At 71.7% G+C, this 57023-nt stretch carries 50 protein-coding genes, 1 tRNA gene and 2 pseudogenes; 34 read left to right on the top strand and 19 right to left on the bottom strand.

The genetic code is table 11. The features are described 5' to 3' along the window. Positions 1-47: 47 nt before the first annotated feature. Both MED15_RS10260 and MED15_RS10255 read right to left on the bottom strand, forming a co-directional pair. Complete coding sequence (locus tag MED15_RS10260) at positions 48-716, bottom strand: potassium channel family protein (protein ID WP_112584729.1); 669 nt, start codon at positions 714-716, stop codon at positions 48-50. Positions 717-784: 68 nt separating this feature from the next. After that, entirely contained in the window at positions 785-2119 is a 1335-nt protein-coding gene (locus MED15_RS10255; protein ID WP_112584730.1) for a TrkH family potassium uptake protein, read from the bottom strand. A 139-nt stretch (positions 2120-2258) separates the two neighbouring features. On the opposite strand from MED15_RS10255, the gene MED15_RS10250 reads away from it, so the two are divergent. The 8 genes from MED15_RS10250 (at position 2259) to MED15_RS10215 (ending at position 11899) form a co-directional block, all read left to right on the top strand. Next, the gene (locus MED15_RS10250; protein WP_112735443.1) at positions 2259-3371 is read left to right on the top strand and encodes a glycerophosphodiester phosphodiesterase; all 1113 of its coding nucleotides are present in this window, start codon (positions 2259-2261) and stop codon (positions 3369-3371) included. Positions 3372-3818: 447 nt separating this feature from the next. Then, positions 3819-5018: a substrate-binding domain-containing protein gene (locus MED15_RS10245; protein WP_112584732.1), complete on the top strand. Its 1200-nt coding sequence runs from the start codon at positions 3819-3821 to the stop codon at positions 5016-5018. 2 nt (positions 5019-5020) lie between these two features. Further along, complete coding sequence (locus tag MED15_RS10240) at positions 5021-5764, top strand: ABC transporter ATP-binding protein (protein WP_112584733.1); 744 nt, start codon at positions 5021-5023, stop codon at positions 5762-5764. Beyond that, a complete protein-coding gene (locus MED15_RS10235) occupies positions 5764-6543 on the top strand; it encodes an ABC transporter ATP-binding protein (RefSeq protein ID WP_181518617.1) in 780 nt (259 codons plus the stop codon). The genes MED15_RS10240 and MED15_RS10235 overlap by 1 nt, the downstream gene beginning before the upstream one ends. Continuing rightward, positions 6543-7433 carry a branched-chain amino acid ABC transporter permease gene (locus tag MED15_RS10230; protein WP_112735441.1) on the top strand — a complete coding sequence of 297 codons (891 nt, stop codon included), beginning with the start codon at positions 6543-6545 and terminating at the stop codon, positions 7431-7433. Before MED15_RS10235 ends, MED15_RS10230 begins: the two co-directional genes overlap by 1 nt. Then, positions 7430-8539, top strand: coding sequence for a branched-chain amino acid ABC transporter permease (locus MED15_RS10225; RefSeq protein ID WP_112604044.1), 1110 nt, complete (start codon positions 7430-7432; stop codon positions 8537-8539). Before MED15_RS10230 ends, MED15_RS10225 begins: the two co-directional genes overlap by 4 nt. A gap of 99 nt (positions 8540-8638) precedes the next feature. Then, entirely contained in the window at positions 8639-10771 is a 2133-nt protein-coding gene (locus tag MED15_RS10220) for a DEAD/DEAH box helicase (protein ID WP_112735439.1), read from the top strand. Between the two features lie 201 nt (positions 10772-10972). Continuing rightward, the gene (locus MED15_RS10215) at positions 10973-11899 is read left to right on the top strand and encodes a hypothetical protein (protein ID WP_112735437.1); all 927 of its coding nucleotides are present in this window, start codon (positions 10973-10975) and stop codon (positions 11897-11899) included. A 102-nt stretch (positions 11900-12001) separates the two neighbouring features. Here the strand turns inward: MED15_RS10215 and MED15_RS10210 are convergent, their stop codons facing one another. Beyond that, entirely contained in the window at positions 12002-12418 is a 417-nt protein-coding gene (locus MED15_RS10210; RefSeq protein WP_091402568.1) for a helix-turn-helix domain-containing protein, read from the bottom strand. A 247-nt stretch (positions 12419-12665) separates the two neighbouring features. Between MED15_RS10210 and MED15_RS10205 the strand changes: the two genes are divergently transcribed. Continuing rightward, positions 12666-13121: a hypothetical protein gene (locus tag MED15_RS10205; RefSeq protein ID WP_112584739.1), complete on the top strand. Its 456-nt coding sequence runs from the start codon at positions 12666-12668 to the stop codon at positions 13119-13121. Here the strand turns inward: MED15_RS10205 and MED15_RS10200 are convergent. Then, positions 13118-14272: a class I SAM-dependent methyltransferase gene (locus MED15_RS10200; protein ID WP_112735435.1), complete on the bottom strand. Its 1155-nt coding sequence runs from the start codon at positions 14270-14272 to the stop codon at positions 13118-13120. The genes MED15_RS10205 and MED15_RS10200 overlap by 4 nt on opposite strands. A gap of 88 nt (positions 14273-14360) precedes the next feature. Next, positions 14361-16049, bottom strand: a complete 1689-nt coding sequence (locus tag MED15_RS10195; protein WP_112584741.1) for a DEAD/DEAH box helicase — start codon at positions 16047-16049, stop codon at positions 14361-14363. Between the two features lie 344 nt (positions 16050-16393). Between MED15_RS10195 and MED15_RS10190 the strand changes: the two genes are divergently transcribed. Then, on the top strand, positions 16394-17029 hold the full coding sequence (locus tag MED15_RS10190; RefSeq protein WP_225855318.1) for a ferritin-like fold-containing protein: 636 nt from the start codon (positions 16394-16396) through the stop codon (positions 17027-17029). A gap of 75 nt (positions 17030-17104) precedes the next feature. Here MED15_RS10190 and MED15_RS10185 read toward each other — a convergent pair whose 3' ends face one another. The 3 genes from MED15_RS10185 to MED15_RS33210 form a co-directional block, all read right to left on the bottom strand. Then, positions 17105-17332 carry a DUF3107 domain-containing protein gene (locus MED15_RS10185; RefSeq protein ID WP_088950288.1) on the bottom strand — a complete coding sequence of 76 codons (228 nt, stop codon included), beginning with the start codon at positions 17330-17332 and terminating at the stop codon, positions 17105-17107. A gap of 64 nt (positions 17333-17396) precedes the next feature. Next, entirely contained in the window at positions 17397-18035 is a 639-nt protein-coding gene (locus MED15_RS10180; RefSeq protein ID WP_030489514.1) for a TetR/AcrR family transcriptional regulator, read from the bottom strand. Between the two features lie 389 nt (positions 18036-18424). Next, positions 18425-18817 carry a hypothetical protein gene (locus tag MED15_RS33210; protein WP_146766708.1) on the bottom strand — a complete coding sequence of 131 codons (393 nt, stop codon included), beginning with the start codon at positions 18815-18817 and terminating at the stop codon, positions 18425-18427. Between the two features lie 1038 nt (positions 18818-19855). On the opposite strand from MED15_RS33210, the pseudogene MED15_RS34810 reads away from it, so the two are divergent. The 6 genes and pseudogenes from MED15_RS34810 to MED15_RS10140 all read left to right on the top strand — a co-directional run. After that, positions 19856-21568 (top strand): annotated as a pseudogene (locus tag MED15_RS34810) (hypothetical protein); the annotation flags it as partial. Between the two features lie 23 nt (positions 21569-21591). Further along, positions 21592-22566 carry an alpha/beta fold hydrolase gene (locus tag MED15_RS10160; RefSeq protein ID WP_112735429.1) on the top strand — a complete coding sequence of 325 codons (975 nt, stop codon included), beginning with the start codon at positions 21592-21594 and terminating at the stop codon, positions 22564-22566. A 5-nt stretch (positions 22567-22571) separates the two neighbouring features. Next, entirely contained in the window at positions 22572-23417 is an 846-nt protein-coding gene (locus tag MED15_RS10155) for a DUF3152 domain-containing protein (RefSeq protein ID WP_112604056.1), read from the top strand. Positions 23418-23521: 104 nt separating this feature from the next. After that, the gene (locus tag MED15_RS10150; protein WP_112584747.1) at positions 23522-24343 is read left to right on the top strand and encodes a DUF3152 domain-containing protein; all 822 of its coding nucleotides are present in this window, start codon (positions 23522-23524) and stop codon (positions 24341-24343) included. A gap of 123 nt (positions 24344-24466) precedes the next feature. Continuing rightward, the gene (gene moeZ / locus MED15_RS10145; protein WP_112584748.1) at positions 24467-25648 is read left to right on the top strand and encodes an adenylyltransferase/sulfurtransferase MoeZ; all 1182 of its coding nucleotides are present in this window, start codon (positions 24467-24469) and stop codon (positions 25646-25648) included. Positions 25649-25741: 93 nt separating this feature from the next. Beyond that, positions 25742-26629, top strand: a complete 888-nt coding sequence (locus MED15_RS10140) for a prenyltransferase/squalene oxidase repeat-containing protein (protein WP_112584749.1) — start codon at positions 25742-25744, stop codon at positions 26627-26629. A gap of 12 nt (positions 26630-26641) precedes the next feature. Here MED15_RS10140 and MED15_RS10135 read toward each other — a convergent pair whose 3' ends face one another. Both MED15_RS10135 and proB read right to left on the bottom strand, forming a co-directional pair. Further along, complete coding sequence (locus tag MED15_RS10135) at positions 26642-27883, bottom strand: glutamate-5-semialdehyde dehydrogenase (protein WP_112584750.1); 1242 nt, start codon at positions 27881-27883, stop codon at positions 26642-26644. A 91-nt stretch (positions 27884-27974) separates the two neighbouring features. After that, complete coding sequence (proB, locus tag MED15_RS10130; protein ID WP_112584751.1) at positions 27975-29132, bottom strand: glutamate 5-kinase; 1158 nt, start codon at positions 29130-29132, stop codon at positions 27975-27977. 13 nt (positions 29133-29145) lie between these two features. Here proB and MED15_RS10125 point away from each other — a divergent pair, with 13 nt between their 5' ends. Continuing rightward, positions 29146-29460 (top strand): MGMT family protein, encoded by a 315-nt coding sequence (locus tag MED15_RS10125; protein ID WP_112699104.1) that lies wholly within the window; start codon positions 29146-29148, stop codon positions 29458-29460. An 87-nt stretch (positions 29461-29547) separates the two neighbouring features. Here MED15_RS10125 and MED15_RS10120 read toward each other — a convergent pair whose 3' ends face one another. Together MED15_RS10120 and MED15_RS10115 are read right to left on the bottom strand one after the other, a co-directional pair. Beyond that, positions 29548-30753: a hypothetical protein gene (locus tag MED15_RS10120; RefSeq protein WP_112735427.1), complete on the bottom strand. Its 1206-nt coding sequence runs from the start codon at positions 30751-30753 to the stop codon at positions 29548-29550. Continuing rightward, entirely contained in the window at positions 30746-31309 is a 564-nt protein-coding gene (locus MED15_RS10115; RefSeq protein ID WP_112584755.1) for a SigE family RNA polymerase sigma factor, read from the bottom strand. Before MED15_RS10115 ends, MED15_RS10120 begins: the two co-directional genes overlap by 8 nt. 168 nt (positions 31310-31477) lie before the next feature. Between MED15_RS10115 and MED15_RS10110 the strand changes: the two genes are divergently transcribed. Both MED15_RS10110 and MED15_RS10105 read left to right on the top strand, forming a co-directional pair. Continuing rightward, positions 31478-32863, top strand: coding sequence for an MFS transporter (locus MED15_RS10110; protein WP_112735425.1), 1386 nt, complete (start codon positions 31478-31480; stop codon positions 32861-32863). Positions 32864-32890: 27 nt separating this feature from the next. Continuing rightward, on the top strand, positions 32891-34384 hold the full coding sequence (locus MED15_RS10105) for a pyridoxal phosphate-dependent decarboxylase family protein (RefSeq protein ID WP_112584759.1): 1494 nt from the start codon (positions 32891-32893) through the stop codon (positions 34382-34384). Positions 34385-34444: 60 nt separating this feature from the next. Here MED15_RS10105 and MED15_RS10100 read toward each other — a convergent pair whose 3' ends face one another. Together MED15_RS10100 and MED15_RS10095 are read right to left on the bottom strand one after the other, a co-directional pair. Continuing rightward, entirely contained in the window at positions 34445-35653 is a 1209-nt protein-coding gene (locus MED15_RS10100; RefSeq protein WP_112584761.1) for a hypothetical protein, read from the bottom strand. After that, on the bottom strand, positions 35646-36206 hold the full coding sequence (locus tag MED15_RS10095; protein ID WP_112584763.1) for a SigE family RNA polymerase sigma factor: 561 nt from the start codon (positions 36204-36206) through the stop codon (positions 35646-35648). The genes MED15_RS10100 and MED15_RS10095 overlap by 8 nt, the downstream gene beginning before the upstream one ends. 195 nt (positions 36207-36401) lie before the next feature. On the opposite strand from MED15_RS10095, the gene MED15_RS10090 reads away from it, so the two are divergent. Continuing rightward, positions 36402-36983, top strand: a complete 582-nt coding sequence (locus MED15_RS10090; protein ID WP_112584765.1) for an NADH-quinone oxidoreductase subunit B — start codon at positions 36402-36404, stop codon at positions 36981-36983. A 54-nt stretch (positions 36984-37037) separates the two neighbouring features. On the opposite strand, the gene MED15_RS10085 is transcribed toward MED15_RS10090, so the two are convergent. Continuing rightward, a complete protein-coding gene (locus tag MED15_RS10085) occupies positions 37038-37964 on the bottom strand; it encodes a hypothetical protein (RefSeq protein ID WP_112731161.1) in 927 nt (308 codons plus the stop codon). Positions 37965-38144: 180 nt separating this feature from the next. On the opposite strand from MED15_RS10085, the gene MED15_RS10080 reads away from it, so the two are divergent. Beyond that, positions 38145-39461, top strand: coding sequence for a DUF2252 domain-containing protein (locus tag MED15_RS10080; RefSeq protein WP_112726546.1), 1317 nt, complete (start codon positions 38145-38147; stop codon positions 39459-39461). A 16-nt stretch (positions 39462-39477) separates the two neighbouring features. On the opposite strand, the gene MED15_RS10075 is transcribed toward MED15_RS10080, so the two are convergent. Further along, complete coding sequence (locus MED15_RS10075; RefSeq protein WP_112584771.1) at positions 39478-40524, bottom strand: glucose 1-dehydrogenase; 1047 nt, start codon at positions 40522-40524, stop codon at positions 39478-39480. Between the two features lie 105 nt (positions 40525-40629). Between MED15_RS10075 and MED15_RS34155 the strand changes: the two are divergent. Then, positions 40630-41226 (top strand): annotated as a pseudogene (locus MED15_RS34155) (NADH-quinone oxidoreductase subunit C); the annotation flags it as partial. A 401-nt stretch (positions 41227-41627) separates the two neighbouring features. After that, positions 41628-42590: a complex I subunit 1/NuoH family protein gene (locus MED15_RS10065; RefSeq protein WP_091402514.1), complete on the top strand. Its 963-nt coding sequence runs from the start codon at positions 41628-41630 to the stop codon at positions 42588-42590. A 134-nt stretch (positions 42591-42724) separates the two neighbouring features. Here the strand turns inward: MED15_RS10065 and MED15_RS10060 are convergent, their stop codons facing one another. Further along, positions 42725-43744 (bottom strand): glutathione S-transferase family protein, encoded by a 1020-nt coding sequence (locus tag MED15_RS10060; RefSeq protein WP_112584775.1) that lies wholly within the window; start codon positions 43742-43744, stop codon positions 42725-42727. An 81-nt stretch (positions 43745-43825) separates the two neighbouring features. Between MED15_RS10060 and MED15_RS10055 the strand changes: the two genes are divergently transcribed. Further along, positions 43826-44254 (top strand): ester cyclase, encoded by a 429-nt coding sequence (locus MED15_RS10055; protein WP_112700493.1) that lies wholly within the window; start codon positions 43826-43828, stop codon positions 44252-44254. On the opposite strand, the gene MED15_RS10050 is transcribed toward MED15_RS10055, so the two are convergent. Beyond that, the gene (locus tag MED15_RS10050; protein ID WP_112584778.1) at positions 44235-44807 is read right to left on the bottom strand and encodes a Uma2 family endonuclease; all 573 of its coding nucleotides are present in this window, start codon (positions 44805-44807) and stop codon (positions 44235-44237) included. The two genes, MED15_RS10055 and MED15_RS10050, sit on opposite strands and share 20 nt — an antisense overlap. Before the next feature lie 95 nt (positions 44808-44902). Between MED15_RS10050 and MED15_RS10045 the strand changes: the two genes are divergently transcribed. The 8 genes from MED15_RS10045 (at position 44903) to MED15_RS10010 (ending at position 53895) form a co-directional block, all read left to right on the top strand. Beyond that, the gene (locus tag MED15_RS10045; protein ID WP_112584780.1) at positions 44903-45508 is read left to right on the top strand and encodes a NuoI/complex I 23 kDa subunit family protein; all 606 of its coding nucleotides are present in this window, start codon (positions 44903-44905) and stop codon (positions 45506-45508) included. A 25-nt stretch (positions 45509-45533) separates the two neighbouring features. After that, positions 45534-46094, top strand: a complete 561-nt coding sequence (locus MED15_RS10040; protein WP_112584782.1) for an NADH-quinone oxidoreductase subunit J family protein — start codon at positions 45534-45536, stop codon at positions 46092-46094. Further along, the gene (gene nuoK / locus MED15_RS10035; RefSeq protein ID WP_112726548.1) at positions 46091-46453 is read left to right on the top strand and encodes an NADH-quinone oxidoreductase subunit NuoK; all 363 of its coding nucleotides are present in this window, start codon (positions 46091-46093) and stop codon (positions 46451-46453) included. Before MED15_RS10040 ends, nuoK begins: the two co-directional genes overlap by 4 nt. Then, positions 46450-48381, top strand: coding sequence for an NADH-quinone oxidoreductase subunit 5 family protein (locus MED15_RS10030; RefSeq protein WP_112735423.1), 1932 nt, complete (start codon positions 46450-46452; stop codon positions 48379-48381). Before nuoK ends, MED15_RS10030 begins: the two co-directional genes overlap by 4 nt. Positions 48382-48436: 55 nt before the next feature. Continuing rightward, positions 48437-49945 (top strand): complex I subunit 4 family protein, encoded by a 1509-nt coding sequence (locus tag MED15_RS10025; protein WP_112605381.1) that lies wholly within the window; start codon positions 48437-48439, stop codon positions 49943-49945. Positions 49946-50000: 55 nt separating this feature from the next. Continuing rightward, on the top strand, positions 50001-51500 hold the full coding sequence (locus MED15_RS10020) for an NADH-quinone oxidoreductase subunit N (protein ID WP_112735421.1): 1500 nt from the start codon (positions 50001-50003) through the stop codon (positions 51498-51500). Positions 51501-51613: 113 nt separating this feature from the next. Then, complete coding sequence (htpX, locus tag MED15_RS10015; protein WP_112700485.1) at positions 51614-52489, top strand: zinc metalloprotease HtpX; 876 nt, start codon at positions 51614-51616, stop codon at positions 52487-52489. A 146-nt stretch (positions 52490-52635) separates the two neighbouring features. Continuing rightward, positions 52636-53895 (top strand): MFS transporter, encoded by a 1260-nt coding sequence (locus MED15_RS10010; RefSeq protein ID WP_112735419.1) that lies wholly within the window; start codon positions 52636-52638, stop codon positions 53893-53895. 148 nt (positions 53896-54043) lie between these two features. On the opposite strand, the gene MED15_RS10005 is transcribed toward MED15_RS10010, so the two are convergent. Continuing rightward, positions 54044-54538: a YajQ family cyclic di-GMP-binding protein gene (locus tag MED15_RS10005; RefSeq protein WP_091402478.1), complete on the bottom strand. Its 495-nt coding sequence runs from the start codon at positions 54536-54538 to the stop codon at positions 54044-54046. Between the two features lie 147 nt (positions 54539-54685). On the opposite strand from MED15_RS10005, the gene MED15_RS10000 reads away from it, so the two are divergent. Further along, positions 54686-54769 (top strand) — tRNA-Tyr (locus tag MED15_RS10000). Between the two features lie 1282 nt (positions 54770-56051). Beyond that, positions 56052-56792 (top strand): TIR domain-containing protein, encoded by a 741-nt coding sequence (locus MED15_RS09995; RefSeq protein ID WP_167457633.1) that lies wholly within the window; start codon positions 56052-56054, stop codon positions 56790-56792. Positions 56793-57023 lie beyond the last annotated feature (231 nt).

Here is a 57023-nt window from a genome sequence, read left to right as displayed (position 1 = left end):
GACCAGTTGGTCCGACGGCCCCGATCGGTCTCGCCCTGGGGAGCAGGTCAGCGCATCCCCGCGAATTGCTGCACCTGGTCGATCCCACCCTCGACGATGAGCACCCCGCCCTGGGGGAGTGCCGTGTCGTCGGAGGTGTACCGGAAGCGTTCGCCCGGCAGCTTGGCGCCGACCACGCGTACCCCGAAGCGCTCCTCCGGTTTCAGGTCGAGCAGGGTGCGCCCGACCAGTGACTCCGGCACCCGGACGGTGGCGATGGCGAAGTCGTCGTCGAACTCGATGAAGTCGAGCAACCGGCTGACGATCAGGTGCGCGACCCGGTCCCCGGTCTCCGCCTCCGGAAAGATCACGTGGTGCGCGCCCACCGACGCCAGGATCTTGGCGTGCTTCTGCGAGGTGGCCCGCGCCCAGATCTGGGGCACACCCAGCTCGACCAGCGCCAACACGGTGAGCACACTCGCCTCCACCGAGGCCCCGATGGCCACCACCGCCCGCCCGAAACTGGTGATCCCCAGCTGCCGCAGCGCCCCCTCCTCGGTCGCGTCGGCCTGAACCACCCGGTCGAGCTGCGCCGACCAGCGCTGCACCTTCGCCGGGCTGCGGTCGATGGCCAACACCTCGCGGTTCATCCGGCTCAGCGACCCGGCCAGGTGGCAACCGAATCGACCCAGCCCGATCACCACAATGCCGCCGCTGTCCGCGCGTCTAGCCGACACCTCGGACCTCCCTGCTTCCACGGGTGCGTCTCCGACGTGTGGGTCGGCCGACACTTCCGAAACACGCCCTAGCCGACAATGGGTTGCTCCTGGGGATAGCGGTAGAGCCGGCGTCGGGTGTTCAGGGCGATCGCCGACCCCAGGGTGAGCGTCCCGACCCGACCGATGAACATCAGCACGGTCAGCACCAGTTGGCCGCCGGCCGGCAGTTCGGCGGCCAGACCGATGGTCAGACCGGTGGTGCTGAACGCCGAGGTGATCTCGAACAGGGCCGCGACGAAGCGGACGCCCTCGGTGAGCAGCAGCAACAGCATGGTCCCGGCCGTCACCAACGCGACGCTGAGCAGCGCCACGGTGAGGGCCTGTCGCTGGCTGGCGGTCGCCACCCGCCGGTGCCCGATCGTCACGTCGGGTTCGCCCCGCAGCTCCGCCCAGATGGTGAACGCCAGCAGGAAGAACGTGGAGACCTTGATGCCACCGGCCGTGCTGGCGCTGCCGCCGCCGATGAACATCAGCACGATCAGCAGGGGATAGCTCTCCTCCTGGAGAGCGGCGATGTTCACGACGCTGTAGCCGCCGGTGCGGCTCAGCGCGATCTGGGTGAACGACGCGAGGACCTTCCCGGGTACGTCGTACTGGCCGATCGTGCTCGCGTTGGTCCACTCGGAGGCGAGCAGGCCAGCGAAGCCGACCAGCAGCAGCACCGCGCTGCCCCAGATGGTCAACTTCGTCGCCACCGCCCAGCGGGTGGGCTGCCGCCACTCGCGGACCGCCTCGAAGAGCGCGGGAAACCCGAGACCGCCGATGATCGCGCCGATCGCCAGGGGCAGCGACACCCACGGGTCACGGCTGAAGGCCAGCAGGCCCTCGGTGTAGAGCGCGAAGCCACCGTTGTTGAACGCCTGCACGGCGTGAAAGACGCCCGACCAGAGGGCCTGCCCGAAGGGGTAGTCGTAGGTCAGCCAGAGCCGACCGGCGACGAGCACTGTCATCACCGCCTCGCAGGCGAAGACGGTCAGCGCGATCCGGCGGAGCAACCGACCCACGTCGCCGATGCCGAACTCCCCCGTCTCGGCCTGCACCAGCAACCGGTTACGCAGCCCGAGCTGACTGGAGACCACCAGGATGACCAATGCCGCGACGGTGAGGATGCCGAGGCCGCCGAGCTGGGTGAGCAGGGTGATCACCACCAGTCCAGCGCCGGACCAGTAGTTCGGCGTGTCGGTGATGGCCATGCCGGTGACCGACACGGCCGAGGTGGCGGTGAAGAGCGCCGTGACCACGGGTGGGCGTACGTGTTCGGTGGTCGCCCAGCGCGTCATGAGCAACCCGGTACCGAGCAGGATCGGCACCAGGAACGCGAACGGCACCAGCCGCACGGGATTGCGGAAAAACCGGCGCACCAGACAATCTTCCTGTCCGCCCACAGTCCTGGAGTGGGAACGGGCATTCCGGAGATTCATCTGTCGGCCAGCCATCGACCAACTCCTGGCAAATCACGGGCGGTCTGCTTACCCGGACCATCGATGACAGGAGACGGCGTTGCGACGTACCCTTTCGACCCTCGGCGTGGCCAGCGCTCTGCTCGCCGCCGCCGTGGCCCTGCCGACCGTGGCCGTGGCCGAACCAACGGCCAACGCGGATCGCTCCCGGGCCAACGACCGACCAATCGTGATCGGTCACCGTGGCGCCAGCGGCTACCGGCCGGAGCACACGCTGGAGGCGTACCGGTTGGCGATCCGGATGGGTGCCGACTACATCGAGCCGGACCTGGTCTCCACCTCCGACGGCGTGCTGGTCGCCCGGCACGAGAACGAGATCTCCGGCACCACCGACGTGTCGACCCACCCGGAGTTCGCGGCCCGCAAGGCGACGAAGACCATCGACGGTGTCGCGGTGACCGGGTGGTTCACCGAGGACTTCACCCTCGCCGAGCTGAAGACGCTGCGGGCCAAGGAGCGGCTGCCGCAGGTACGCGTGGCGAACACCGCCTTCGACGGCCGCTTCGAGGTGCCCACCCTCCAGGAAGTCATCGACCTTGCCCGGACCGAGGGGCGGGCACGGGGCCGCACCATCGGCATCTACCCGGAGACCAAGCACCCGAGCTACTTCGCCTCGATCAAACTGCCGTTGGAGGAGCCCCTGCTGCGGGTGCTGCGGCAGAACAAGTTGGACCGGAAGAACTCGCCGGTCTTCATCCAGTCGTTCGAGACGGCCAATCTGCGCCGCCTGAGCCGCCTGACCGACGTGAAGCTGGTCCAACTGCTCGACGCGACCGGCCGCCCGTACGACTTCACCGTCGCCGGCGACGCCCGCACCTACCAGGATCTGGTCACGCCGGCCGGGCTGAAGTGGATCGCCGGATACGCCGACGGCATCGGCGCGAACAAGAACCTGATCGTCCCCCGGAACGCCGCCGGCGCCCTGCTCGCCCCGACCACAGTGGTACGCGACGCGCACCGGGAGCACCTGCTCGTGCACTCCTGGACGTTCCGCGCCGAGAACCAGTTCCTCCCGGCGGACCTCCGGATCGGCGCCGACGCGAACGCGCGCGGCGACATCACCGCCGAGTACGAACTCTTCCTTGGCCTGGGCCTCGACGGTGTCTTCAGCGACCACCCGGACACTGCCGTCGCCGCCCTCGCCGGCCGCTGACCCAAATCTCGGCCCGCAGCTGATCTGCTCGGAGCCGACCACCGGGCCGACCACGCCCGGCCCACACGCTGGCCCGTCGTCCGCCACCCGGACGGCGGGTCAGCGGCACGTTCGGGCGGCCCAGGCCGCAAGATCGCACTCGATCCAGGAAGTAGTGGTGTCGCGGCGGCCAGAGGCCACTACAACCAGGATCGAGCACGATCTTGACGGGGTAGCCCTGACCGAACCGGGCGAATGGTGCGGGGCGACACACGGCTCGGGCGGTCCGTGGGGGTTCGGGCCATCGAGGGCGTGGGCTCCCGGCTGGTAGTGCGGCCCGCTGTAACCTCCGGCCACCTCATTCCTGTTACTTGTGTGTTTCCGCCACATAGCTCGTGGGTGACGTCACTTCTAGCGTGAGCCGTCACGAAGAAGTTCTCTCCCTCTGAGTCCTCATGTGGAGTCGCAATGACGGTCCGGACGACGCGGCGGGCGTTCCTCTCCGCCGCCACGATGATGGCCGCGGCGCTGGCCGCCACGGCCTGTGGCAGCCCGCAGGACACCGCCACCGGCGGCGGCGACAGTGCCGCGCCGGTCAAGGTCGGCCTGGTGTACTCCCAGTCGGGAGCCCTGGCCAGCTATGGAAAGCAGTACATCGAGGGGTTCAAGGCGGGGTTGGACTTCGCCACCAACGGCACCGGCAAGGTCGGTGACCGGAAGATCGAGCTGACCGAGGTCGACGACGCGGGCGACCCGGCCAAGGCGGTCTCCGCGGCGAAGGACCTGATCGGCAAGGGCACGAAGATCATTGCTGGCTCCACCGCCTCCGGTGTGGCGCTCCAGGTGGCGCCGATCGCGGCGCAGAACAAGGTGCTGTTCATCTCCGGCCCGGCCGCCACGGACGCGGTGACCGGCGCGAACAAGTACACCTTCCGCTCCGGTCGGCAGTCCTACCAGGATGTGGTGACCGCCAAGTCGTTCATCGGGGACCCCACCGGCAAGAAGGTAGTGGTCTTCGCCCAGGACGGCGCGTTCGGTGACGCCAACGAGGCCGCCGTCAAGGCCGTCATCGGCAGTGCGGGCGCGACAGTGAGCAGCGTCCGGGCCCCGGCCAGCGCCACCGAGTTCACCCCGTTCGCCAGCCAGATCAAGGCCGCCAAGCCGGACCTGCTCTTCGTGGCGTGGGCGGGCACTACCGCCCCGGCCATGTGGCAGACCCTCGACCAGCAGGGCGTTCTCTCGTCCACCACTGTCGTCACCGGCCTGGACATCCGCGCCTCGTGGCCGACCTTCGGTGCCGCCGGCGCGAAGATCTCCTTCCTGTCGCACTACTTCGACGGTGCCAGCGACACCGAGGCCAGCAAGGCGCTGAAGGCCAAGGTCAACACCATCGACCTGTTCCACCCGGACGGCTTCGCCGCCGCGCAGATGGTGGTCCGGGCCGCGCAGGAGGGTGGGGACGACGTCGACAAGATGGTCACCGCCCTGGAGGGCTGGAGCTTCGACGGGGTCAAGGGCAAGATGACCATCCGGGCCGCCGACCACGCACTGCTCCAGCCGATGTTCCAGGCCAAGCTGACCGGCAGCGGCACCGCGTTCACCGCTACCGCGCAGAAGAGCCTCACCGGTGACGAGACCGCGCCGCCGGCCGTGGCCATGAAGGGCTGACCATGCTCGCCACCCGCGGTCTGACCTGGCGGATCGGTGAGGTCGCCATCGTCGACAGCGTCTACCTCGATCTGGCGCCCGGGGAGTTCCTGGGCGTCATCGGGCCCAACGGCGCCGGTAAGACCTCACTGTTCAACCTGATCACCGGTCTGCGCCGGGCCACCGAGGGCCGGATCGTTCTGGACGGGCAGGACATCGGCGCACTTCCGCCGCACCGGCGGGCCCGCCTCGGTCTGGGCCGTACCTTCCAGGCGTCCTCGGTCTTCGGCTCGCTCAGCGTGCGGGAGAACGTCCGGCTCGCCGTGCAGGCGCACCGCGGGGGCTCGATGGCGCTGTGGCGGCGGGCGGCGGCCGACCGGGAGGTCGCCGCCGCCGCCGACGCGGCGCTCGACCGGGTCGGCCTCGCCCACCGGGGTACGGCCCTCGCCGGCACCCTGGCCCACGGCGAGAAGCGCAAACTGGAGATCGCCCTGCTGCTCGCCGGTGAACCGCGGGTGATGCTGCTGGACGAGCCGATGGCCGGGGTCAGCGCCGAGGACGTACCGGAGCTGGTCGCCGTCATCAAGTCGTTGACCGGCGACAGCGGCCGGGCGGTGCTGATGGTCGAGCACCACATGGACGTCATCCTGGAACTGGCCGACCGCATCGCCGTCATGCACCACGGCGCGCTGCTGGCCTGCGACACCCCGGAGACGGTGATGGCCAACCCCACAGTGCAAGAGGCCTACCTGGGGGAGTCGCTCTGATGGAACCGATCCTCAGTGTGGAGGAGCTATCGGTCCGGATCTCCGGGCTGCACATCCTCCAGGGGGTGTCCTTCACTGTCGCCCCGACCGGCGTGACAGTCCTGCTCGGTCGCAACGGCGTCGGCAAGACCACCACGCTGCGCGCGATCGTCGGCCTCACCCCGCCCGCCGGGGAGGTCCGCGGCACCATCCGGATGGGCGCGCAGAGCCTGCTGGCCCGGCCGACGCACCGGCTGGTCCGCGGTGGGCTCGGCTACGTGCCCGAGGACCGCTGCGTGTTCGCCGGGCTCACCGTCGCGGAGAACCTGCGGCTCGCCGAGCGGCGGGGCACCACCCCGGCGTACGACAAGGTCTTCGCGCTCTTTCCGGAGCTGGACCGGCGCGGACGGCAACGGGCCGGTTCGCTCTCCGGCGGGCAGCAGCAGATGCTCGCCATCGGTCGGGTGCTGCTCAACGACAACCGGCTGCTGCTCGTCGACGAGCCGACCAAGGGGTTGGCGCCGAAGGTGGTGACCGAGGTGGCCGAGGTGTTGGAACGGGTCGCGGAGTCGGTGCCGGTGCTGCTGGTCGAGCAGAACCTGGCCGTCGTACGCCGACTGGCCCGCGACGCGGTCGTGCTGGCAGCCGGCAAGGTGGCCTGGACCGGCGACGCCCACGAGTTGCTGTTGGAGACCGCGTTGACGAAGTCGCTGCTCGGTGTCGGCTCCGCGGAGGTGGCCACGCCGAGCGCGAGGAGTGAGCTTGCGAGCCCCGCAGCCGCGAGGGAGGACCAGCTCTGATGGGCACCGTGATCCTGTTGGCGTTGACCGGGCTCGGTCTGGCCGCGCTGTACTTCCTGGTCGCCTCCGGCCTGTCCCTGGTCTTCGGCCTGGCCGACGTGCTCAACTTCGCGCACGGGCTGTTCCTCGGCGTCGGCGCGTACGGCACCTGGTGGGCGGCGGGCAACCTGCCGGGCGCCGGCCCGGACGGGTTCGGCTTCGTGTTGGCTGTCGCCTTCGGGATGGCCGCCGGCACGCTGGTCGCGATCCTGGTCGAGCTGGTGCTGATCCGCCCGCTGTACTCCCGCACCATCGAGCAGGTGCTGGTCACCGTCGGGCTGTCGCTGGCCGGGGTGGCGTTGCTCCAGGCCACCTGGGGTGCGGACGCCCGGCCGTTCCCGCGTCCGGACTGGACCCGGCAGGTGACCGGGATCTTCGGCGCCCAGGTGCCGAACGGTGGCCTGCTGCTGATCATCGCGGCGGTGCTGGTGCTCGGCGCGATCCTGGCGTTCCTGCGGTGGACCCGGTACGGCCTGGTGATCCGGGCCGGGGTGGAGAACCGGGAGATGGTGACCGCGCTGGGCATCGACGTCCGCAAGGCGTTCACGCTGGTCTTCGCGATCGGTGGGGCGGCCGCCGCGCTCGCCGGCGCGCTCGGCGGGGTCTACTTCGGCACCGTCTCGCCCGGGCAGGGCGGCTCGCTGCTGATCTTCGCGTTCATCGTGGTGGTGATCGGCGGAATGGGCTCGGTGGTCGGCTCCGCGTACGCGGCGGTCGTGGTCGGGCTGGTGCAGCAGTTCGTCAACTACTACGGCACGTCCGGGCTGGGCGACATCTGCGTGGTCGGGCTGCTGGCTGTGGTGCTGCTGCTGCGCCCACAGGGCATCGCCGGAAAGGTGGCAACGGCATGACGGTGATCGACGCGCCTCGCGCACAGGTGCCCGACGAACTGAGCCCGCAGCGGGGGCGGTGGCACCGGGTCCGCCCGTTCCTGCCGCTGGTCGCACTGGTCGTGCTGGCGATCCTGCCGTACTCGACGATCTCCCTGCCGGGGATCTTCGAGGGGCCGGTCAACTCACCCGGCACCCTGCAACTGCTCGCCATCTGCCTGATCTTCGGCGGGCTGGCGGCCGGGTACGACCTGCTCTTCGGCCGAACCGGAATGCTCTCCTTCGGGCACGCGCTGTACTTCGCCGCCGGTGTCTACGGCACCGACATCCTGGTCACCCGGGCCGGTCTGCCGCTGTGGCAGGCGGCGCTGCTGACCGTCACCGGCGGCACCATCCTCGCCGCGCTGCTCGGCGCGGTGGCGCTGCGGACGGTGGGCATCGCGTTCGCCATGGTCACGCTGGCCTTCGCCCAGGTGGGCGCGATCCTGGTGGCCCGGGACTTCGGCGGGCTCACCGGTGGCGAGGAGGGCCTGCCGCTGGACGTGTCGGGGCTGCCCGCCGGGCTGGTGGGGGTGACCAACACGGTCAACCTCTACTGGTTGGCGCTGGCGTACCTGACCCTGGTGGTCTTCGTGGTGCACCGGGTGAGCGGGTCACCGACCGGTCGGGTGCTCGCCGGGCTGCGCGACGACGAGCGGCGGATCGGTGTGCTCGGGTTGGACCCGTACCGCTACAAGCTGGTGGCGTTCACCCTGGCCGGCGGCTTGGCGTCGGCGGGCGGGGTGGTCTACGTCCTGATCGTCGGCGGCGCCTCACCGCACATCACGTCCTCCGAGCTGACCCTGTCGCTGCTGGTCATGGTGGTGCTCGGCGGGCCGGGCACCCGGTGGGGTCCGGTGCTCGGTGGTGTCCTCTACATGTACCTGGATCACCGGCTCACCGCCTTCGGCACGAGTGACGCGGTGGACAACCTGCCGGCCGTCCTCAGCCGTCCGCTGAGCCAGCCGCTGTTCGTCCTGGGCACGGTCTTCATCCTGGCCGTCTACTTCTTCCCCGGAGGCCTGACCAGCCTGGCCCCCCGCCTGACCCACCTGACCCGAGCCCTCCGCCCCCCACGACGCCGCTGACCGCGTTGATCAAGAGGTTTGCGTCGGAATCCGGCCGAATGATGACGCAAACCTCTTGATCAACAGGGGGATGACGGACGGCGCTGGTAGAAATGCCGGGTGGAGACAGCAGAGCGGGCAGCGGTACGGGAACGGGCCGAGGCGGTGCTGCGCCGGCTGGCCGGTGACCACGCCCGGCTGCGCGAGGATCAGTGGCGCGCCATCGAGGCGCTGGTCGTCGACCGGCGGCGGGTGCTCTGCGTCCAGCGCACCGGTTGGGGCAAGTCGGCTGTCTACTTCGTGGCCACCGCACTGCTCCGGGACCGCGAGCAGGGCCACCAGGCCGGGCCGACCGTCATCGTCTCGCCGCTGCTGGCGTTGATGCGCAACCAGGTCGAGGCCGCCGCGCGGGCCGGCATCCGGGCCCGCACGATCAACTCGGCGAACCTCGACGAGTGGGACGAGATCACCGCCGAGATCCAGACCGGCGCGGTGGACGTGCTGCTGATCAGCCCGGAACGCCTCAACAACCCGGATTTCCGCGACGGCGTCCTGCCGAAGTTGGCCGCCACCACCGGCCTGCTGGTGGTCGACGAGGCGCACTGCGTCTCCGACTGGGGGCACGACTTCCGACCGGACTACCGGCGGCTGCGGACGTTCCTCGCCGAGCTGCCCGAGCGCACCCCTGTGCTGGCGACCACCGCCACCGCCAACGCCCGGGTCACCCAGGATGTCGCCGAGCAGCTGGGCGATGCCCTCATCCTGCGCGGCACCCTGGACCGCGAGTCGCTGCGCCTCGGGGTGCTCGACCTGCCCAGCCCGGCGCACCGGCTGGCCTGGCTCGCCGACCACCTGGACCAGCTGCCCGGCTCGGGCATCGTCTACACGCTGACCGTGGCGGCAGCGGGGGAGACGGCCGAGTTCCTGCGCTCCCGGGGCTACCCGGTCGCCTCGTACAGCGGGCAGTCCGACGACGCCGACCGGCGGGCCGCCGAACAGGACCTGCTCGACAACAAGATCAAGGCGTTGGTCGCCACCAGCGCCCTCGGCATGGGCTTCGACAAGCCCGACCTGGGCTTCGTCGTCCACCTCGGCGCGCCACCCTCGCCGATCGCGTACTACCAGCAGGTCGGCCGCGCGGGCCGCGCCGTCGAGCACGCCGAGGTGCTGCTGCTGCCCGGCGTCGAGGACGCCGCGATCTGGCGTTACTTCGCCTCGCTCGCGTTCCCACCGGAGCAGCAGGTCCGGGCCGTGCTGGCCGCCCTGCACACCGACCGCCCGCTCTCCACCCAGGCGCTCGAACCCCTCGTCGACCTGCGCCGGGCCCGGTTGGAGCTGATGCTCAAGGTGCTCGACGTGGACGGCGCGGTCCGCCGGGTGCGCGGTGGTTGGCTCGCCACCGGCGAGCCGTGGGTCTACGACGAGGCCCGGTTGCGCCGCGTCGCCGAGGCGCGCACCGTCGAGCAACAGGCCATGCGGGAGTACGCGACGACGTCCGACTGCCGGATGCGGTATCTACGGGAACGCCTGGACGACACCGAGGCGGCTGACTGCGGCCGATGCGACAGGTGCGCCGACCCACTCTTCGCCGCAGACGTGTCGACGGCCGCGCTCGCCGCCGCGCAGACCTTCCTGGGTCGACCCGGCGTGGAGATCGCGCCGAAGAAGCTCTGGCCGACCGGGCTCGACGCGGTGGGCGTACCCCTCAAGGGCCGGATCGCCCCCGCGGACCAGGCGCTGCCGGGTCGGGCCGTCGGGCGCCTCTCCGACCTGGGCTGGGGTGGCCGGCTGCGTGCTCTCGTCGGCCCGGAAGCGCCGGACGCGCCAGTGCCCGACGACGTCGCCGGCGCGGTCGTGGAGGTGCTGAAGGCGTGGGCGCACGGCGACGCCCCGTGGCCTCGTCGGCCGGTGGCGGTGGTCGCTGTCGGTTCCCGGCGGCGGCCCCGGCTGCTCGGCTCGCTGGCGGAGCGGATCGCCACAGTGGGCCGGCTGCCGCTGCTCGGCGAGGTCACCGCGGCCGGCCCCGACGGCCCGGCCGGGCCGCGCGGCAACAGCGCCCAACGGGTACGCGCGCTGCACGACGTCTTCACAGTGCCGACCGACCTGGCCGACGCCCTGGCCGGGCTGGACGGCCCGGTGCTGCTCGTCGACGACCTGATCGACTCGGGCTGGACGATGACGCTGGTGGCCCGGGCCCTACGCCGTGCCGGCGCGACCGACGTGCTCCCGCTCGCCCTCGCCGTGGCCGGCTGACCCGCTGCCGTCCGGTTGGGTGGGAAAGTTCCCGGGCGGTGTGGAATGCGACCGTCGCCACGCTGTCCGGGCGTCGGCCTGACGCGGCCGGACGCGGCGGTACCGTGGGCGGCATGACCGACCAGCAGCCCGTCCGCCGCGCGTGCGCCGGCACGGACCCGACCGCCGACGGCGAGGCCGGTCAGGCGCTGGGCGTCGGTCGTGACTGACCAGGGCCCCGCCGAGCCGGACCGGAGCACTATCAGGCTGGCGCTGGTGGTCGGCGGGCTGGTGCTGGCGGTTCTGCTCGGCTTCGGGCTCGGCCGGCTGAACGACAACGGTGCCGTCACCGGCAGCCCGTCGTTGGCCGCCGAGCACACCGACCCACCGGGCGTCGCGCCGCACAACCACGGCAGTGCCACCACCACCGATCAGGGCGCGGCCACCGAGCCGGGCGGTCTGGCGGTCAGCTCGGCCGGGTTCACAGTGGTGCCCCTGGCCACCGAGTTCGCGGCGGGTCGCCCCGGTCAGCTCCGCTTCCAGGTGCGCGACGCGCAGCGCCGGCCGGTGACCCGGTTCGCCATCGTGCACGACAAGCCGATGCACCTCATCGTCGTCCGGCGGGACCTGACCGGTTACCAGCATCTGCACCCGACCATGGCGGCGGACGGCACCTGGTCGGTGCCGTTGACCCTCGCACAGCCCGGCCTCTGGCGCGCGTACGCCGATTTCACAGTGGTCGCCGACAACGGCGCCCAGACCGCGGTCACCCTCGGCACGGACCTGGTGGCACCCGGCGACTATCGGCCCCGTCCACTGCCGGGGCCGACCACCTCGACGACCGTGGACGGCTTCACCGTCGGCTACCAGGGCGCGCCGCAGGCCGGGGCGACAGTGCCGCTGACCTTCCGGGTCGACGGTGCTGGCGGCGCAGCCCCGCTGGAGCGCTACCTCGGGGCGTACGGGCACCTGGTGGCGTTGCGCGAGGGCGACCTCGGCTACCTGCACGTGCACCCGGAAACCGAGTTGGTGGACGGTCAGATCAGGTTCTGGTTGACCACCCCCGGCCCGGGCCGCTACCGCCTCTACCTCGACTTCCAGGTGAACGCCGAAGTCCGAACCGCCGAATTCACCCTGACCGTCCCCTAGGCCCCGGCCCTCCGCCACCTTCCGTTGATCATGAAGTTATTGCCACTCGCCGCGGCGTGTCTTGGCAATAACTTCATGATCAGCGGAAGCGGGAGCGGGGGTTTAGCCGGCTCGGCGGATGGGGCGGCGGGCCAGGTAGCGGAGCAGGTCGCGGATGTGGTGCTTCTCCTCGGCGGGGACCGTGGGGTCGGCCAGCCGGTCCAGGATGGCCCGGACGTCGGCCTCGACCGGGCCGTCGTCGTGGCGGCGGCGGGGCGCGGGGCCGGCGTCGGGCAGCCCGAGCGCGCGGAACGCGGCGGCGACCGGCAGATCCAGCGCGGCGCAGAAGCCGCGCACCTTGGCCAACTCGGGATAGTCCTGCCAGTCACCGGCCAGCCAGCGGAAGACGGTGGAGCGACCCACGCCCGTGTGCGAGGCAAGATCAGTCACGGTCCAGCCACGTTCGTCGCGAGCGTCATCGATGGCGCGCCGGACGAAGCGGGCGAAGGCCATCTGCGGTGATACGTCGGCGGATCCCATCCCTGTGTGTCTTCCCCTCCCACCGGAGCACCGGGACGATGCGCCTTCCGAGGGTAGTACGCCAGGAGCCGGAAACAATTGACTGACCGCACAAACTGTCCCGTGGACGAGACTTTCTCCGGAAGCGTGTGTGCAGAACGAAAATTGCATCGAGCGATCTTCATCGTTCTTCTATTAGGCTCGGTGCCCGTCCCGACATCGCGTCTGTCGCCTGCCGCCTCCGACCGGACCACCGCCGAGGAGCACCATGGCCGAATCGAGCCGCCCCCAGCCGTACCAGCCCGGTGCGGTGAGCCTCTTCTTCGTCGCCAAGGCCGGCGTCTTCGCCGCCGCGTTCTGGATCTGGTTGCTGGTCCTGGTGCTCCGCACCGACTCCGCGACCGGTCTCCAGGTGCTGGCCGCCACCGGCACCATCACCACCACGCTCGTCGCGGTCCTGCTCGGCGCCCGGATGGCGTTGCAACAGAACGCCGCCATCCGGCACGCCGAGGTGAAGAGGCTACTGGTCGACATCTCCTGGAACGCCTTCGCGGCGGCCGGCAACGCCGAGACCGGGGGCAAGGTCGTACCATTCCCGACCGCACCGGGCGACGGTGAGTGGGCCACCCAGCGACCCGCCGCGGACCGGGTGTCGGTCCTCGACCGTGGTGCCAGCGAGCGCAACGGTGGCCGGGACCGCCGACGCCAGCCACCCAGGAGCTAGGACGCCTCTCCGGTGGCCAGCAGGGTCTCCAGCCGGGGAGTGACCTGCCACTGGTCCACCAGCTCGCGGTACTCCGCGAGCTGCGGCTCGGTTGCCTCGGCACCGGTGCGACGGGCGCGGATCAGCAGGTTACGCGGGGTGTGCTGCGAGTCCACGAACTCCACCACCTCGGTCCGGTATCCGTGCGCCCGCAGCAGCCCGGCGCGCAGCGCGTCGGTGAGCACGTCGGCGAAGCGTTCGCGCAGGATGCCCTGCCGGGTCAGCAGCTCGTACGGGGCCGGGGCGGGGTGGGCGCGGAGCTGCTTCGCCAGATCGTGGTGGCAGCACGGCGCGGCCAGCACCCAGCGGGCCTCCCAGCGCACCGCGCGGGCCAGCGCCTCGTCGGTGGCGGTGTCGCAGGCGTGCAGCGCCAGCACCAGGTCGGGGGCGGGGTCGACGACGGCGTCGGCGATCGTCCCGGCCACGAAGCTGATCTGCTCGGCCCAGCCCAGCCGTTGCGCCAGCTCGGTGTTGCGCCGCCGCTGGTCCTCCCGGACGTCCACGCCGACCAGCTGGACGTCGAGCCCCCGACTCGTCAGGTAGCGGTACGCGGCGAACGTCAGGTAGGCGTTGCCGCAGCCGAGGTCGACCACCCGCAGCGGACCGGTCAGGTCGTCGGGCAGGGTCGCGGCCAGGGCCCGCAGGAACGCGTCCACCTGGCGGCGCTTGGCCGCCGAGCCGCCGATCTCCGCGAAGATCGGGTCGCCGGGGTCGAGCAGGTATTCCTTCGCCCGGTCGTTTCCGGTGGGCGTCGCCGCCGGGCGGGACGCCGCGGCCCGGTGCACCTGCGCCTCGCCGGACTTGGTCACCCGCAGTTGGAGAGTCGCGTCAGCCGTCTCGACGTGCCAGTTGCCGAACGGCTCGGCGAGCAGTTCGTCGATCGCCGCAGCGGCCTCCGGACCGGAGGCGAGGTTGCGGGTGTAGGGGCGCGCACCGTCGGACGTGGTGATCTGCATCCGGGGCCCGGCCTTGAGCCGCACCGGCCGCAGCTCGGCCCGGTCAACGGTGGGGCGGCGACCGCGTCGACGTCCGGCGGCGACCGCCCGGGTCAGCGCGGGGTCGAGCAGCAGCGCCCGAACCTCGGTCAGGGCGGCGTCCAGTGGTTGCGGCATCGTTCCATCTTCGGCAGGTGGGGTGGGAGAAGGGAACATCCCCCGCGCCGCGCGAGGCGGTGCGGGGGATGTCAGGTGTGGCTGGTGGTCAGTCCGCGGTCGCCTCGGCCGGCGTGTCCGCACCGGAACCGCCACCACGGCGGCGGCGTCGGCGGCGCGGCTTGGACGCCTCGCCGTCGGACGCGGTGGCCGGCTCGGAGGGGCCGGCGTCGGCGGAGATCACCGCGGTCGCCTCGGCCGCGACCACCTCGCCGGCCCGGCGACGACGCCGGCGGCGGGGGGTACGGGTGCCTTCGTCGGCGGCGTCGGCCGCGGGTGCCTCGGCGACGGCCGGCGTGTCGGCGTCGGAGCGGTCGCGGCGGCCATCGCCCCGACCACGGCGCTCGCCGCGACCCTCACCACGGCTCTCGCCGCGTCGGGGGCCCCGACCACCGCTGTCGCCCCGGCGGGAGCGGGTCGTCCCACCCAGATCCTCTTCGATCTCGGCGGACAGCCCGGCCCGGGTGCGCTCGGCCGTGGGCAGCGTGCCGCTGACCTCGGTGGAGATGTGCAGGTCGGTGTAGAGGTGCGGCGACGTGTGGTACGTCTCCGGCGGCTCCGGCATCTCCAGACCGAGGGTCTTGTCGATGATCCGCCAGCGCGGCATGTCGTCCCAGTCGACGAAGGTCACCGCGACACCGGTCGCGCCGGCCCGGCCGGTACGACCGATCCGGTGGGTGTAGGTGTCCTGGTCTTCCGGGCAGTCGTAGTTGATGACGTGGGTGACGCCGGTGACGTCCAGCCCACGGGCCGCCACGTCGGTGGCGACCAGGATGTCGATCTTGCCGGCCCGGAAGGCCCGCAGGGCCCGCTCGCGGGCGCCCTGGCCGAGGTCACCGTGCACCGCGGCGACCGCGAACCCGCGGAAGTCGAGGTCCTCGGCGACCCGGTCGGCGGCCCGCTTGGTACGCGTGAAGATCATGGTCAGCCCACGCCCCTCCGCCTGGAGGATGCGCGCCACCACCTCGACCTTGTTCATCGAGTGGGTGCGGTAGACCAACTGCTGCGTCTGCGGCGACGGGCCGGTCTCGGCGGTGTGCCCGGCGTGGATCGTCATCGGCTGGCGCAGGAAGCGCCGCGACAGGGTGACGATCGGGTCCGGCATGGTGGCCGAGAAGAGCATCGTCTGCCGGTCTTCCGGAAGCATCGCCAGGATCTTCTCGACGTCGTCGAGGAAGCCCAGGTCGAGCATCCGGTCGGCCTCGTCGAGGACGAGTGCGTGCACCCGGTCGAGCCGGAGGTGCTTCTGCTTCTGCAGGTCCATCAGTCGGCCAGGCGTGCCGACCAGGATCTCGACGCCCTTGCGCAGCGCGTCGATCTGCGGCTCGTAGGCCACGCCGCCGTAGATCGGCAGCACCCGGACGCCACGCGTCCGGCCGGCGGCGGCCAGGTCCTTGGCGACCTGGATGCCCAGCTCACGGGTGGGGACGACAACCAGCGCCTGGGGAACACCGTCGCTGCCCTCGCCCGGGGCGAAGACCCGGTCGAGCAGCGGTACGCCGAAGCCGAGGGTCTTGCCGGTGCCGGTGGGCGCCTGACCGATCAGGTCGACGCCGCGCAGCGCGATCGGGATCGCGTACTCCTGGATGGCGAAGGCGCGGGTGATGCCGGCCGAGGCCAGGGCCTCGACGGTCTCGGCGCGGGCGCCGAGTGCGGCGAACGTGGGGGCCTCCGGTCGAACCGGGGCGGTGGGGGCCAGTTCCTGGCCGTCCAGCAAATCTTGAGTCAGGTCGCTCATGTGGATGTGGGGGTGCCCTCTCGTGGGTGCGCCCGTCATGTCCTCAGGGCGCGTTCGGTATGACGCGGGCCACACGGTCGGCGGCAGATTGCCGAGCCGGACCGGGCCGCACGCGCGCCGCGGGCTGAGCTTCGATCAGATCGGCGCCCACGGCAACTGCTCCATGTTACCTGAACAGGCATGTCCCCGTCGCGATTCCCGGTCGGCCACTCGCCACGCGGGGCAAGTAAATGTGACCTACACCACACTAATTACGCGCCGCCCATCCCGTCGACCTTGATCGTGAAGGTGCGCTGGGGTGCGCGGGACGCGCGCCAGGGCCGGTGCGCGATAGCCTGCCGCTCGTGTCCGGTTCCGCGTACGCCGACCTGCTGGGTCTGGTCGCCTTCGGTGAGCTGCTCGCCTTCGAGCGGATGGCGGGCGATGCCCGGCTCGCTCCTGACCTGCGCCGCCGGGCCGCACTGAACGAGATGGCCGCGGCCGAGATCGCCAACTACCGGCGCCTCGCCGACCGGCTCACCGCGCTGGGCGTACCGCCGGAGGTTGCGATGGCGCCCTATGTCGAGCCGTTGCAGGCGTACCACGATTCGACCGAGCCACGGGACTGGGCGGAAGTGGTCACCAAGGCGTACGTGGGCGACGCGATCACCGACGACTTCGTTCGCGAGATCGCCGATGCGCTGGAGGAACCGGACCGGGCGCTGGTGCTGGACGTCCTGCACGACTCCCGGTACGCGGATTTCGCCGCGGCGGAGATCAGGGTGGCCGTCGCCGACGACCCCCGGGTGGCTGGTCGACTCTCGATGTGGGCCCGCCGGCTGGTCGGCGAGGCGTTGTCCCAGGCCGGCCGCGTCGCCGCCGAGCGGGCCACCCTCACCGCGCTGATCGCGCGCGACGGCCGGGTCGACGTGCCGGGGCTGTTCGGCAGGCTCACCACCGCGCACACGGCGCGGATGGCCGCCGCCGGGCTGAACAACTGACCACCCGGGCGGGTCGGCCGGTGCCGGCCTGCGGCAGGTGGGCCGAGTGCCGACCTGCCGCGATGGCCGGACCGGTCAGCGGACGGTGAACCCGACCGCCCGGGACGACGCCTCGGCGATCTCGACGTAGGCGACCTTCTCGACCGGAACGATGACCCGCCGGCCCTTCTCGTCGGTCAGGGAGAGCGTGCCGCCGTTGCCGGCGAAGGCGTCGGTCACGATCTGCTCGATCTCGGCCGGCGACTGCGCGCTGTCCACTACCAGCTCGCGTGGCGCGTACTGCACGCCGATCTTGACCTCCACTGTGCCTCCTCAACTGGGGCGAAAGAACCGCCCTGCGAAGGCTATCCGATCACGGGGCCGGCGGTCAGGCTGACTCACCTTGCAGCGGGAAGCTCGCGATGCCCCGCCAGGACAGCGCGGCCACCAACGCCTCGGCCTCGGCCTTCGGCACCTGCCGGCCGCCGGCCAGCCAGAACTGCGCGGCCGTCTCCGCTGCGCCGACCAGCCCGGAGGCGAGCAGCTCGGCGTGCGCCCGGCTCACCCCGGTGTCGGAGATGATGGTGTCGGTGATCGCCGCGATGCAGCCCTGCTCGACCCGCTCCACCCGCTGCCGCACGGCCGGGTCGTTGCGCAGATCCGACTCGAAGACGAGCCGGAACGCCTCGCTCTCGTGGTCGACGAAGTCGAAGTACGCCCGTACCGACGCGCTGACCCGCTCCTTGTTGTCGCTGGTACCGCGCATCGCGTCCTGCACCTGAGCGACGATGGCGTCACAGTGCGTGTCGAGCAGCGCCAGGTAGAGATCCATCTTTCCGGGAAAGTGTTGGTAGAGCACCGGCTTCGAGACCCCCGCCCGCTCGGCGATGTCGTCCATCGCGGCGGCGTGGTAGCCCTGCGCGACGAACACCTCCTGCGCCGCAGCGAGAAGCTGCTTACGACGCGCGGAGCGGGGCAGGCGGGTGGGCCGGCCAGCGGTCTGTGCACCGTTCCCCGCAGCGGTCATGGGATCCTCCGAGTTCTCCGTACGAGCCGGCATTTTCCCCCCAGACCGGGCGAGGCCCGTGACCTCGGTCGTGGAAATGGCCCGCCGCTGTAACTTATCGCCACTCTCGGCACACGGTAGCCTCAGCGGGGGCGACCAAGGAGCGCGCGGTGAGTGAAACAGGGCAACCCGGAGCCGCCACCCCGGGAGAGCACGGTGACGGAGCGGGTCAGCACGACGACCCGAGCCGTTCCGTCAGTGGGTGGGCGCCTCCGGCGGGTGGGTGGCCCCGAGCCGCCGACCGCGAGGACGCCCGGGATGAGGCGCCGCGCTGGCAGCCCGACCCCGCGTCGGGCTGGCGGACCTCCTCGACACGGCACGGCGATCTGCCATCGCCGCTGGTCGGACGGTCAGGCGACCCCGAGTCGCCGGCCCGCACCAACGGCCACCACGTCAACGGCGCGCACCACCCGGACGACGTCAACGGCGTCCACCACACCGGTCTCGAACCGCCCGCTGGACGCGCCACGCCGGTGAGCGCCCCGCCCGGGCTGCCCGCCGAGGGTCGCCCCGGGGTGGCCAGCGACCGGCTCGTGGTGCCCGCCCAACGTCCCGCACCGCCGACGGAGCAGGGTGCCGTCGAGCCCGACCCGGGCCCCGCCCCACACTCCACCGTCGATCCGGCTGCCACGCACCGTGCCCGCTGGGCCGAGCCCGGGTTGCCCACCTCGGCCCCACCGGCCGTCCAGGTGCCGCCCGTCGGCACCGCGGCGTCGGGTTTCGAGGTGCCGCCCGGTTTCCACGCGCCGACCGGCGAGCGGCTGGCCGCCGACGAGAGTCCGACCGCGCCACGCGACTGGCGGGACCCGCTCGCACCCGAGGCCGCGGCGGCCTCGGGGCGCACCCCGGGCCCGGCCGCGTCCGCCGACGAGGGCGAGCCCGGTCGCGCTGGCGAAGGCTCCCGGCCGGCAGAGACGCATCGCGCCGGGGACGCGCACCGTCCCGGCGAGACTCACCGGGCCGGGGAGTCGTCGGCCATCGAGCCCGACTGGTCGGGGCCGAGCTGGAACCGCCCGAGCTGGGGTGGCGGGTGGGCCCCGCCCTGGTCCCGCCAGGACGACGAGCCGGCTGGCCCGACAGCACGGGACGAGCCGGCGCCGGACTGGGTCGGCGAACCCCACCAGCCGTACGAGCCGGTGCGCGCCGAGGTGCCCCGCCCGTACGAGCCGGTGAGCGTCGATCCGCCGCGGGCGTACGAACCCGGCCGGGGCGAGTCCGAGTCCACCCCGGAACGCCCCGCCGAACCGACCAGCGCACCACCGGCTGACCGGCCGTCGTGGGCGGGTGGTGCGACGCCGACCAGTGGTCCACCGGCTGACCGGCCGTCGTGGGCGGGTGGTGCGACGCCGACCAGTGGTCCGCCGGCCGATCGTCCGTCCTGGGCGGGTGGTGCGACGCCGACCAGTGGTCCGCCCGCTGACCGGCCGTCCTGGGCGGGGTCCGGGGCGACCGGCGGACCCCGGCCCGACCGTCCTTCCTGGGCTGGCGGGGCCGATCCCGACCCCACCAGCGCGTCGCCCGCGCGGCCCTCCTGGGCCGGGGGGGCCGATCCGACGCCGACCAGCGTGCCGCCGGTGCGGCCGTCCTGGGCCGGCGGGTCCGAGGCGGCGACCAGCGTGCCGCCGGTACGACCGTCCTGGGCTGGCGGGTCCGAACCGCCCGCGAGCAGCGCGGCGTCGACGCGACCGTCCTGGGCCGCCGGTGCCGATCCGGCACCGGCCAGCTCCCCGCCGACGCGACCCTCCTGGGCCTCCAGCCCCGCATCGGCCGACCCGCCCGCACCGGCTGAGGCGATACCTCCGGCACCCGCCGTCCCGCCTCCGGCTCCGGCCGGGCCACCTCCCACGCTGACCGACACACCACCAGCTCCGGCAGGCCCGTCGCTGGTCGCCGAGCGCGCCTCCTGGACCGGCGGTTCGCCGACGGCGAGTAGTTCCCGGGCCGAGCGGCCGGACTGGTCCGAGGGCCGGCTCCCGGCCACCCCGGTGGAGCGCCCGTCGTGGCCGGCCAGCCGGTCGGCCAGCGCCGGTGGGGGCGACGGAGGCGAGACGTCCGGCCGGTCGCGGCCCGACGTCCGACCGACCGCACCGTTCCGGCTCCGGCCGGCGACACCCGAGCCCGCTCCGTCACCCGTCGAACCGCCCCCACCGGCCGCGCCGGTCAACGGCTTGCCATCGACTGACGCCACCCCGTCCTCCACCGCGGCGGTCCCGCCCACCGCCACCAAGGGTTCCGGCCGCCGCGATCAGCCCGTACCGGCGTCCGCCTCCGCCTACGCGGCGCGCCGATCCGCACCCGACCCGACGTCGCCGGCCGACGATGGCCGGCCGTCGGCTGCGAGCGCGGCGGTGCTGCCGCAGCGCGTCCCCGCGGAACCGGACGTGCCCGTCGTGCCGGAGCCGCCAGCCGTGGAGCCACCCGCCGAAACTCCAGAACTCGCCCGCATCGCCACTCACCTGCGCCGGGACGACGAGCCGGCCCCCCTGCGCGAGCGCCCCGAGGGGTTCGATGTCAACGCCATCCTGGACGCCGTCCGGGAGGTGGCCGGTGTCCGCGACGCGGCCCTGCGCCGTACGCCGGCGGGAGCGCACAGTCTGCGACTGGACCTGGCCGACGGCGCCGATCCGGCCGAGGTGAGCCGGCAGGTGGCCCGGCTGCTCCAGGAGCGGATGGGGTTGGCCGCGGCCCCGCAGAACGTGCCCGGTCTGCCCAGCACGCCACCTCCACCGGTTCGCCGTCGCGCGGCGGAGCCCGCCGAGCGGCGTACCCCGGAGACTCGAAACGCGGCTTCGCGCGATGGCGGCGAGGTTCGGTCGGCCGAGTCGCCGACGGTCGTCCGTCCGTCCGGTGGTCGGGTCGAGTCCTCGCCGTCCGGCCCGGAGCAGCGGACCGGCACGGATCCGACGCGCCGCCGCCGGTCGAACGCTCCGCACCGGGGGCGCGCCACGGTGGAGGAACCCGGGTCGGTCTCGTCCGCGCCGACCGGCGGCGCGACCGGTAGCCCGGCGACGCTGGGCACGTCGTACTCCGGTGGTCAGGTGACCACGACGGAGTCGGCGCCGTCCCGGCCGCTGGAGACCGGCGGTACGCCGGGGCCCCGAGTGGTGATCGACCACGTGCAGGTCAGCACCTTCGGCCTGGACGCGAACGTGGAGGTCCGGCTGCTGGCCGGGGGCGAGAGCGCCTCCGGGTACGCCACCGGGCCGGCGGTTGACGGCTACGTGTTGCGGCTCTGCGCGGTGGCGGCGGCGGCCGCGGTGGACGAGTTGCTGCGCGGTGCCGAGAACGCCGAGCGGGGGCGCTGTTTCGTCGAACACGCGGCGGTGGTGCCGTTCGGCAATTGCGAGGTGGCCACCGTGGTGGCGCTGCTGGTCTGTGAGGGCTGGGTCGAGCAGCTCGCCGGGTCGGCCCTGGTCGCGGGTGATCCGCGTCAGGCGGTGGTCCGGGCGACGCTGGCGGCGGTCAACCGTCGGCTGGAGGCGCTGCTGTCCTGAGTGGTTCGAGGCAGACTGGAGCGATGAGACGCGCCACCCTCTGGCCGGACCACCTGCTCCCCGACGACCGCGTTCCGCCGCCGTGGCCGGGCCGGAAAGTCCGCCTGGACGGCCGGGTCACGTACGTCCGGGACACCCCGGCCACCGCCGTTGGCGCGGAGCCGGCGCTGTACGTGCACGGGTTGGGCGGGTCGTCGCAGAACTGGACCGACCTGGCCGGGCTGCTCGCCGACCGGCTGGACGGTCAGGCCATCGACCTGCCCGGCTTCGGCCGTAGCGAGCCGGGCCCGAGCTACACGATTCCGGCCTTCGCGGATCTGGTCGTCCGCTGGATCGAGCAAACCGGTCGAGGGCCGGTGCACCTGTTCGGCAACTCGCTGGGTGGCGCGGTCGCGGTCCAGGTCGCCGGGCTCCGGCCGGATCTGGTCCGCACCCTCACCCTGATCTCCCCGGCGCTGCCGTTCCTGGATTTCCGGCGCTCGTTGCAGGGGCGGATGCTGCCGGTGCTCGCCATTCCCCGGGGTGAGCGGCTGGTCGCCCGGCACCTCACCCAGCTCGCTCCCGAGGTGATGGCCCAGCAAGTGCTGGAGGCGTGCGTCGCCGACCTCAGCCGGATCTGCGATCAGCGCCGGGCCGAGGCACTGGAGGAGATCCGGGTGCGGTACGAGGCCGAGCACTACGCCGCCGCGTACGTCCGGACGTTCCGTGGGCTGGTCTCCAGCTTCCTGCGGGCGTACCTGCCGGGACCGGGGTCGCTGTGGCGCCTCGCCGAGGCGGTACGCGCACCGACCCTGGTGGTGGGCGGTCTGCAGGACCGTCTCGTCGACGTGCGGGTCGCGCCGCAGACCGCCCGGGTCATTCCGGACAGCCGATTGATGATGCTCCAGGGCGTCGGCCATGTGGCGCAGTTGGAGGTTCCCCGGCTGGTTGCCCGCGCGGTGGTCGGCCTGCTCGCCGAAACGGAGGACGCCGCGGGGCGGTCTGATCTGGCAGGCTGACGTGGATGCCCAGCTCAGCCCGCCATCCTGCTCGCCGTCGGCGACGTTTCGCACTGTTCGCCCAACTGGTGGCGGTGGTGGTGGCCGTCGGCGCGGCGGTGACCGTGATCGCCGAAGGGCCGGGTGGGCATCCCGGTGCTGACCGGTTGGCCGCCGAGGAGATCGGCGCGCCGCCGCTGGTGGCCGGGCCGCTGCCGCCCGGCCCCTCGCCGTCTGCCGCGGTTCCGTCCAGCCCGCCCCCGGTGTTGCGGGTGCCCGGCGCGGTTCCGAGCGCCGGCACGGGCGGGTTCGGCTACGACGCCCGTTCCGGCCCGGTGCTCGGTCGGGCGGGTGAGCTGCGGCGTTACCGGGTCGCGGTGGAGTCGGGCAGTGCTGAGGACGTCACCGAGTTCGCCCAGGCGGTTGAAGCGGCGCTCGCCGGGCCGGGCAGTTGGGTCGACAGCGGTAGGTTGCGGCTACAGCAGGTGCCGGGGGCTGCGCCTCGGGACTTCACCGTCTACCTGGCCACTGCCCGCACCGCGGGTCGGATGTGCGCGAAGGGTGGGGTGGACATCCGGATCAACGGTCGTCCGTACACGTCCTGTCGGGCGCCCGGCCAGGTGATCATCAACCTGGATCGGTGGCGGTTGTCAGTGCCGCACTTCGTCTCGGCCGGTGTGCCGTTGGCGGTCTACCGGACGTACGTGGTCAACCACGAGGTGGGTCACCAGCTCGGGCATCGGCACGAGCGCTGCCCCGGTGCGGGCCGCCCGGCACCCGTGATGATGCAGCAGACGCTCTTCCTCAACGGTTGCCGGGTCAACCCGTGGCCGTACCTGAACGGGCGTCGATACACCGGTCCCGCCCTGTGAGTTGATCGGCCTGACACGCTGACCATTGACCCCTCCATCAGGCGTCTTGCGGTAATAGCGATAAAAATGGAGAAATGCCCGAATAATCTGGCAGGCTTGATCCCATGACGCCGTCGTCCCCTTACGGCCCGCCCCGGCCGCCCGAGCCCCGGTCGGCGTTGCGGGGCGTGCGTCCCGCGTTCGTCCGGATGCACCGGCGTCGTCGTCGCAGCATGCTGCTCGGCCTGCTCGTGCTCGCGGCCGCCATCGGGGTGACGGTGAGCCGGGGCGGCGAGCCGTCGTCCGAGCCTCCGGCCACCACCCAGGGCGGGATGGGCCACGGAGGTGGGGTGGCCGCGCACCCGGCGCCCACCGGCTATCCGTCGGTCGGAGCGGGACGCTTCACGGCAGCCGACGGCGAGACGCCCGTGCACGGTGCGGACGGGCCGCTGCACCGATACCGGGTCGTCGTCGAACGAGGCGCCGGCCAGGACGCCGACGTGTTCGCCGCCAGTGTGGACGAGGTGCTGGCCGACCCGCGCAGTTGGATCGCGTCCGATGAGCTGCGGGTGCAACGGGTGGCCGACGCCGGGGCCGCCGACTTCACCATCTACCTGGCCACCCCGGTCACGTCCGAGCGGATGTGCGCCGAGGGCGGGTTGACCACCGAGCGCTACACCTCCTGTCGGCTGCCCGGTCAGGTCATCATCAACCTGGCCCGCTGGATGGAGGCGGTCCCCGACTACGGCGCTTCGCTGGACACCTACCGCACCTACGTCATCAATCACGAGGTGGGCCACGAGTTCGGTGAGGAGCACGAGGCGTGCCCCGGCCCGGGGGAGCCCGCCCCGGTGATGCAGCAGCAGACGTACGGGCTGCAGGGCTGCGTCGCCAACGCCTGGCCGTACCTCGACGGCCGTCGCTACGCGGGGGACATCGTCCCCTGATCTGCCGGCTCGTCGGTTATTCCCGCTCCCGCATACCGGACCACGTGTCGTCCCTCATGGCCGAGGAGGGCTCCCGCGAGCAACAATGGCGCGGTTCACACCGCCGATCCCGGGGAGTCCACCGTGTCGTTGCCCCCGCTCGTCGAGCCCGCCGCCGAGCTGACCGTAGACGAGATCCGCCGCTACTCACGTCACTTGATCATCCCGGACGTCGGGGTGACCGGCCAGAAGCGGCTGAAGAACGCCCGGGTGCTCTGCGTCGGCGCCGGTGGCCTCGGGTCGCCCGCCCTGTTGTACCTCGCCGCGGCCGGGGTCGGCACGCTCGGCATCATCGACTTCGACACCGTCGACGAGTCGAACCTCCAGCGCCAGGTCATCCACGGCGTCTCCGACATCGGCCGTTCCAAGGCCGAGTCCGCCGCCGCGTCGATCCGCGAGATCAACCCTCTGGTCAACGTGGAGATCCACAACACCGCGCTGGACCGCGAGAACGTCCGCGAGATCTTCGCCCAGTACGACCTGATCGTCGACGGCACCGACAACTTCGCCACCCGCTACATGGTGAACGACGCGGCGGTGCTGCTGGGTAAGCCGTACGTCTGGGGCTCGATCTACCGCTTCGACGGCCAGGCGTCGGTGTTCTGGGCCGAGCACGGCCCCTGCTACCGCTGCCTCTACCCGGAGCCGCCGCCGCCCGGCATGGTCCCCTCCTGCGCCGAGGGTGGCGTGCTCGGGGTGCTCTGCGCGTCGATCGGTTCGATCCAGGTGAACGAGGCGATCAAGCTGCTCACCGGCATCGGTGAGCCGCTGGTCGGTCGCCTGATGGTCTACGACGCCCTGGAAATGGAATACCGCAAGATCAAGGTCCGCAAGGACCCGAACTGCGCGCTCTGCGGCGACAACCCGACGGTCACCGACCTGCTGGAAGACTACGAGGACTTCTGCGGCGCGGTCTCCGAGGAGGCCCAGGAGGCGACGCTCGACTCGACCATCACCGCCCTGGAGCTCAAGGAGTGGCAGGACGCCGGCAAGGACATCTTCCTCGTCGACGTACGCGAGCCGGCCGAGTACGAGATCGTCCAGATCCCCGGCGCCACCCTGATCCCCAAGGGCGACATCATCTCCGGTGAGGCCCTCGCGAAGCTGCCGCAGGACCGGCAGATCGTGCTGCACTGCAAGTCCGGCGTCCGCTCGGCGGAGGCGCTCGCCGCGCTCAAGGCAGCCGGATTCAAGGATGCCGTGCACGTGCAGGGCGGCGTGCTCTCCTGGATCAAGCAGATCGACCCGTCGCTGCCCGCGTACTGACGATCGAGCCGGGGCGGCCGCGTAGCCGCCCCGGCAAATCGACGCAGATGACGCCGAGCGGCCGTCCGGCCGGAGCGACGCAGCCATTCCGGGCTGGCCGATTCTCTGAGGCGGCATCGCGTCTGCGCAGGTAGCGTCTCCGCCGTGGTCGACTTGGAAGCCGCGATCGGGTTCGTCGTGGCGCATGGGGATGCGGTGGAACGCGCCCGCCTCTCCTGGCTCCGCAACGGCACCGCCGTGCCCGCCGAGTTGCTGGAGACGGCCGAGGTCGGCCAGTCACCAGACGGCGGTTGGCCGGCCACCTGGGGCGGCGAGGTCGCCTCGATCGACGCCACCTGCTTCCGGCTCGTGGAGTTGGACGACCTGGGCGGGCTCGGCCGTCCCGCCGCCCGCCGCGCCCTGGACTGGCTGGCGTCCCGGCAGCAGGCCGACGGCGGTTGGGAAGAGGACGCGTCGCTGGCCGACTCGGCACCGGAGTGGGCCCGTCCCGGCGACCCGGAGGCCGGGTTCCTCGTGTCGGCCAACGCCGGCTTCTGGCTCACCGTCGCTGGCCTGGACGCCCGGGCCTCGGGTCCGCTCGACCATCGGGTCGGTGGGGCGTACGCCGGGGTGGTGCAGGCGGCGGCCCACTCGCTCGCCGCGCGGCTGCGCCCGGACGGTAGCTGGCCGTCGTACCTCGCCGCCGGCTGGCTGAGCGCGGCCGTGCTGCACCGGCAGGAGATGTTCCAGGAGTCCGCCCGGATCCAGGTGGTGCTCGCCGAGCGGATGCCGAAGATGTCCCCCGGGGACGTGGCGTGGCTGGCGGCCACGTTGCGCCGCGCCGGCGTCGACCCACAGGACTGGATCATGGTGCGGGCGCTGCGCCGGCTGACCGAGACCCAGCGCAGCGACGGCGGCTGGGAGAGCGACGACGGCCACCAGTTCGACGTGCACGCCACGCTGGCCGCGATCCGGGCGGCCCGGCCCGCGCCGCCCGGCTGAGCCGCCCCGCCGCTAGCGCACGTGCCCGTCGCCGGTGACGACGTACTTGGTGCTGGTCAGCTCGGGCAGGCCCATCGGACCGCGAGCGTGCAGCTTCTGGGTGGAGATGCCGATCTCCGCACCGAAGCCGAACTCGCCCCCGTCGGTGAACCGGGTCGACGCGTTCACCATCACCGCCGCTGCATCCACCCTCGCGACGAAGTCGCGGGCCGCGCTCGCCGAGTCGGTGACTATCGCCTCGGTGTGCCCGGTGCCGAAGCGGCGGATGTGCGCGACCGCCGCGTCCAGCGAGTCGACCACCGCCACCGAGATGTCGGCGGACAGGTACTCGGTGGCGTAGTCCTCCTCCGTCGCCGGGACCACGGCGGCGGAGTAGGCGGCCACCTCGGGTGAGCCGTGCACCGTCACCCCCGCCTCGGCGAACGCGGCCAGCACCGGCGGCAGGAACGCGTCGGCGATGCCCGCGTGCACCAGCAGCGACTCGGCCGTGTTGCAGGTGGACAGGCGTTGCGTCTTGGCGTTCAGCGTCACCGCGACGGCCTTCGCCAGGTCGGCGGCGGCGTCGACGTAGACGTGGCAGTTGCCCACCCCGGTCTCGATCACCGGCACTGTCGACTCCTCGACCACGGTACGGATCAGCGACGCGCCACCGCGCGGAATGAGCACGTCGACGAGACCCCGGGCGCGCATCAGCTCCTTGACCGAGTCGCGGGAGCTGGCATCGAGCAACTGCACCGCGTCGGCGGGCAGACCCGCCCCGGCGACCGCGTCGCGCAGCACCGCTACCAGCGCGGCGTTCGAGTGCGCGGCCGACGACGACCCGCGCAGCAGCGCCGCGTTGCCGGACTTCAGGCAGATCCCGGCGGCATCCACCGTCACGTTGGGCCGCGCCTCGTAGATGATGCCGACCACCCCGAACGGCACCCGGATCTGGCGTAGCTCCAGGCCGTTGGGCAGGGTGGACCCGCGGACCACCTCGCCGACCGGGTCGGGCAACGCGGCCATCTCACGCAACGCGTCGGCGATGCCGGCCACCCGACCCGCGTCGAGCGCGAGCCGGTCCAGCACGGCCGCGCTCAGCCCGGCCTCACGGCCGGCCGCCAGGTCCGTCTCGTTCGCGGTCAGGATCTCCGGGGTACGTGCCACCAGCGCGTCGGCCATCGCCACCAGCGCGGCGTCCTTGACCGTACGCGTGGCCACGGCCAACTCCGCGGCGGCGTCCCTCGCCCGTCGCGCCTGCTCGGTCACGCTCATGCCGGCACTCCGCTGCGCTCCGTGCCGGCCTGAGGCACCAAAGCCCTGAGCCGATGATTCGCTCGCTGGACGCTCACTCATTGTTGACTCCTTAGAGCAGCACCAGGTCGTCGCGGTGGACGACCTCTCGTTCGTACGCCGGGCCGAGCGCCGCGGCGAGTTCGGACGTGGAGCGGCCGAGCAGCCCGGGTAGCTCCACCGCGTCGTAGTTGACCAGCCCTCGGGCGACCGGTGCGCCGGCGGTGTCCACCAGGTCCACCGGGTCGCCGGCCGTGAACGTGCCGTCCACGGCGGTGATGCCGGCCGGGAGCAGCGACTTGCGCCGCCCGACGACGGCGGCGACAGCGCCCGGGTCGAGGTGCAGCCGCCCCCGGGGCGAGGTGGCGTGGGCCAGCCAGAACAGCCGGGCCGTCGGCCGTCGCCGCTGCGGGTGGAAGAGCGTGCCGACCGGTTCGCCGGCCAGCGCCGGCGTGGCCAGGTCGGCGGCGGTGAGCACCACCGGGATGCCGAAGCCGGTGGCGATCCGGGCGGCCTCGACCTTGGTCACCATGCCACCGGTGCCGACGCCGGACCGACCGGCCCCGCCGATGGTGATGCCGGCGAGGTCCGCGTCGTCGCGCACCTCGGCGATCCGCGTCGAGCGTGGGTTGGTGGGGTCGCCGGTCCAGAGCGCGTCCACGTCGGAGAGGAGCACCAGCAGGTCGGCGTGCACCAGCGCGGCCACCAGGGCGGCCAGCCGATCGTTGTCGCCGAACCGGATCTCCTGGGTGGCCACCGTGTCGTTCTCGTTGACGATCGGCACCGCCCGCAGGTCGAGCAGCTTGCGCAGCGTCCGGTACGCGTTGCGGTAGTGCGCTCGCCGGGTCACGTCGTCGACGGTGAGCAGCACCTGCCCGACGGTGCGGCCGTGCCGGGCGAAGCTGGCCGCGTACCGGCCGATCAGTAGCCCCTGCCCGACGCTGGCGGCGGCCTGCTGGGTGGCCAGGTCGCGCGGGCGTCGGGACAGCCCGAGCGGGGCGAGCCCGGCGGCGATGGCGCCGGAGGAGACCAGCACCACCTCGCGCCCTTCGGCGGTGAGTCGACCGAGGGTGTCGACCAGCGTGTCGACGCGCTCGTCGGCCAACCCGCCGGTGGCGGTGGTCAACGAGGAGGATCCGATCTTGACGACGACCCGCCGGGCCGTCGTGACTGCGTCGCGCACCCGACCATTCTGCGTGGTCACTGCCGCACCGCCCGGCGGCGTTCCCATATGGTGGCGGATTGTGACTCCAGACGAGTACGTCGAGGCGGTGCTCGACCTGGTCGAGCGGATCCCGGAGGGCCGGGTCATGTCGTACGGCGGGGTGGCCGACGCGCTGTCCGAGCGCTCGGGGCGTGCCTCGGCCCGGTTGGTCGGCAACATCATGGCCCGGCACGGGGGCTCGGTGCCCTGGCATCGGGTGGTGACCGCGAGTGGGCGACTGCCGCCGGGGCACGAGCGGGAGGCGCGGGCCCGACTGCGGGCCGAGGGAGTGCCGCTGCGCGGCGAGGGAGTGGACATCGCGGCGGCGGGCTGGTCGCCGGACGAGGTTCGGTGACCATCGTCGAGCGGGTGCGGTCGGTGGCGCGGATCGCGAGCGGTGCGGTGCCCCTTCCGGGTTAGGGACGGGGCACCGCGAGGTGGATCAGAGCTTGAACGGGAGATCGACGCTGTTGTCGTCCCTTTTCAGATCGGGCCACTCGCGGTCCTGGGCGTCGTGGTGGGCGACCCAGAATCCGCGGATGTGCGCGTCGGGCCCGGGCTCACCCGGCACCAGTTGCACGAACGTGTAGCGCCGCGACCCACCGGCCGGTACTCCGGGTAGCAGGCACGACCGGTTGGCAGTCTCGGCCGCGTGCTTCGGGTCGCACTTCGACCAGTCCCCGCCCGCCGCCTCGAAGCCGAAGCCACGGATAGAGATTTGGGGCGCGTCGAGCGGCCCGGCGTTGGTGACCGTGAGGACGGTGGTGAGTTTGCGCCGGGTGTCGGTACCGGGGACGTCGACCAGTTCGTGGGTCATGCGCAACCTCAGGTCGGTGAGTCGGGGGTCCTTGCCGAATGCCGTGGGGCCGTCGGTCTGACCGAATCGGTTCCCGTCCCACTGGTACGTCCGCACCTGCTCTCGGCGCAGGTAGACCGGTGTGCCACAGCACGGCACGATGTCGGCCACGCGCACCTCGACCGATCCGTTCCGGTGGACTTCCACGGCGCGAATGTCGTCGAACCCGTCACCGGTCCGGACCACCCTGCCGACAGTCACGATTCGACCGTCCAGATCCCGGTCGAAGGCCACCACCTGCTTTGCCGACGCCTCGCCGTACCGGCAGGCGACGACGGCGAGGGTCTCGACGGCGCCGTCGTCGTCCAGGTCGCCGTAACTGAACGGGGCGTCCGCCAACATCGACACGAAGGTGTCCGTCGTGTTGGTCTTGAGCCGAACCTTCGAGGTGGTGCAGCCGCCCTCCGCCATCCCCGACGGCCAACTCGGTAGGTCGACCCGGGTGGCGAGCAGTTGGGCCCGACTGATCCGCCCGTCCGGGGCGTTCGGAGTGCTCGTGGTCGCCGACGGCGACGTGGGCGGTGTGGGCGTCGGTGCCGAGGTCGACGGGGCGGTGGGTTGGACGGACTCCGCCGGCACCGGCCTGTTCTGGTCACCGCGCAGTGCGGCGTTGGCGACGACGGGGGCCACCACCAGAATGACCGCCGCGGCGGCCACGGCCACGGCTGTCATCCGCCGGCGTCGGCGCAGGAGGTGTCGGGCCTGGTCGGGGCCGGGGCCGGCGATCTGGGTGACCACATCATTGCGGTACGCGGTGAGCCGCTCGCGCAGTCGCGGGTCGAGGTCAGACATCGCACACCCCCTCGGTGTTCTCGTCGAGCAGCCCGGCCAGGGCCGTCCGGCCTCGGTGCAACCAGGACTTCACGGTGCCCTCGGCCACCCCTTCCTGAGCGGCGATCTGACTGACGGAGAGGTCGGCGAGGTAGTGCAGGATGACCGCTCGGCGATGGTTGGCGGGTAACTGCGCCAGCGCCGCGTCGATCGCCACCCGGTCGGGGGTCGGGCCGGCCACCTCCGCCTCGGTGCGTCGTTGCCGCAGCAGATGGTTGCGGGCGGTACGCAAGCGTCGCCAGCGGCTCCGGGCCAGGTTCCAGGCGACCTGCCGGACCCAGGCCACCGGGTCGTCGTACCGGACCAGGCGGTCCCAGCGGGCCAACGCTCGGTAGAACGCCTCCTGGGCGAGGTCCTGCGCGTGCCCCAGATCCCCGGTGTACGCGCACAACTGAGCGGTCACGCTGCTGAAATGCGCGTAGTAGAAGTCGTCGAAGGTGATCGTCGCCGCGACCACTCCGCCGGCCGGCCGTGCCGCCGGTGGCTCATTGGCGCGGGCTCCCATCGTTGCTGTCACTGCCCCTCCCCGTTACCGCCAGGCTGGTCAGCCCTGGGCACCGGTAACACTCCGACACGGTGACGGCGGTTGCGGGCCTGTACTGCCGTCAACCTGACTGTTCGGCTGTGCGTACCAGGGCCGGCAGGTTGGTCAGCCCTCGAAATAACGTGAGTAACATTCGGGCCCATGAAAACGCCGCCGGGCGCCGGCTCGTCAGCCACCGGCTCGCTGCCCCGGTCGGTGCACGCCGGCTACGCGCTCGGTTCACTGGCGACCGGAGCGTTCGGCACCGTGCCCGGTCTGCTGCTGCTGCCGTACCTGACCGACACCCTGGGCGTGGCCGCCGGGCTGGCCGCCCTGCTGGTGTTGCTGCCGAAAGCCTGGGACGTGCTGGTCAACCCGGTCGCCGGGCGGATCTCCGACCGCACCCGGTCACGGTGGGGGGCTCGCCGGCCGTACCTGCTCGTCGCCGGCCTCGCGCTCGCCGTCCTGTTCGCGTCGATCTTCGCCGCGCCCTTCGGTAACGGTCCGGCCGCCGTGGCGTATGTGGCGTTCGCGTTCCTCGCCACCGCCACCGCGTTCGCCTTCTTCCAGGTGCCGTACGTGGCGATGCCGGCGGAGCTGACCGGCGACTACGCCGAGCGCACCCGGCTGATGACCTGGCGGATCGCGGTGCTGGCGCTGGCCATCCTGGTCTCCGGAGCGGTCGCGCCGCTGGTGGTGAGCGCCGGTGGTGACGGCGTGGCCGGGCACCGCTGGATGGGCCTGTTCGTGGCGGTGCTGATCGCCCTCGGCGCCCTCGGCGCGTTCCTGGGCACCCGGTCCGCGCCGACCGGAACGGTGGGCGCGAGCGAGCCGACGCTGCGCGCCCAACTCGCCGTGGCCGGTGCCAACCGCCCGTTCCGGGCACTGCTGATCTGCTTCGTGGTGCAGTCCGCCGGGGTGGCGACGATCCTGGCCGGGGTCAACTACTTCGCCGGGCAGATCCTGCGCGACGAGGAGAGCGGGCCGACCCTGCTCTTCGTCTGCTTCGTCGGGCCGGCGCTGCTGGTGATGCCGATCTGGAGCCGGATCGGTGCCCGGCTGGGCAAGCGCACCGCGCTGGTCGTCGCCTCACTCATCCTCGCCGTCGGCGCGTTCGCCCTGGTCGCCGCCCCGGTGCTGCCGGCGGTGGCCGTCTATCTCGTGGTCGCGCTGATCGGCGTGGGGTACGCCGGGCAGCAGGTCTTCGCGCTGGCCATGTTGCCGGACTGCATCGCGCACGAGACGGCGCGCACCGGTCGACGGCAGGCGGGCGTCTTCACCGGGCTGTGGACCGCCGGGGAGACCTTCGGCCTGGCGCTCGGCCCGGGCATCTACGGACTGGTGCTCCAGCTCTCCGGCTACGTGTCCTCCGACACCGGCTCGGCGGCGGCCCAGTCCGACACGGCGAGGCTGGGTGTCCTCCTCGGCTTCACGCTGATCCCGGCCCTGCTGATCGCCCCTCCGATCCTTCTGCTCCGCCAGTACACCCTCACCGCCCACAGCGACCTGGCGGATCGTGGGGTTGTGCTGGGGGACGAACCTCGTTGACCGTCACGAGAAGGGCACCGTAACTCCATGATCGACGAGAACAGGGTTGAGGCTGGGGCGCTTTCCGCTACCGGGGTTCCGGCGGAACGGGTTCTGGAAGAGGTGCGGGAGCTGCGGGCGAGTGACGCGCCCACCCACGGGGGACGGCTGTTCGCGTACGTCTACGACCCGGCGGTGCCCGGCCTGGACGAGCTGGCCGCCGCCGCCCACCGGGAGAGCGCGCACGTCAACGGGTTGGACCCGACCGCGTTCCCGTCCCTGCTGGCCATGGAGAACGCGCTCGTCGGCGCCGCCGGCCGGGTGCTTGGCGCCGGCCCGGGCACCACCGCCCCGGACGTCGTCGGCAGCGTCACCAGCGGCGGCACCGAGTCGCTGATCCTCGCCGTCAAGACAGCCCGGGACGCGCACCCGGAGATCGCCGCACCCCGGATCGTGGTGCCGTCCAGCGCGCACGCCGCGTTCGCCAAGGCGGCGCACTACCTGCGGGTGGCGCTGGACGTCGTGCCCGTCTCCCCGGAGACGCTGCGTCCCGACCCGGCCGCGATGGCAGCCGCGATCCGCCCGGAGACGGTGCTGGTCGCCTGCTCCGCGCCGTCGTACGCCCACGGGGTGGTGGACCCGGTCGCGGAGATCGCGGCCGCCGCGGCCGAGGCCGGGGTGCGCTGCCACGTGGACGCCTGCTTCGGCGGCTGGACCCTGCCGTACCTGCGCCGGCTCGGGGAGCCGGTGCCGCCGTTCGACTTCGCGGTGCCCGGGGTCACCTCCATCTCGGTCGACCTGCACAAGTACGCGTACGCGCCGAAGGGGGTGTCCGTGCTGCTGCACCGCGACGCCACGCTGCGCGCCCCGCAGTACTTCGCGTACGCCGACTGGCCCGGCTACACCATGATCAATCCAGTGATCGCGTCCACCCGCTCGGGCGGCCCGATCGCCGCCGCGTACGCCACGTTGCGGCACCTCGGAGACGAGGGCTACCTGCGGCTGACCGCCACCACCCGGGACGCGGTAACCGGGCTGGCCGACGCGGTCCGCGCCGTCGACGGGCTACGGCTGATGGCCGAGCCGGAGTCGACAGTCGTCTGCTTCACCGCCACCGAGGGTGGCCCCGACCTGTTCGTCCTGGTCGACGAGCTGACCGCGCGCGGCTGGCACACCCAACCCCAACTGTCGTACGACGGCCTGCCCGCCAGCGTGCACCTCACGGTGACCGCCGCGGTCGCGCCCCGGGTCGCCGAGTTCGGACCGGACCTGACCGACGCGGTGGCCGCAGCCCAGGCGGCCGGTCCGGTCGCCCTTCCGCCTGAACTGACGGCGCTGGCGACGTCGCTGACCCCGGACGCGCTGACCCCGGAGCTGGTCGCCGGCCTGGCCGCTGGGCTGGGCATGGGCGGCGAGCCCGATGGTGCGCCGCTGCCGGAGCGGATGGCGGTGGTGAACACGCTGCTCGACGCCGCGCCGCCGGCCCTGCGGGAGCGGCTGCTGGTCGAGTTCGTCGGGCTGCTGCAACGTCCCACCTGGTGACCGGAGCGCCGGCCGCTACGTACGCCCCCGTGGCGTACGTAGCGGCCGGCGACCGGATGCTCAGCGGTAGGTCATCCGCACCTGGTTGTCGGCGTCGTTGACGTCCAACAGGAAGTCGAATCCGGCGTCCATCGCCCAGACCCGCACGTCGGCCTTTCCGGTGCCCAGCGCGACCCCCTTGGCCACCCGGAAACTGAGGTCCAGCCGCACCTCCGCCCCCGCCGCCAGCCGACCGAGGGTGCAGGTCACCGGCTCGCTGGTGTCCTGGGGCTCGCCCCCGCACGGGGCCCATCCGTCGACGTCCGGCCGCACCGCCGCGGGTACGCCCAGCCGCAGGTCCACGTGGGCGACCGGCTTGGTGCCCCGGTTGCGAACCCGCACGGTGGCCGTACCGGTTCGGGAGCCGTCGTCCGCCGTGGTCAGCACGAGGTCGGTGGCGGTGACCGAGACGTCCGCCGAGTGCGGATTCTGACCGAAGGCCGTCGGCCCGGAGACCTGGGCGAAGCCGTCGCCGTTCCAGCGGTAGCCCCGCCACTGCCGCTGTGACCACTCGGCGGGCCAACCGCCCCCGGGAGCGATGTCACCGACCTGCACGCGGACCGTGCCGTCGCCCACGACGTCCAGCGCGAACAGCCACTGCGGCTTGTCGATGGTGGTCGCGACCACCCGGCCGACCGTCGTCACCTTTCCTTCCTTGTCGCGGTCGAAGGCGACCACCTGCATCGGCCCGCGGGTGCCGAGCACGCACTGCACGAGCGCCACCGTCTCCACAGCGCCGTCGCCGTCGAGGTCGCCGTGGTCGAGCGCCAAGAGCCAGTTCGCGTCCTCCCTGGCATCGGCGGTGAGCCGCGTCTGCGACGTCGGGCAGCCTGGTCCGGCCCGCCATGCCGGCAGGGTCACCGGCACCCCCAGCAGCTGGGCCCGGCTGAACCGGCCGTCCGGCACGCTTGTGGCCGGGCTGGCACTGGTCCCGGCAGGGCTGGGGGTCGGGCTCGTCGGCATCGGCGTCGGCGTCGGTGACTCCGAGATGTTCGGCGTCGGGTCGACCGGACCGGGCCGGTGGTCCGGGCCGCTCAACGCCGCGTATCCGACGGCTGACCCGCCGAACAGGGCGAGCGCCGTCGTGGCGCTGGCAGCCAGCCGGCGTCGGCCGCGGCCTCGTACGGTCCGTCGAACGGCGGCGGGTCCCGGCGCCTCGACCTCCGCCAGCGCGGTACGGCGGTAACGGGCGAACTCTTCGGCGAGGTCAAGGGTCTCCTGCTCAGACATCCCGCACCTCCTCATTGGTGTCGCGTAGGTGGGTGGCGAGTGCGGTGCGGCCCCGGTGCAGCCAGGACTTGACAGTCCCTTCGGCGACCTGTTCCTGGGCGGCGATCTCCGCGACCGTCAGGTCGGCGAGGTAGTGCAGTACGACGGCCCGCCGCTGCTTCGGCGGCAACTTCGCCAACGCGGCGTCGAGGGCGACCCGGTCCGGGCTCGGCTCCGCAACGTGTGTCTCCCGCTGCCGCAGCAGCCACAGCTGGGCGGTCCGCAGCCGCCGCCAACGGTTGTGGCCGAGGTTCCAGGCGACCCGACGGACCCAGGCCAGGGGGTCCTGGTACGCGGCGAGCCGGTCCCAGCGGGCGTATGCCCGACAGAACGCCTCCTGAACCAGTTCCTGCGCCTGCCCCCGGTCGCCCGTGTACGCGGTCAACTGCACCACCAGGCCACGGAAGTGGGCGTGGTAGAAGTCGTCGAAGACCAGCTCTGTGGACGCGGAGGTTGCGATTCCCGGTGGGTCCGGCGGGCGTCCACCCACCCGCACATCTCGTGTCACAAGCACTCGTCCTCCCCGTGGCGACTGCCGGCGCTGTGTTCGCCAGCACCGGTCACACAAGCGAGCGCGCCGGCAGGTTGCGCGTCAATCGCTGCCGATCCTTGTCGGCTCCGAGACAGTTGGTGGGCCGCTCGCGCCGATCACCGCCGGACCGCACGGACGCCGTCTGTGATTCACTGTCGGTGAGGAGAGGGGGCGGTCGTGCAGGTGCCGGCAGTGCTCGGTGAGCCGATCCGGTTCGTGCTGAACTGGGGGCGCCGCTACTCGCTCTGGGTTTTCAACTTCGGTCTGGCCTGCTGTGCCATCGAGTTCATCGCCACCAGCATGGGTCGGCACGATTTCATCCGACTCGGCGTGATCCCGTTCGCCCACGGCCCCCGCCAGGCCGACCTGATGGTGGTCTCCGGCACGGTGACCGACAAGATGGCCCCGGCGATCAAGCGGCTCTACGACCAGATGCCCGAGCCGAAGTACGTCATCTCGTTCGGCGCCTGCTCCAACTGTGGCGGCCCCTACTGGGATTCGTACTCGGTGACCAAGGGCGTCGACCAGCTCATCCCGGTCGACGTGTACGTGCCCGGCTGCCCGCCCCGGCCGGAGGCGCTGCTGCACGGCATCCTGCGCCTGCAAGAGAAGATCGCCGCCGAGCAGTCCGGCATCGGGGGTGTGCCGCAACGGGACGTGCTGGCCGCACCGCTGGACGCCCCGCCCCGCGAGGCCGCCGCGCCACGCTCGGTCGACTCGCTCACCGCCCCGCCGGTACGCCCACCCACCGCCAGCTGAGGGCGGTGGGCCGCCACCCGGAGTTGATCCGGGCGGCGGCCGTCCGCTGGTTGGTCAGCTGGTCGGCAGGGCCAGGTTGAACGTGACGGTGTTGTCGCTCGGGTCGACGTCGGAGATCGTTCCCATCCAGTAGTGGGTGGCCAGCTCCACGGTGATCGTGGCCGACTCGTCCGCCGGGTCGGTCGGCCGGCTGATGAACAGCGCCACGTCGCGCTCCTCACCCTGCATCAGCAGCCCGCCCGGCACGAAAGCCTGCGGGCCGTACACCGGACCGTCATGGGGATCGGTGAAGAGGATCATCGACCCGGCGGGCAGCTGCGTGGCGGTGAGCGAGTGGCCGAGTTGCGGGGCGTCACCGCCGTACCGGACCCGAAGCGGCACCCGCCGGGTGTTCTCGGGGCCGTCGGTCACCGGGCCGGCCAGCTCGACCGACGCGTCCGCCTGAGTGTCCTGCACGTACGTCTGGGGGCGGGTCAGCTTGCCGTCGAGGGAGCGGAACTGCGCGCTGAACGGAACGGTGCCCAACGATCCGGTCTCGTACGAGTAGGCGGTGACCAGGCCGCCCGCTGCGATCATCGGGTAGCTGCGAGGGGTGGTCAGCACCTGGAATTCGACAGTTGCCCTGCGGGACTCACCCGGGGCCAGGTCGTTGCCGTTCGGCAGGGCGCAGGTGCGGACCAACCGCCCCTCCTCCACGCCGTCCGATTCGCAGCGTGACTCCACGCCCCCGGAGAAGGAGCCGGCCACCGCCTCACGGACCCGGAAGTAGAAGCCCTGCGTGCTGTCGCTGTTGTTGGTGATGGTCACCCGAAGGCTGCCCCGGTAGCCGCGTTCGGTCGGCTCGAGCACCAGCCGGCTCAGCGAGAACGTGGGAGCGTCGGCGGCGGTCGACGGTGCGGCCGCGGCCGGTCCGGCCCCGCCGATAGTCGCCGTCAGGCCGAGCAGCGCGGCGGTGAGTAGGGTCCCCGTTTTGTGGAGCATCTGTATCTGGTCCTCCGTGGTCGGCGCCCGGCGAGGGACCTGTCGCCCGCGCTTGGCAGCGACGCGATCGACCGACGCGACCGTGGTGTCCGGGCCCCCGCGCCGTGACCCAGACAGCATGATCGATGGATGGGCCCGTTCGCCACCCCGTTGTGGACCCGCCGCACTAGCCTGCGCACTATGAGCAGCTCAGCGGACCAGCGGTCCACCCACATCGTCGACGTGCTCACCGAGGAGTTCGGCGCGTCGATGGCGATCGACCCGGCCGCCTTCCGCCGCAAGTTCCGCAAGATGGCGGCTTCGCCGTTCGCCTTCTACCGGGGCAGCGCCGCGCTGTTCTACGCCGACCAGCTCGGCGACTTCGCCGACGACCGGTTCTCCGACGAGCAGACCAGCCGGGTGTGGATCCACGGTGACCTGCACGCGGAGAACTTCGGCACCTACATGAACGCCTCGGGGCAGCTGGTGTTCAACGTCAATGACTTCGACGAGGCGTACGTCGGGCCGTTCACCTGGGACCTGCGTCGGCTCGCGGCCAGCGTGGCCCTGCTCGGCTACGGCAAGGCGCTCTCCGACACGGCGATCGGGGAGCTGGTGGCCGGGTTCGCCCGGTCGTACCTGACCGAGCTGCGGGCCATCGCCGCCGGTGGTGACGACGCGATCGGTTCGATCACCCTGGACAACGCCGACGGGGTGCTGCGCCGGGTGCTCCAACGGGCCCGGCTCAACACCCGCGTGGACCTGCTCGCCGCGCAGACCACCATCGACAACTACGAGCGACGTTTCTCCCTCGGCGACGGGGTCTTCGAAATCGACGACGCCACCCGGGACCTGGTCAGCGCCGCCTTCCAGGACTACCTGGGCACCCTGCCAAGCGCCTCGACGCAGCTGCGCCCGGTGGCGGCGCGGATCAAGGACGTGGTGCTGCGCAAGGGGGTGGGCATCGGCTCGGCCGGGCTGCCGTCGTACAACCTGCTGCTGGAGGGGCACACCCAGGCGCTGGAGAACGACGTCGTCATCTACATGAAGCAGGCGCAGGTGCCGGCCGTGGCGCGGTACGTCACCGATGAGTCGGTCCGCGGCTACTTCCAGCACCAGGGGCACCGGACCGCCGAGTCGCAGCGGGCGTTGCAGGCGCACGCCGACCCGTGGCTGGGCTTCACCGAGCTGAACGGGGCCGGTCAGCTGGTCGCCGAGGTCTCCCCGTACGCCGCCGATCTGGACTGGTCGGACGTGAACGAGCCGGAGGAGCTGACCGGGGTTCTCGTCGACCTCGGCCGGGCGGTGGCCCGGATGCACTCGGTCGCCGACGACGAATCCAGTCACGACCTGGTGGACTATTCCACCGAGGAGGCGATCGTCGCGGCGGTGGACGCCGACGAGCCGGGATTCGTCGCCCACCTGGTGGATTTCGCGCACGCGTACGGGGTGCGCGCCCGCCAGGACCATCAGCTCTTCGTCGACCTGTTCCGCAACGGTCGACTGCCGGGCATCTGATCGGGCGGGGCGTCGCTCAGGACGCGAACTCCAGCACCACCTTGATGTCGTCCGGCCCGGGGGTGTACGCGTCGGCGTACCGGTTCACCGGCACCCGCCGGGTGATCAGCGACTCGAGCCAGACCTGGTCGGCGCGGGCGAGCGCCTCCGCGGCCAGGGTCCAGTGTCGCCGGTTGGCGTTCACCGAGCCGAACACCACGTTGTTCTCCAGCACGAGCGCCCGGTTGAGCGCCCCGGCGTCGAAGTCGATGGTCCGGCCACCGCTGGACACCCCCGCCAGGCAGACGATTCCGGTCGGGGCCGCCTTGCACATGACGTCGAGGACCACAGTGGGAGCGCCGGTGCACTCGATCACCACGTCCGGCTCGAAGGGCAGGTCGTTTACCGGCACCGTGTGGTAGGTGGCGCCGAGCCCGGCGACCAGCTCCGGCTTCGGCCCCTCGGTGTTCCGGTCCAGCACGTGGACGGTGAGCCCACGCTGGGTGCCGAGCAACGCGGCCAGCAGACCGATCGGCCCGGCACCGGTCACCAGCACAGTCTGCGGCTGCCACTCGGCCCGGTGCCCGATCCGCTCGATGTGGTCCCAGGCCTTCGCCACCACACTTGTCGGCTCCAGCAGCACGCCGACCTGGGCCAGTGCCGGGTCGAGCGCGACCGCGAACTGCGGCTCGACCCGCCAGCGGTCGCGGGCGAACCCGGCCAGTCCCTTGATGCCGTGTTCGGTGTACTGGCCGTTGCGGCACATGTCCCACTCGCCGACCGCGCAGTTCGGGCAGGGCACCGGATCGGGATGCCTGACGATCCCGGCCACCAGGTCGCCAGGTTGCAGGGTGCCGCTCGGGTCCTCGATCACCCGGCCCAGCGACTCGTGCCCGATGACCAGGCGGTCGGCGCCCGGCGGCGCCTCGCCGTACTCCCCGGCGATGATCTCGTGGTCGGTGCCGCAGATCCCCACCGCCAGCGCCTCGACCAGGACAGAGCCCTCCTCGGCAGCCGGCTCCGGCTGATCCTCGACGAGGTTCAGCGAATTGGCGACCCCTGGTCTCACTGTCACAGCGCGCACGCCCTCATCTTTCCCCGCCGAGGCGTGCGCCGCGCCGAAAGCCGGCAGATCGCTGGGCATCGGCGGCGGCCAGGTGCGGGCCCGGGCGGCACTAGGATCAGCGGCATGACTCCCGAAGAGGTCGGCGCTCGACTGGTCGCGCTGCTCGCGCCGGTTGAGGCGACCCCGTCGGTCTCCGGCGGGCAACGTTTCGCCCGGGCCACAGTCGATGTGCCGCCCGCGAGTTGGCTGACCGCGGTTTCCGCCGCCCGTGACGACGCCGAGCTGGCCTGCGACTTCTTCGACTGGCTCTCCGCCGTCGACGAGTTGGCCGAGGGCTTCGACGTGGTGGCGCACCTCTGGTCGACGCGACTGCGTCACGGCCTGCTGCTGCGTACCCGGTTGCCGCGCGGCGCGCCCACTGTCGCCTCGGTGGTCGACGTCTACCCCGGTGCCGCCTGGCACGAGCGGGAGACGCACGAGATGTTCGGCATCGACTTCGCCGGGCATGGGGAACTGCTGCCGCTGCTTCTGCCGCCAGAGTTCGAGGGTCACCCGCTGCGTAAGGAGTTCGTGCTGGCCTCCCGGGTGGCGAAGCCCTGGCCGGGTGCGAAAGAGCCGGGCGAGTCCGAGGCCGGCGGCGGGCGCCGACCGATCCGCCCGCCTGGCGTTCCCGCTCCGGGCGAGTGGGGGCCCACGCCCACCCCGGCCGGCGCCGGTGGGGTGGGGGAGGGCCCGCGTGGCGGCACCCCGGCCAGACCGGCGCGTGAGCGTCCGGCACGGCCCGCCCCGGGGGCCCGTCCGGCGCGTACTCCCCGGCCGGCCGGCGCCACCGACGGCCCGGCTCCAGTCGACCAGCCCGCGCCCGACGCAGGCTTGGCCGACCAGCCCGCGCCCGGAGCGACCGCGCCTGCCAAACCCGACGCCGGTCCGGCTGCCGAAACCGTGCCCGGCGCAGGCCCGGCTGCCGAAACCGTGCCCGGCGCAGGCCCGGCCGACCAGCCCGCGCCCGGCGCGCCCGCACCTGGCGAGCCTGGCGAGGGCGCTGCCGCATCGGGTGGCGAGCCGATCGCGGACCCGCCGGGCCGCGATGGCCGGGGCGACCACGACGGGGGTACGGCCTGATGCCGCTCTGGGTGGAGTTGGTGATCCGGATCGGCGGCGTGGTGGTCGCGTTCCTCACCCTGCCGTTGCTTGTCGGCCAGGCCGAGCACAAGGTGATGGCGCACATGCAGGGCCGGCTCGGCCCGATGTACGCGGGCGGCTTCCACGGTTGGGCGCAACTCGTGGCCGACGGGGTCAAGTTCGTGCAGAAGGAGGACATCACCCCGCGCGAGGCGGACCGGGCGGTGTTCCGGTTGGCGCCGGCGGTGGCCCTGGTGCCCTACCTGCTGGTGTTGCTCGTCATTCCGCTCGGCCCGAACGACCTGGTCGGGCAACCGTTGGACATCGGCCTCTTCTTCGTGCTGGCAGTGGTCGGCGTCGGGGTGGTGGCGGTGCTGATGTCGGCGTGGGCGTCGGCCAACAAGTACAGCCTGCTGGGCGGTTTGCGCGGGGCGGCCCAGTTGCTCGGTTACGAGCTGCCGCTGGTGCTGGCCGCCGCGTCGGTGGCGATGGCGGCCGGCACGCTCAGCCTGTCGGGCATCGTCGAGGCGTGGCAGCCGTGGTGGCTGCTCTGGCAGGCACCCGCGATGATCATCTTTTTCGTTGCCGGACTGGCCGAGATCCGTCGGCCACCGTTCGACATGCCGGTGGCCGACTCGGAGCTGGTCTTCGGCTACATGACCGAGTACACCGGTCTGCGGTTCGCGTTCTTCCTGCTCGCCGAGTACGTCGGCATCGTGGTGATCGCCGCGCTGACCACTGTGCTGTTCCTGGGTGGTTGGCAGGGCCCGTTCGCCGACGACCAGCTGGGCTGGCTGTGGACGCTGCTCAAGATCTTCGCGGTTTCCTTCGTGATCATCTGGCTTCGGGTCTCCTACCCCCGGCTACGCGAGGACCAACTCCAACGCCTCTGCTGGCTGGTCCTCGTACCCGCATCCCTGGCCCAACTGGTCCTCACCGCAGCCGTCCGCATCGCCCTGTAGAACCCCGCACGACCGCGCATCGGGCGGTGAGGAACTTTGCATGATCGTGCTCGATCCTGGTTGTAGTGGTCTCGGCGATCTGGGAGGCCCCTGAATCCAGGATCGAGCACGATCTTGCGGCGGGTCAGCGCCCGTCAGCGCAGGGGCGTGTGTGCGGGGTCGACGGGCTCGGCTGGGGGTGGGGGTGGGGTGCCGTCGCCGAAGGGACGGCCACCGAGCGCTTCCCGACCGTGTGGCGTGAGCCAGTTGGACAGGTCGGGGCCGAGCGGAACGATCCCGGTCGGGTTGATGTCGCGGTGCACCTCGTAGTAGTGCCGCTTGATGTGGTCAAAGTCGATGGTGTCGCCGAAACCGGGAGTCTGGAACAGGTCCCGGGCGTACGCCCACAGCACAGGCATCTCGCTCAGCTTCTGCCGGTTGCACTTGAAGTGGCCGTGGTAGACCGGATCGAAGCGGACCAGCGTGGTGAACAGTCGCACGTCGGCCTCGGTGATGGTGTCGCCGACCAGGTAGCGCTGGTCGGTCAACCGCTCGGTGAGCCAGTCCAGTCGGTCGAAGAGCTGGTGGTACGCCTTGTCGTACGCCTCCTGGCTGCCCGCGAACCCGCACCGGTAGACGCCGTTGTTGACGTCCCGGAACACCATGGCGTTGACCTCGTCGATCTGCTCCCGCAGGTGCTCGGGGTAGAGCTGCGGGGCGCCCTCGCGGTGGTACGCCCTCCACTGCGTGGACAGGTCCAGGCTCATCTGCGCGTAGTCGTTGGTCACCACCTGCCCGGTCGGCACGTCCACGATCGCCGGCACGGTGATGCCGCGCTCGTAGCCGGGGAAGCGCTTGAAGTACGCCTCCTGGATGCGCTCGATGCCGAGCACCGGGTCCCGGCCGTCCGGGTCGAGGTCGAAGGTCCAGCTCCGAGCGTCGTGGGTCGGGCCGGCCACCGCCATCGAGATGGCGTCCTCCAGACCGAGCAACCGCCGCACGATGATCAGTCGGTTGGCCCACGGGCAGGCCCGGCTGACCGCCAGCCGGTACCGGCCCGGTTCGACCGGATAGCCGTCGCGCCCGTCCTCGGTGATCCGGGTGGCGATGTACCGCTGGTCGCGGGTGAACTCGCCGCCCGGCTCGACGTACTTGCCGCCTTTTTCCTCGCCCACGTCGCCCTCCCGGTCTGGTCAGTGTCTCTACCCAATCCTCGCGGATCTACGGCCCACCGTGGTCCCGGATACCCTGCCGGCATGACGGATGTGGAGGCGGCGGCCCGGCGGTTCATCGCCGATGTGTGGAATGCCCGCCAGGAGGAGTCGGCGTACGAGCTGGTCGCCGAGGAGTGCCCGGGGCTGGGCGGCACCGGACCGGAGGCGACGTTGGCCTGGCATCGTGAGCGCCGGGCGGCCTTCCCGGACCTCCGCTACAAGATCGTCGACGTGGTCGCGGCCGGCGAGCGGGTGGCCGTGCACTGGCGGGCCGCCGGCACCCACGCCGGGCAGTTCGGGCCGGTGCCGCCGACCGGGCAGGTGGTCAGCTACTCGGGGGCGACGTTCCTGCGTTTCGACGCGGCGGGCCGGATCGTCGAGGTGTGGAGCTGCAACGAGCTGTTCCAGTTGCTGCAACAACTCGGCGTCGAGATGCTCCCACCGGCCGTCGTCAGCGGACCCGGGGCGTGATCCGGCTGATCGGCAGATTGATCGGAAAGGGCTCGCCGGTATCGACGAACTTTGTCCACCGCCCGGTCTCGGTGTAGACCTCGTTCACCGCGTCGATCCGGTAGGTCACGACCTCCAGCGCGCCTTCGGTCTCGATCCGCCAGTAGAAGGGGATGCCGGCCTGGGCGTACAGCGCCGGCTTCAACACCCGGTCGATCGAGCGGGTGCTCGGTGAGACGATCTCGATGGCAAGGACCACCTCATGCGGCTCGTACTTCGACGGCTCGCGGGCGGCGGCGACCGACGTGGTCACCAGAACGTCGGGGATGAACGAGCGGGTGCGGTTGATACGTACCGCTACCCCCTGGGTGACGTCGTAGTCGTCGGGGCAGTCGGCGTGCAGCTCGGCCATCAGTAGCCCAGCGATGATTTGATGCTTGCGGGTGGGGGAGGGGGACATCAGCAGCACTCCATCGAGCAGTTCCCGGCGGCGGCCATCCTCGGGCAGCGCGTCCAGATCGTCAGTCGTCCACCCGCTCTCGGGCGGGTAGTCGCTCTGCAGCGCGGCGGTCATGGCAGGTCCTTCCAGGTGCGCTCGTTCTCCCCGCGACCACGGTACCGCCGTCGACCTGTGGGTGGTGGTCGCGCGCGCCGTGGCCACAGGGCAGGATGGTCGACATGAGCGACCCCGGCGAGCGCGGTGACACCAGCGGACGCGGCCTTCCCGGCGCGGGCCTGGTGAAAGGGCTGGCGGTCACCCTCAAGACGATGACCAGCCGTTCGACCACCCAGCAGTACCCGGACACGGCCCCCGACCTGCCGCCCCGCTCGCGCGGCGTGATCGCCCTGTCCGAGGAGAACTGCACGGTCTGCATGCTCTGCGCCCGCGAGTGTCCGGACTGGTGCATCTACATCGACTCGCACAAGGAGGAGGTGGTGGTGCCCGGCGCCGCCCGCCCCCGCCAGCGCAACGTGCTCGACAAGTTCGACATCGACTTCTCGCTCTGCATGTACTGCGGCATCTGCATCGAGGTCTGCCCGTTCGACGCGCTCTACTGGTCGCCGGAGTTCGAGTACGCCGAGTACGACATCAAGGACCTGCTGCACGACAAGGACCACCTCGGTCAGTGGATGGCCACCGTTCCGCCGCCGCCCGCGCACGACCCGAACGGCGAGCCGGCCAAGGAGGAGACCTCCGCCGCGCGCAAGGCGGCCGCCGCACGTCCCGCTCCGCCAGCGGTACGCCCCGACGCCGACCAGGACCCGGCGTCGTGAGCGCCCGAGCGGGAAGGGCGCCCCGGTGACCGGGGCGGACGTGCTGCTGCTCGCCCTCGGCGCGGTGGCGGTCGGTGCCGGCGTGCTGGTGGTGACCACGAAACACCTGGTCCGGGCCGGGCTCTACCTGGTGGTGTGCCTGGGCGCGTTGGCCGGTGACTTCCTGGTGCTCAGCGCCGAGCTGGTGGCCTGGGTGCAGGTGCTGATCTACGTAGGCGCGGTGGTGGTCCTGCTGCTGTTCGCGGTGATGCTGACCCGGGCCCCGATCGGCGCCTCCGACGACCTGGACCGGCCCGGCTGGCCGGCCGCGCTGATCGGTGGCGGCGCCGGGCTGGGGCTGACCGCCCTGCTGGTCGACGCGTACCGCTGGAGCACCGTGACGCTGCCCAGCGCCGGCACCGCCGAACGGCTGGGCGAGCAGATCTTCCAATCCTGGGTGCTGCCGTTCGAGGTGCTCTCGGTGCTGCTGCTCTCCGCGCTGGTGGGCGCGATCGTGCTGTCCCGCCCGGACATCGGCCGAGCCGCCCCGCAACGCGACAGCACGGCAGGCGACCTGGTCGACAGCGAGCCCGGGGGGCGCCGGTGAGGCCGGTCATCCCGTACGTCACCGCCGCGCTGCTGTTCGGCCTCGGCGTGTACGGCGTACTGCGCCGCCGCAACGCGGTGCTGGTGCTGATGTCGGTCGAGTTGATGCTCAACGCGGTCAACCTGATCCTGGTCACCGCTGACACCACCGCCCGCGCCGTGCTCCCGCACTCGGGGCAGGTCTTCGCGCTGTTCGTCATCGTCCTCGCCGCCGCCGAGATCGGGGTGGGGCTGGCGATCGTCCTTCAGCTCTACCGGCTGCGGGCGACCGTCGCGGTGGATGACGTGCCGCTGACCGAGTCGCCGGACCCCGTCGGTGGGCGCGAGCCGGCCGTCGAGGATTCGGAGGCGGGCCGGTGACCGGGCTGCTCGGGGCGCTGCTGCCCGCCGTACCGCTGGTCGCCGGGCTGCTCGGTCTGCTGCTGCCGCCGGCCCCTCGGCGCGACGGCGCGACCGGCGGCGACCGGGCCCGGACGGCCGCCGTGACGCTCGGCGTCGCCGGTGCGGCCGGCGCGCTGGCGCTGGCCGTCGCGCTGCTGCTCACTGTCGACGGGCCGACGGAGACGTCGGCCACCTGGGTGGACTTCGGCGGGCTGGCGGTGACCCTCGGCGTACGGCTGGACGGTGCCGCAGCGCTGGTCGCGGTGGCGGTCACCGCTGTCGCCCTGGCCGTGCAGGTCTATTCGATCGGCTACCTGCGGCGCGGCCCGCACGACGACGTCGACGTGGACCACCGCTACCCGCCCTACGCCGCCCAGATCAGCCTCTTCACCGGTGCCATGCTGCTGGTGGTGGTCGCCGGTGACCTGATCATGCTGTTGGTCGGCTGGGAGGTGATGGGCCTCTGCTCGTACCTCCTGATCGCCCACGACCGTCGACTGGCCGGCGCCCCCGCCGCCGCCATGAAGGCGTTCCTGGTGACCCGGGTCGGTGACGTCGGGTTCCTGCTCGGCATCGCGCTGCTGGGCGTGTCGACGGGCAGCTTCCGGATCGCCGACGTGCTCGCCCACGACCACTCCGGCGCGACGTTGACCGCTGCGGGCCTGCTGCTGCTCGCCGGTGTGGCCGGCAAGAGCGCGCAGTTCCCGCTGCACACCTGGCTGCCGGACGCGATGGCCGGTCCGACCCCGATCTCCGCGCTGATCCACGCCGCGACGATGGTCGCCGCCGGGGTGTACGCGGTGGCCCGGCTCTACCCGCTTTTCACCGCCGCGCCGGTGACGCTGACCGTGCTGGGCGTGCTCGGCGCGATCACGCTGCTGCTCGGCGCGCTCGCCGCCACCGCCCAGGACGACATCAAACGCGTGCTGGCCTGGTCGACAGTGTCCCAACTGGGTTACATGACCGGCGCGCTGGCGGTCGGTTCACCGTCGGCCGCACTGTTCCACCTGCTCACCCATGCCGCCTTCAAGGCGTTGCTGTTCCTCGCCGCCGGCGCGGTGATCCACGCCGTCGGCACCACCCTCATGTCGGAGATGGGCGGGTTGCGGCGCAGCATGCCGGTGACGTTCTGGTGCACTGTGGTGGGCCTGGGCGCGCTGGCCGGGGTGCCGCCGTTGGCCGGTTTCTGGAGCAAGGACGGCGTACTGACGGTCGCCGAGTCGGCCGCGCTGGAGGGCACCGGCCCGGCCCCGTCCTGGGTGGGCTGGATCGTCTGGATCGCCGGGCTGGTCGGCGTGGCGATCACCGCCTGGTACGCAGGTCGGCTGCTGCTGCGCGCCTTCTTCGGCACCCCGCGCCTGCCCCTGGTCCAGCCGCACGATCCGCCGGCCGTGCTGCGCTGGCCGGTGCTGCTGCTGGCCGTGCCGGCCGCGCTGCTCGGTCTGGCCGGGTTCGTCGGGGCGTTCGCCGACCGCCTGCGGTTCCCCACCGTCCCGGTGGCGGGCTCCGAGGACGGCCTGGTCCACCTGGGGCCGGGGGTGCTGCTGCCGCTCGCGTTCCTGCTGCTCGGCGCCGCGCTGGTGACGCTGGGCTGGCGGCGCGACAAGGCCGCCGACCCGGCCGGAGCGCTGGGTCCGCTGCGGCCGGTCTTCGCCCGCGCGTTCCGGCTCGACGACGTCCAGCGCACCCTCGTGGTACGCCCCGTCCGCGCGCTGGCCCGCGCCGCGCGCACGAGTGACGAGGTGGTGGTGGACGGCGCGGTCGAGGGCAGCGGGCGAGCCGCGTCCGGTCTGGGCGCAGGGCTGGCCGTGCTGCACCGCGCGGCGCTGCCCCGGGCCGCCGCCGGCGTGCTGGCCGGCGCGCTGCTGATCGGCCTGGCCGCCGCCCTAATCGGAGGCATCCAGTGAGCGCGAGGATTGAGCCGGGTTTGCGAACCCCGCAGCCGCGAACAGAGGCGGTCCAATGACGTTCGGGCAGGGGTTGCTGGTAGCGGTGCTGGCGGTGCCGGCGTTGGGTGCGGTAGCGGTGGCGGCGACGCCCCGGGACCGGGCGGCCCGGCTGGTCGGCACTGTCGCGGCGGCGTTGACCCTGCTGGCCGCGGTGCCGCTGGTGTTCGGCGGTCGCGGCTGGGTCGCCTGGTCGGCGGACGCGCCGGCAGTGCGCCCGTGGCACCAACTGGACCTGCCCTGGGTGCCCGGTCTGGAGTTGCGCTTCCACCTCGGCGTCGACGGCATCTCCTGGCCGCTGGTGGTGTTGACCGCGCTGCTCACGTTGCTCTGCTGCGCGTACACGATGTGGCGGGTTCCGGACGGCGGCAGCGGCCGGGCGCTTGTCGCGCTGCTGCTGGTGGTCGAGGTGGGCATCCTGGGCACCTTCCTCGCCCTGGACCTGGTGTTGTTCTTCCTCTTCTTCGAGGTCGTCCTGCTGCCGATGTACGCGATCATCGCCGGCTGGGGTGGCGCGGACCGGCGTCGGGCGGCCCGGAAGTTCGCCCTCTACACGCTGTTCGGCTCGGTGCTGCTGCTGGTCGGCGTCTACGTCGTGGTCGCCGCCGCCGGCACCGCCGACCTGGTGACGTTGACCGGTGGCGCGGGGATGTCCCGGGGCACCCAGTTGGCCGCGTTCACGCTGCTCGCGTTGGCGTTCGCGGTGAAGAGCCCGCTGTGGCCGTTGCACTCCTGGCTGCCCGACGCGCACACCCAGGCACCCACCGTGGGCAGTGTCGTGTTGGCCGGTGTGCTGCTCAAGATGGGCACGTACGGCCTGATAAGGGTCGCGGTGGGAGTGGCGCCGGAGGGCGCCCGTTGGGCGGCGCCGGTGCTCGGCGTGCTCGCCGTCGCCGCGATCCTGATCGGTTCGCTGGTCTGCCTGGCCCAGTCGGACGTGAAGCGGCTCATCGCGTACTCCAGCGTGGGGCACATGGGCTTCGTGCTGCTGGGCGTCGCCACGCTGACCGCCACCGGCATCCAGGCGGCGTTGATCGGCAACGTCGCCCACGGGGTGATCACCGGCCTGCTGTTCTTCCTGGCCGGGGCGGTGAAGGACCGTACCGGCACGGGCACCCTCAATGAGCTGTCCGGGCTGCGGGAGACCGCGCCCCGGTTGGCGGGTCTGCTCGCGTTCGCGGCGATCGCGTCGCTGGGCCTGCCCGGGCTTGCCGGCTTCTGGGGCGAGGCGTTCGCGGTGATCGCCGCCGTGCAGGTGGGCGGCCCGCTCTGGACCACCCTCGGGGTGCTGGCGGCGGTCGGTGGGGCGCTCACCGCCGCGTACTTCCTGCGGTTGCTGCGCCAGGTCACCCACAATCGGCCGAGCCCCGCCGTCGGTCGGGTCGGCCCCGGCCTGGCCGGTGCGGAGTTGACCGCCTGGGTGCCGCTCGTGCTGCTCGCGTTGGCCATCGGGCTGGCGCCGACGCTGGTCCTCGGCGTCGCCGAGGCCCCCGTCGACGCCCTGATCGGTGTGGTTTCCCGGTGAGCGCGAGGAGTGCAGCGAAGCGGAGCCCCGCAGTCGCGAACGAAGGCAGGCTCAGATGAACGTCGTGCAGAGCGTGGACAGCGTCGCGCTGCTGCCGGCCTACCTGGCCGCCGGCACGGCCGTGCTCGTGCTCATCACCGATCTGCTCGTGGCCCGGCCACGGGCCACCATCGCCGTGGCCGCGCTCGGCGCGCTCGGCACCGCCGTCGGCTCCGCGCTGGTCGGGGCGGGTGCCGAGCGGCGGACGTTCTGCGTGGGCACCGACTGCTCCTGGATCTTCGGCGGCCGCGCGGCAGTGGTCGCCGTGGTGATCGCGCTGCTCACAGTGGGCGTGCTCGGGCTGTCGGTGCCCGCGCTGCGGGCCGGGCGGTCACCCGTCGGGGAGTACGCCTTCCTGCTGGCCTGCTCGATGACCGGCGGCGTGGTGCTCGGCGCGGCCGGCGACCTGATCACGCTGATCGTCGCCCTGGAGACGCTGACCCTGCCGCTGTACGTGCTGGTCGGCCTGCGCCGGGGGAGCCTCGCGAGCGCCGAGGCGGCGGTGACCTTCTTCGTGGTCAGCGTGGTGGCGACCACGCTGACCCTGCTCGGCGCGGCGCTGCTGTACGCGGTGACCGGTGGGCTGCACCTGGACCGGCTCGGCGCGTTGCTCGCCGAGCAGCCGGAGCTGCGGGACCTGCCGTTGACCACCGCCGCGGTTGCGGTGCTGCTGGTCGGCCTGGCCTTCAAGGTGGCGGCGGTGCCGTTCCACGCCTGGGCGCCGGCCACCTACGACGGCGCGCCGCTGCCGGTGGCCGCGTACCTGTCCACCGCGTCGAAGCTGGGCGGCCTGGTCGCCCTGCTCGCCGTGGTGCAACGGGCGCTGCCGGCGGACCAGACCGGTCCGGTGCTCGCCGTGCTCGCCGTGCTCACCATGACCGTCGGCAACCTGGTCGCCCTGCGTCAGCGGCGGACCGTCCGGCTGCTCGCCTGGTCGTCCGTCGCGCAGGCCGGGTACATCCTCGCCCCGCTGGGAGCGTTGGCGCTGGCCGCCGGACGCACGGACGAGGCACGCTCCGCCGCGTACGCGGCCGCCATCGCGTACGCCGTGTTCTTCGTGGTGTTGGAGCTGGCCGCGTTCGCCGGAGTGACAGCACTGCGGCCGGTGGGTGCGGACGGCGGCACGCTGGACGACCTGCGCGGGGCAGCCCGGCGGCATCCGTGGCGAGCTGCGGCGTTCGGTCTCGCGTTGGTGGGTCTGGCTGGTCTGCCGCCGGGGCTGGCCGGCCTGTTCGCGAAGGTGACAGTGGTCCGGGCGCTCCTGGACGGTGGCGCGGCCTGGCTGGCGCTGGTGGTGGCGCTGAACGCCGTGATCGGGCTCGCCTACTACCTGCGGGTGACCGCCGCGCTCTGGGCGCCGCCCGCGACGCCCGGCCCGGCCGCGGCGCTCGCCGGTGGCGGGGCGTCGGGCGTACCCGTGGTGGGTGTGGTGGCGGTGGTGCTGGCGGTGGCGACGGTGGCCGCCGTGGTGCTCGGCCTCGCCCCGCAGCTGGTGCTTGACCTGGCCGGCCGCTGACCCACCTGGGCCCCGTCTCAGTCAACTCTCAGCGTTGAGACGGATGGTTGGTGGGTACCGGGTTGTTACACCGGTCAGCGGATCCCGGCGATCCGTGCACCGAAGGAGACATCGTGCACCACAACCGTCTGAAGACCGCAGCGCTGCTCGGCCTGCTCAGCGCCCTGATCCTGGCGGTGGGCTACTGGTTCGGCGGCAGCGGCGGCCTGGTCATCGCCGTCCTCGTGTCTCTGGTCATGAACGGCGTCACCTACTTCTACTCCGACAAGCTCGCACTACGCTCGATGGGGGCGCAACCGGTCACCGAGGCGCAGTTCCCCGAGCTGTACCGGATGGTCCGGGAGTTGGCCACCGACGCCCGGCAGCCGATGCCTCGGCTCTACGTCAGCCCCACCTCGCAGCCCAACGCGTTCGCCACCGGTCGCAACCCGCAGCACGCGGCCGTCTGCGTCACGCAGGGCATCACCGAGATCCTCGACTACCGTGAACTGCGCGGCGTGATCGGGCACGAGCTGTCCCACGTCTACAACCGGGACATCCTGATCTCCAGCGTGGCGGCCGGCCTGGCCAGCATCATCACCCTGCTGGCGAACCTCGCCTTCTTCATCCCGCTGGGCGGCGGGGACGACGAGGACCGACCCAACCCGGCTGTGCTGCTGCTCACCCTGATCCTGGGCCCGATCGCGGCCACGGTGATCCAGTTGGCGATCAGCCGGAGCCGCGAGTTCCAGGCGGACGCCTCCGGCGCCGAGCTGAGCCGCGACCCGCTGGCCCTGGCCAGCGCGCTCCGCAAGATCGACGCGGTGGCCCGACGCCGGCCGTTGCCGGCCCAGGGCCAGCTCACCAGCACCGCCCACCTCATGATCGCCAACCCCTTCCGGGGCGGCGGCATGGCAGCGCTCTTCTCCACCCACCCGAAGATGGAGGACCGCGTCGCCCGGCTGGAGCAGATGGCCCGCAACTCGGGGCCGGTGCAGTTCCAGCGGTGACCCGCTGATCCACCGCCTCCGCCCGTACCCGGCCGCGCCGGGTACGGGCGGATCGCTGTGTCGGAGGCTATTCCGCTGTCCTGCTGCCAGGCGGCGGCGTTAGGGTCATAACGGCTCACGCTCATTACATCCTCGGGAGGTTCACGGTGACCGCGCTGCGTCAGTACCTGGGTGTCTGGCGGATCCCCGGCGCGCCCATGCTGCTGATCACCGGCATCATCGGGCGGCTCGGAATCGGCATGACCCCGCTGGCGCTGCTCCTGGTCGTCGAACAGGTGACCGGGCGCTACTCGCTGGCCGCCATCGCCGGCGGCATCTACGCCCTCGCCGGGGCCGCGCTCAGCCCGGTGGCCGGACGGATCGCCGACCGGGTCGGCCCCAGCCCCGTCCTGCTGCTCACCGCCGTGGCCCACCCGCTGGCGCTCATCGGGCTGCTGCTGGCCAGCCGCTCCGGCGACGACGCGCTCCCCGTCATCTACCTCACCGCAGGCGTGGCCGGCGCCACCTACCCGCCGCTCAGCGCCGCCATCCGAGGCGCCTGGAACGACCTGACCGGCCCCAACTCCGGCCGATACCACCTCCGCAACACCGCGCTGGCCGCCGAGACCACACTGTTCGAAATCGTCTTCGTCCTCGGCCCACTGCTCGTCGCCGGGTTCGTCCTCGTCGCCGACGCGGCGGCCGCGCTGATCGGTGCGGCCGTGGTCACCCTGGTCGGCACCACCGCCGTGGCCCTCGGCCGGGTCATGCGCGGCTGGCGTCCGCACCCGCAGGAACACCACGCCCGCGGGCTCGGCCCACTACGGGTCCCCGGCTTCCCAGCCCTGCTGATCTGCGTCGCCGGCCTGGGCATCGCATTCGGGGCCGCCGGTGTGATCGTGCCGGCATTCGCGAGCGACCACGCCACCGGCGACCCGGAAAGCCTCGCCGGCGTCCTGCTCGCGGTCTGGGGGGTCGGCAGTGCCATCGGTGGGCTTTTGTTCGGCGTCCGCAAGCCAGCACCGAACATGACCCGACAGTTCGCCCTGCTGCTCGCTGCGCTGGCCGCCACCTTCGCCGTGTTCGCGGTGATGCCCACCCCGCTCGCGCTGGGTGTCGCGCTGGTCGTCGGCGGGGCCACCATCGCGCCCGCGCTGACCCTGGAGAACACCCTGGTCGGCCGGATCGCCCCAACCGGCATGTTGAACGAGGCGTACACCTGGGTGGTCACCGTCGCTGTGGCGTCGAGCGCCGCCGGCGGCTCGGTGGCCGGCGTGATCGTGGACCACGCCGGCGGCGTCCGCTGGGCGTTCCTGTTCGCCGGGGCGGCGGTCGCCGTCGGGGCCGCGGTCGCCGCACTACCCGCCGGGCCCATCGCCCGTGCGGAAACCACTGCGGTACGCGCCGAACACCCCGTCCCCGTCTGACCGCCGTGCCGTGGTTGGTGTTCTTGATCGACTCGGGTTTCTGAATGTCGCGGTGTCCCGGTCGCCCGGATGCCCCGACTTTCAGGAACCCGAGTCGATCTCAGCCCGTCGCGCTGCGCCCGGTGGACCGGATCGCTGGAGACAGCCGTCAGCGGTAGTTGTTGAACTGGAGGGCGACGCCGAAGTCCTCGCCCTTGAGCAGCGAGATGACCGCCTGGAGGTCGTCCCTCTTCTTGCCGGTAACCCGCAGCTGGTCGCCCTGGATCTGCGCCTGCACGCCCTTGGGGCCCTCTTCGCGAATCTTCTTGCTGATCGCCTTGGCCTTGTCCGTCTCGATGCCCTGGATCACCTTGCAGTCGATCTTGAAGATCTTGCCCGACGGGCGCGGCTCCCCAGCATCCAGCGACTTCAGCGAGATGTTCCGCTTGACGAGCTTCTCCTTGAACACGTCCAGTGCGGCGCGGACGCGCTCCTCGGTCTCCGCCTGAAGGCCGATCGCCTCCTCGCCTGACCAGGAGATCTCAGCGCCGGTGCCGCGGAAGTCGAATCGCGTCGCAAGCTCCTTCTCCGCCTGCCGGAGGGCGTTGTCGACCTCCTGACGGTCAACCTTGCTCACGATGTCGAACGACGGGTTCGCTGCCATGTTTCTGCTCCTGCTGTCCGGCGGTCTGGGCCTGCCGTCGGCCGCCGACCAGCGGCACGACCCCCTGACCGTACCCGGTTGCGTAGGCACCGGGGGGAGCCGCTATCCTTGCTTCCGCCGCCGCGTTACGACGCGGTGGGGTGCCCTGGCGGGTTGCCCGAGCGGCCAATGGGAGCGGACTGTAAATCCGTCGCGAAAGCTTCAGAGGTTCGAATCCTCTACCCGCCACCAGGTGCGGACACGGCCCCTGACCAGCAGAGATGCTGGTCAGGGGCCGTTGTCGTTTGTCTGGCCGAGTCCGGCTGGGTCCAGCCGTTGACGACTGGTTGTGGGCAGATGGTGGGCAGGTCGATCTTGCCTCTCAGTGCTCCTCTGGGGGCTGCGAACGCCCGTGCTCCGGGAGTTGCCGGCCTGGCTTGATCGCACCTGGAGCACTGGCTGAGGCTGCCGCGGGCTTAGCTGCTGCTTAGGTAGCCCGGGGGCAAGCCAGTCCCGGGGTTGGACTGGCGCGGCAGTCGGAAGCCCTCGCCCTCGATCAGGTCGACCTGCCGGCTTCCGTGCCGCCTGGCCTTGGTCGTGCTGCGTCTGGATCAGTGGAGTTCGGGGCGGCGGTCCGGCGGCAGTCGGTGGCTCTCCGCCCCGGCGCCGGAGGCGGCCGGGGCGGCTTGCCGCCGGCCGGCTCACCGCCCGCGCCGCGCGAAGCGCGGCGCCTTGATCCAAAACAGAGGAAATCGGCAATGAAACCATTCGGCCCCCCGGATGCCGCACGGCTTTGCCGCCAGGGACTCGAACCCTGAACATCTCCGGCCTGTTCCTGATCAACTTAATCGGGCGTATCGGCTGCCTGGCTGGGCCGGTTCTGCCCTTACAACGGTTGTCAGTCCGTGTTGGTATCCGTTTGTGCCGGATTTGTGAGCGTGGATCGTGGGCACAGCTGGCTCCGCATTTGTTTGGTAGATCGACCCGAGCTGGTAGGTGTCGTCGTACTCCTGAGCACGCAACGTCGGCCAGTACGTGATCTGCGGCTTCGTGCGGTCGAGCATCTTGGCATCAATCCCTCGTCAGCTCGCGCGACATCGTCGATGACGTAGAGGTAGAAGTTCTCGGGCTCGTGACGGCCGCCCGAACCTGTCGATCCTCCAACGGGACCGGGGCGCTTCGAGCCGACCCGCCGAAGGCCTTCACATCGATCTGTCGCAGTGGGCTGCTGACGTCGTGAGGAGCGCCGTGAGATGGACATCTTCGGGCACCCGGCCGTTGCGGCGTTCGATCTCGGACGGCACCTTCGCTCCGTGGCCCCTGGATATGAAATGCCGGCAGCGCGGTCGTAGCCTGGCGCCGAACGCGGCCAACAGGCAGGATGGCGACTGTCGCGGTCTGGCTCCTCGCGGGTCGGTTGCTGTACTTCACTGCTGTACGAATCGCTCAGTAATCCTCCTGTGCGAGTAGCGCCCCGAGCGATGCGGGTGATCCTGAGCCACTGAACGTCCGTCCACAGGCAAGGAACGGAACCTTGAGGATCTTCATCTCTTGGAGCGGCGAACCTAGTCGTTCAATCGCCAGGGCTATTCGCGATTGGCTTAGAGTAGTCGTCCAGCATTCGGATCCATGGATGTCCGACCAAGAGATTGCAAGCGGCGTCAGGTGGAATGATTCGCTCGCCGACGCGCTGGAGCAAAGCGACTTCGGGCTCGTCTGCGTTACGCGCAAGAATCAATCTGCGCCGTGGCTCATGTTCGAATCCGGAGCATTAGCAAAGCACTTGAAGACGGCTCGCCTCGTTCCTCTGTGCATAGACCTTGCGCCAACCGAAATCACGTCTCCTTTGCAAGCCTTCCAGGCACGAACTCTAGACCGCGAGGGAATCCGCAGGTTGGTTCAAGATCTTAGCGCTCTAGCAAAGCAGCCCGTGCCCCGAGAAAGTGTCGATATGCTTTTCGAGGCCATGTGGCCGAAGCTTGAGCCAGAGATTGCAGCGGCAAACAATGCAGAAGGTTCACTCGAAAGGCCAAAGCGGTCGACCGACGACATGCTCGTCGAGCTAGTTACCAGAATGCGCGACATCGAGCGTTCTCTGGAAAACGAACGCAAGGGCGTCGATGCGCAGGATATAGCGCACTTGGCGGACATTGCCACCGTCCTGAACGAGGCGTCGCACCGAATGAGCCATCTTGAAGACACTGCCTACATGCTCAAACGAGCTGCAGATACGTTTATGAGATTTCGCGGTGATGGTGACGCCCTGAGCGGGTGAGCAAATTACGACAGCTCCGGACGAAGATCAGACACGGCTACGGTGACCATAGGTCACAGCTTGAGATCACGCTCCTGGCCATACGGGCGAAAGAGGTCGCCAGTCAGGCGGGCTTAGGATGGCCGACACGCCGAGTGACCAGCTAACGTAAAGATCGACGCGCAAGAGTCCCGGCACATCCGGTAGTGTCTTTGCGCCGCACCGGGGACAGGTGTGGCCTAGCCGGGGAAC

It is taken from the genome of Micromonospora noduli, assembly GCF_003264475.1.
Taxonomy (GTDB): Bacteria; Actinomycetota; Actinomycetes; order Mycobacteriales; family Micromonosporaceae; genus Micromonospora; species Micromonospora noduli.
The sequence above is the reverse complement of the archived record's forward strand: the minus strand, read 5'-3'. Positions and strand labels throughout refer to the sequence as shown.

Coding starts and splice junctions, on each gene's coding strand:
- MED15_RS10245 (WP_112584732.1), top strand. CDS start 3,819: ATGACGGTCCGGACGACGCGGCGGGCGTTCCTCTCCGCCGCCACGATG.
- MED15_RS10240 (WP_112584733.1), top strand. CDS start 5,021: ATGCTCGCCACCCGCGGTCTGACCTGGCGGATCGGTGAGGTCGCCATC.
- MED15_RS10235 (WP_181518617.1), top strand. CDS start 5,764: ATGGAACCGATCCTCAGTGTGGAGGAGCTATCGGTCCGGATCTCCGGG.
- MED15_RS10230 (WP_112735441.1), top strand. CDS start 6,543: ATGGGCACCGTGATCCTGTTGGCGTTGACCGGGCTCGGTCTGGCCGCG.
- MED15_RS10225 (WP_112604044.1), top strand. CDS start 7,430: ATGACGGTGATCGACGCGCCTCGCGCACAGGTGCCCGACGAACTGAGC.
- MED15_RS10210 (WP_091402568.1), bottom strand. CDS start 12,418: ATGGGATCCGCCGACGTATCACCGCAGATGGCCTTCGCCCGCTTCGTC.
- MED15_RS10205 (WP_112584739.1), top strand. CDS start 12,666: ATGGCCGAATCGAGCCGCCCCCAGCCGTACCAGCCCGGTGCGGTGAGC.
- MED15_RS10200 (WP_112735435.1), bottom strand. CDS start 14,272: ATGCCGCAACCACTGGACGCCGCCCTGACCGAGGTTCGGGCGCTGCTG.
- MED15_RS10195 (WP_112584741.1), bottom strand. CDS start 16,049: ATGAGCGACCTGACTCAAGATTTGCTGGACGGCCAGGAACTGGCCCCC.
- MED15_RS10180 (WP_030489514.1), bottom strand. CDS start 18,035: ATGACCGCTGCGGGGAACGGTGCACAGACCGCTGGCCGGCCCACCCGC.
- MED15_RS10160 (WP_112735429.1), top strand. CDS start 21,592: ATGAGACGCGCCACCCTCTGGCCGGACCACCTGCTCCCCGACGACCGC.
- MED15_RS10155 (WP_112604056.1), top strand. CDS start 22,572: ATGCCCAGCTCAGCCCGCCATCCTGCTCGCCGTCGGCGACGTTTCGCA.
- MED15_RS10150 (WP_112584747.1), top strand. CDS start 23,522: ATGACGCCGTCGTCCCCTTACGGCCCGCCCCGGCCGCCCGAGCCCCGG.
- MED15_RS10135 (WP_112584750.1), bottom strand. CDS start 27,883: ATGAGCGTGACCGAGCAGGCGCGACGGGCGAGGGACGCCGCCGCGGAG.
- proB (WP_112584751.1), bottom strand. CDS start 29,132: ATGGGAACGCCGCCGGGCGGTGCGGCAGTGACCACGCAGAATGGTCGG.
- MED15_RS10120 (WP_112735427.1), bottom strand. CDS start 30,753: ATGTCTGACCTCGACCCGCGACTGCGCGAGCGGCTCACCGCGTACCGC.
- MED15_RS10110 (WP_112735425.1), top strand. CDS start 31,478: ATGAAAACGCCGCCGGGCGCCGGCTCGTCAGCCACCGGCTCGCTGCCC.
- MED15_RS10105 (WP_112584759.1), top strand. CDS start 32,891: ATGATCGACGAGAACAGGGTTGAGGCTGGGGCGCTTTCCGCTACCGGG.
- MED15_RS10100 (WP_112584761.1), bottom strand. CDS start 35,653: ATGTCTGAGCAGGAGACCCTTGACCTCGCCGAAGAGTTCGCCCGTTAC.
- MED15_RS10085 (WP_112731161.1), bottom strand. CDS start 37,964: ATGCTCCACAAAACGGGGACCCTACTCACCGCCGCGCTGCTCGGCCTG.
- MED15_RS10080 (WP_112726546.1), top strand. CDS start 38,145: ATGAGCAGCTCAGCGGACCAGCGGTCCACCCACATCGTCGACGTGCTC.
- MED15_RS10065 (WP_091402514.1), top strand. CDS start 41,628: ATGCCGCTCTGGGTGGAGTTGGTGATCCGGATCGGCGGCGTGGTGGTC.
- MED15_RS10055 (WP_112700493.1), top strand. CDS start 43,826: ATGACGGATGTGGAGGCGGCGGCCCGGCGGTTCATCGCCGATGTGTGG.
- MED15_RS10050 (WP_112584778.1), bottom strand. CDS start 44,807: ATGACCGCCGCGCTGCAGAGCGACTACCCGCCCGAGAGCGGGTGGACG.
- MED15_RS10045 (WP_112584780.1), top strand. CDS start 44,903: ATGGTCGACATGAGCGACCCCGGCGAGCGCGGTGACACCAGCGGACGC.
- MED15_RS10025 (WP_112605381.1), top strand. CDS start 48,437: ATGACGTTCGGGCAGGGGTTGCTGGTAGCGGTGCTGGCGGTGCCGGCG.
- MED15_RS10020 (WP_112735421.1), top strand. CDS start 50,001: ATGAACGTCGTGCAGAGCGTGGACAGCGTCGCGCTGCTGCCGGCCTAC.
- MED15_RS10005 (WP_091402478.1), bottom strand. CDS start 54,538: ATGGCAGCGAACCCGTCGTTCGACATCGTGAGCAAGGTTGACCGTCAG.